The organism is Aureimonas phyllosphaerae, from assembly GCF_900113065.1.
GTDB lineage: Bacteria > Pseudomonadota > Alphaproteobacteria > Rhizobiales > Rhizobiaceae > Aureimonas > Aureimonas phyllosphaerae.
In genome coordinates this window covers 111,882-166,682 of sequence record NZ_FOOA01000003.1, presented here as the reverse complement: position 1 = coordinate 166,682, position 54,801 = coordinate 111,882, and the positions used below count along the sequence as shown (strand labels likewise).

At 67.6% G+C, this 54,801-nt stretch carries 53 protein-coding genes and 1 pseudogene (2 of these 54 running past the window's edge); 26 read left to right on the top strand and 28 right to left on the bottom strand.

All coding sequences use genetic code 11. The features are described from left to right. On the bottom strand, nucleotides 1-800 hold the 5' portion of the coding sequence (locus BM175_RS05935) for a magnesium transporter CorA family protein (RefSeq protein WP_090960648.1). It extends 259 nt beyond the left edge of the window; only the first 800 of its 1,059 coding nucleotides appear in the window; its start codon is at nucleotides 798-800; the stop codon falls past the left edge of the window. 154 nt (nucleotides 801-954) lie between these two features. Beyond that, on the bottom strand, nucleotides 955-1,305 hold the full coding sequence (locus BM175_RS05930) for a hypothetical protein (RefSeq protein WP_090960646.1): 351 nt from the start codon (nucleotides 1,303-1,305) through the stop codon (nucleotides 955-957). A 162-nt stretch (nucleotides 1,306-1,467) separates the two neighbouring features. Here BM175_RS05930 and BM175_RS05925 point away from each other — a divergent pair, with 162 nt between their 5' ends. Both BM175_RS05925 and BM175_RS05920 read left to right on the top strand, forming a co-directional pair. Then, complete coding sequence (locus BM175_RS05925; protein ID WP_090960644.1) at nucleotides 1,468-3,102, top strand: helicase HerA-like domain-containing protein; 1,635 nt, start codon at nucleotides 1,468-1,470, stop codon at nucleotides 3,100-3,102. Nucleotides 3,103-3,169: 67 nt separating this feature from the next. Beyond that, the gene (locus BM175_RS05920; protein WP_090960640.1) at nucleotides 3,170-3,400 is read left to right on the top strand and encodes an NINE protein; all 231 of its coding nucleotides are present in this window, start codon (nucleotides 3,170-3,172) and stop codon (nucleotides 3,398-3,400) included. A 10-nt stretch (nucleotides 3,401-3,410) separates the two neighbouring features. Here the strand turns inward: BM175_RS05920 and BM175_RS05915 are convergent, their stop codons facing one another. Next, nucleotides 3,411-4,976 carry an FAD-dependent oxidoreductase gene (locus tag BM175_RS05915; protein WP_090960637.1) on the bottom strand — a complete coding sequence of 522 codons (1,566 nt, stop codon included), beginning with the start codon at nucleotides 4,974-4,976 and terminating at the stop codon, nucleotides 3,411-3,413. Between the two features lie 154 nt (nucleotides 4,977-5,130). On the opposite strand from BM175_RS05915, the gene BM175_RS05910 reads away from it, so the two are divergent. Together BM175_RS05910 and dhaK are read left to right on the top strand one after the other, a co-directional pair. After that, nucleotides 5,131-5,535: a DUF983 domain-containing protein gene (locus BM175_RS05910; protein ID WP_090960634.1), complete on the top strand. Its 405-nt coding sequence runs from the start codon at nucleotides 5,131-5,133 to the stop codon at nucleotides 5,533-5,535. A gap of 123 nt (nucleotides 5,536-5,658) precedes the next feature. Next, on the top strand, nucleotides 5,659-7,344 hold the full coding sequence (gene dhaK / locus BM175_RS05905; RefSeq protein ID WP_090960631.1) for a dihydroxyacetone kinase subunit DhaK: 1,686 nt from the start codon (nucleotides 5,659-5,661) through the stop codon (nucleotides 7,342-7,344). Nucleotides 7,345-7,488: 144 nt separating this feature from the next. Here the strand turns inward: dhaK and BM175_RS22640 are convergent, their stop codons facing one another. From BM175_RS22640 to BM175_RS05885, 5 genes are all read right to left on the bottom strand, one after another. Then, entirely contained in the window at nucleotides 7,489-7,665 is a 177-nt protein-coding gene (locus BM175_RS22640; RefSeq protein WP_156369299.1) for a hypothetical protein, read from the bottom strand. Nucleotides 7,666-7,773: 108 nt separating this feature from the next. After that, nucleotides 7,774-8,724: an alpha/beta hydrolase gene (locus BM175_RS05900; RefSeq protein WP_090960628.1), complete on the bottom strand. Its 951-nt coding sequence runs from the start codon at nucleotides 8,722-8,724 to the stop codon at nucleotides 7,774-7,776. After that, nucleotides 8,721-9,866, bottom strand: coding sequence for a Gfo/Idh/MocA family protein (locus BM175_RS05895; protein ID WP_090960625.1), 1,146 nt, complete (start codon nucleotides 9,864-9,866; stop codon nucleotides 8,721-8,723). Before BM175_RS05895 ends, BM175_RS05900 begins: the two co-directional genes overlap by 4 nt. A 17-nt stretch (nucleotides 9,867-9,883) precedes the next feature. Then, a complete protein-coding gene (locus BM175_RS05890) occupies nucleotides 9,884-11,164 on the bottom strand; it encodes a D-tagatose-bisphosphate aldolase, class II, non-catalytic subunit (RefSeq protein WP_090960622.1) in 1,281 nt (426 codons plus the stop codon). Then, nucleotides 11,161-12,108, bottom strand: coding sequence for a sugar kinase (locus BM175_RS05885; protein WP_090960619.1), 948 nt, complete (start codon nucleotides 12,106-12,108; stop codon nucleotides 11,161-11,163). Before BM175_RS05885 ends, BM175_RS05890 begins: the two co-directional genes overlap by 4 nt. A gap of 181 nt (nucleotides 12,109-12,289) precedes the next feature. Between BM175_RS05885 and BM175_RS05880 the strand changes: the two genes are divergently transcribed. Further along, complete coding sequence (locus BM175_RS05880) at nucleotides 12,290-13,282, top strand: LacI family DNA-binding transcriptional regulator (RefSeq protein ID WP_090960617.1); 993 nt, start codon at nucleotides 12,290-12,292, stop codon at nucleotides 13,280-13,282. Between the two features lie 3 nt (nucleotides 13,283-13,285). Here the strand turns inward: BM175_RS05880 and BM175_RS05875 are convergent, their stop codons facing one another. The 3 genes from BM175_RS05875 to BM175_RS05865 form a co-directional block, all read right to left on the bottom strand. Further along, nucleotides 13,286-14,095 (bottom strand): DeoR/GlpR family DNA-binding transcription regulator, encoded by an 810-nt coding sequence (locus BM175_RS05875; RefSeq protein ID WP_090960614.1) that lies wholly within the window; start codon nucleotides 14,093-14,095, stop codon nucleotides 13,286-13,288. A gap of 64 nt (nucleotides 14,096-14,159) precedes the next feature. After that, complete coding sequence (locus tag BM175_RS05870; RefSeq protein WP_090960611.1) at nucleotides 14,160-14,933, bottom strand: SDR family NAD(P)-dependent oxidoreductase; 774 nt, start codon at nucleotides 14,931-14,933, stop codon at nucleotides 14,160-14,162. Nucleotides 14,934-14,956: 23 nt separating this feature from the next. Next, nucleotides 14,957-16,210: an ADP-dependent glucokinase/phosphofructokinase gene (locus tag BM175_RS05865; protein ID WP_175526773.1), complete on the bottom strand. Its 1,254-nt coding sequence runs from the start codon at nucleotides 16,208-16,210 to the stop codon at nucleotides 14,957-14,959. A gap of 297 nt (nucleotides 16,211-16,507) precedes the next feature. Here BM175_RS05865 and BM175_RS05860 point away from each other — a divergent pair, with 297 nt between their 5' ends. After that, nucleotides 16,508-17,560: a hypothetical protein gene (locus BM175_RS05860; protein ID WP_090960607.1), complete on the top strand. Its 1,053-nt coding sequence runs from the start codon at nucleotides 16,508-16,510 to the stop codon at nucleotides 17,558-17,560. A 48-nt stretch (nucleotides 17,561-17,608) separates the two neighbouring features. On the opposite strand, the gene BM175_RS05855 is transcribed toward BM175_RS05860, so the two are convergent. The 8 genes from BM175_RS05855 to cyoA all read right to left on the bottom strand — a co-directional run bounded on the left by BM175_RS05855 (nucleotide 17,609) and on the right by cyoA (nucleotide 25,395). Continuing rightward, nucleotides 17,609-18,310 carry an HAD family hydrolase gene (locus tag BM175_RS05855; protein ID WP_090960605.1) on the bottom strand — a complete coding sequence of 234 codons (702 nt, stop codon included), beginning with the start codon at nucleotides 18,308-18,310 and terminating at the stop codon, nucleotides 17,609-17,611. A 68-nt stretch (nucleotides 18,311-18,378) separates the two neighbouring features. Further along, complete coding sequence (locus tag BM175_RS05850; RefSeq protein ID WP_090960603.1) at nucleotides 18,379-18,909, bottom strand: response regulator transcription factor; 531 nt, start codon at nucleotides 18,907-18,909, stop codon at nucleotides 18,379-18,381. Next, nucleotides 18,906-20,264, bottom strand: a complete 1,359-nt coding sequence (locus BM175_RS05845; protein ID WP_342029203.1) for an ATP-binding protein — start codon at nucleotides 20,262-20,264, stop codon at nucleotides 18,906-18,908. Before BM175_RS05845 ends, BM175_RS05850 begins: the two co-directional genes overlap by 4 nt. Further along, nucleotides 20,261-21,046 (bottom strand): SURF1 family protein, encoded by a 786-nt coding sequence (locus BM175_RS05840; protein ID WP_090960600.1) that lies wholly within the window; start codon nucleotides 21,044-21,046, stop codon nucleotides 20,261-20,263. The genes BM175_RS05845 and BM175_RS05840 overlap by 4 nt, the downstream gene beginning before the upstream one ends. Nucleotides 21,047-21,060: 14 nt before the next feature. Further along, entirely contained in the window at nucleotides 21,061-21,447 is a 387-nt protein-coding gene (gene cyoD, locus BM175_RS05835; RefSeq protein ID WP_090960597.1) for a cytochrome o ubiquinol oxidase subunit IV, read from the bottom strand. Beyond that, nucleotides 21,444-22,082, bottom strand: coding sequence for a cytochrome o ubiquinol oxidase subunit III (gene cyoC, locus BM175_RS05830; RefSeq protein ID WP_090960595.1), 639 nt, complete (start codon nucleotides 22,080-22,082; stop codon nucleotides 21,444-21,446). Before cyoC ends, cyoD begins: the two co-directional genes overlap by 4 nt. 3 nt (nucleotides 22,083-22,085) lie before the next feature. Next, nucleotides 22,086-24,092, bottom strand: a complete 2,007-nt coding sequence (gene cyoB / locus BM175_RS05825) for a cytochrome o ubiquinol oxidase subunit I (RefSeq protein WP_090960592.1) — start codon at nucleotides 24,090-24,092, stop codon at nucleotides 22,086-22,088. A gap of 61 nt (nucleotides 24,093-24,153) precedes the next feature. Continuing rightward, nucleotides 24,154-25,395 (bottom strand): ubiquinol oxidase subunit II, encoded by a 1,242-nt coding sequence (gene cyoA / locus BM175_RS05820; RefSeq protein ID WP_090960589.1) that lies wholly within the window; start codon nucleotides 25,393-25,395, stop codon nucleotides 24,154-24,156. 174 nt (nucleotides 25,396-25,569) lie between these two features. Here cyoA and BM175_RS05815 point away from each other — a divergent pair, with 174 nt between their 5' ends. Then, the gene (locus BM175_RS05815; RefSeq protein WP_090960585.1) at nucleotides 25,570-26,901 is read left to right on the top strand and encodes an MFS transporter; all 1,332 of its coding nucleotides are present in this window, start codon (nucleotides 25,570-25,572) and stop codon (nucleotides 26,899-26,901) included. A 33-nt stretch (nucleotides 26,902-26,934) separates the two neighbouring features. Here the strand turns inward: BM175_RS05815 and BM175_RS22635 are convergent, their stop codons facing one another. Together BM175_RS22635 and BM175_RS23040 are read right to left on the bottom strand one after the other, a co-directional pair. After that, nucleotides 26,935-27,087, bottom strand: coding sequence for a hypothetical protein (locus tag BM175_RS22635; protein WP_175526772.1), 153 nt, complete (start codon nucleotides 27,085-27,087; stop codon nucleotides 26,935-26,937). A gap of 152 nt (nucleotides 27,088-27,239) precedes the next feature. Beyond that, a pseudogene (locus BM175_RS23040) lies at nucleotides 27,240-27,461 on the bottom strand (DUF2171 domain-containing protein); the annotation flags it as partial. Between the two features lie 185 nt (nucleotides 27,462-27,646). Between BM175_RS23040 and BM175_RS05805 the strand changes: the two are divergent. Both BM175_RS05805 and kynU read left to right on the top strand, forming a co-directional pair. Then, nucleotides 27,647-28,708, top strand: coding sequence for a phosphoesterase (locus BM175_RS05805; RefSeq protein WP_244545889.1), 1,062 nt, complete (start codon nucleotides 27,647-27,649; stop codon nucleotides 28,706-28,708). An 80-nt stretch (nucleotides 28,709-28,788) separates the two neighbouring features. Further along, nucleotides 28,789-29,991 (top strand): kynureninase, encoded by a 1,203-nt coding sequence (gene kynU / locus BM175_RS05800; protein WP_090960576.1) that lies wholly within the window; start codon nucleotides 28,789-28,791, stop codon nucleotides 29,989-29,991. Between the two features lie 27 nt (nucleotides 29,992-30,018). On the opposite strand, the gene BM175_RS05795 is transcribed toward kynU, so the two are convergent. After that, entirely contained in the window at nucleotides 30,019-30,744 is a 726-nt protein-coding gene (locus tag BM175_RS05795; RefSeq protein ID WP_055889646.1) for a L,D-transpeptidase, read from the bottom strand. Nucleotides 30,745-31,040: 296 nt separating this feature from the next. Between BM175_RS05795 and BM175_RS05790 the strand changes: the two genes are divergently transcribed. From BM175_RS05790 to BM175_RS05780, 3 genes are all read left to right on the top strand, one after another. Beyond that, nucleotides 31,041-31,643: a superoxide dismutase gene (locus tag BM175_RS05790; protein WP_090960570.1), complete on the top strand. Its 603-nt coding sequence runs from the start codon at nucleotides 31,041-31,043 to the stop codon at nucleotides 31,641-31,643. A 167-nt stretch (nucleotides 31,644-31,810) separates the two neighbouring features. Then, nucleotides 31,811-32,266 (top strand): c-type cytochrome, encoded by a 456-nt coding sequence (locus BM175_RS05785; protein WP_090960567.1) that lies wholly within the window; start codon nucleotides 31,811-31,813, stop codon nucleotides 32,264-32,266. A 9-nt stretch (nucleotides 32,267-32,275) separates the two neighbouring features. Next, nucleotides 32,276-33,208, top strand: coding sequence for a cytochrome c (locus tag BM175_RS05780; protein ID WP_090960564.1), 933 nt, complete (start codon nucleotides 32,276-32,278; stop codon nucleotides 33,206-33,208). 25 nt (nucleotides 33,209-33,233) lie between these two features. Here BM175_RS05780 and BM175_RS05775 read toward each other — a convergent pair whose 3' ends face one another. Together BM175_RS05775 and msrB are read right to left on the bottom strand one after the other, a co-directional pair. Then, a complete protein-coding gene (locus BM175_RS05775) occupies nucleotides 33,234-35,351 on the bottom strand; it encodes a S9 family peptidase (RefSeq protein ID WP_090960561.1) in 2,118 nt (705 codons plus the stop codon). 74 nt (nucleotides 35,352-35,425) lie between these two features. Beyond that, nucleotides 35,426-35,827: a peptide-methionine (R)-S-oxide reductase MsrB gene (gene msrB, locus BM175_RS05770; RefSeq protein WP_090961255.1), complete on the bottom strand. Its 402-nt coding sequence runs from the start codon at nucleotides 35,825-35,827 to the stop codon at nucleotides 35,426-35,428. Nucleotides 35,828-36,029: 202 nt separating this feature from the next. On the opposite strand from msrB, the gene BM175_RS05765 reads away from it, so the two are divergent. The 9 genes from BM175_RS05765 to BM175_RS05725 are packed head-to-tail and all read left to right on the top strand — an operon-like array spanning nucleotide 36,030 to nucleotide 43,308. Further along, nucleotides 36,030-38,402, top strand: a complete 2,373-nt coding sequence (locus BM175_RS05765; RefSeq protein ID WP_090960558.1) for a putative monovalent cation/H+ antiporter subunit A — start codon at nucleotides 36,030-36,032, stop codon at nucleotides 38,400-38,402. Beyond that, nucleotides 38,399-38,818, top strand: a complete 420-nt coding sequence (locus BM175_RS05760) for an MnhB domain-containing protein (RefSeq protein WP_090960556.1) — start codon at nucleotides 38,399-38,401, stop codon at nucleotides 38,816-38,818. Before BM175_RS05765 ends, BM175_RS05760 begins: the two co-directional genes overlap by 4 nt. Before the next feature lie 15 nt (nucleotides 38,819-38,833). Next, nucleotides 38,834-39,211, top strand: a complete 378-nt coding sequence (locus tag BM175_RS05755; RefSeq protein ID WP_055889619.1) for a Na+/H+ antiporter subunit C — start codon at nucleotides 38,834-38,836, stop codon at nucleotides 39,209-39,211. A gap of 11 nt (nucleotides 39,212-39,222) precedes the next feature. Then, nucleotides 39,223-40,908, top strand: coding sequence for a proton-conducting transporter transmembrane domain-containing protein (locus BM175_RS05750; RefSeq protein ID WP_090960554.1), 1,686 nt, complete (start codon nucleotides 39,223-39,225; stop codon nucleotides 40,906-40,908). Beyond that, nucleotides 40,905-41,378 carry a Na+/H+ antiporter subunit E gene (locus BM175_RS05745; protein WP_090960551.1) on the top strand — a complete coding sequence of 158 codons (474 nt, stop codon included), beginning with the start codon at nucleotides 40,905-40,907 and terminating at the stop codon, nucleotides 41,376-41,378. The genes BM175_RS05750 and BM175_RS05745 overlap by 4 nt, the downstream gene beginning before the upstream one ends. Then, nucleotides 41,375-41,740, top strand: a complete 366-nt coding sequence (locus tag BM175_RS05740) for a cation:proton antiporter (protein ID WP_090960548.1) — start codon at nucleotides 41,375-41,377, stop codon at nucleotides 41,738-41,740. The genes BM175_RS05745 and BM175_RS05740 overlap by 4 nt, the downstream gene beginning before the upstream one ends. Continuing rightward, nucleotides 41,737-42,117 (top strand): monovalent cation/H(+) antiporter subunit G, encoded by a 381-nt coding sequence (mnhG, locus tag BM175_RS05735; protein ID WP_090960545.1) that lies wholly within the window; start codon nucleotides 41,737-41,739, stop codon nucleotides 42,115-42,117. The genes BM175_RS05740 and mnhG overlap by 4 nt, the downstream gene beginning before the upstream one ends. Next, nucleotides 42,114-42,476 carry a DUF423 domain-containing protein gene (locus BM175_RS05730; protein WP_090960542.1) on the top strand — a complete coding sequence of 121 codons (363 nt, stop codon included), beginning with the start codon at nucleotides 42,114-42,116 and terminating at the stop codon, nucleotides 42,474-42,476. The genes mnhG and BM175_RS05730 overlap by 4 nt, the downstream gene beginning before the upstream one ends. A gap of 49 nt (nucleotides 42,477-42,525) precedes the next feature. Continuing rightward, a complete protein-coding gene (locus BM175_RS05725) occupies nucleotides 42,526-43,308 on the top strand; it encodes an SDR family NAD(P)-dependent oxidoreductase (protein WP_090960539.1) in 783 nt (260 codons plus the stop codon). 13 nt (nucleotides 43,309-43,321) lie between these two features. Here the strand turns inward: BM175_RS05725 and BM175_RS05720 are convergent, their stop codons facing one another. Both BM175_RS05720 and mprF read right to left on the bottom strand, forming a co-directional pair. Further along, entirely contained in the window at nucleotides 43,322-44,752 is a 1,431-nt protein-coding gene (locus BM175_RS05720) for an AcvB/VirJ family lysyl-phosphatidylglycerol hydrolase (protein ID WP_244545888.1), read from the bottom strand. After that, nucleotides 44,749-47,340, bottom strand: a complete 2,592-nt coding sequence (gene mprF / locus BM175_RS05715; protein WP_090961249.1) for a bifunctional lysylphosphatidylglycerol flippase/synthetase MprF — start codon at nucleotides 47,338-47,340, stop codon at nucleotides 44,749-44,751. The genes BM175_RS05720 and mprF overlap by 4 nt, the downstream gene beginning before the upstream one ends. A gap of 303 nt (nucleotides 47,341-47,643) precedes the next feature. Between mprF and BM175_RS05710 the strand changes: the two genes are divergently transcribed. Continuing rightward, nucleotides 47,644-50,088 carry a putative bifunctional diguanylate cyclase/phosphodiesterase gene (locus BM175_RS05710; RefSeq protein ID WP_090960537.1) on the top strand — a complete coding sequence of 815 codons (2,445 nt, stop codon included), beginning with the start codon at nucleotides 47,644-47,646 and terminating at the stop codon, nucleotides 50,086-50,088. Nucleotides 50,089-50,113: 25 nt separating this feature from the next. Here the strand turns inward: BM175_RS05710 and BM175_RS05705 are convergent, their stop codons facing one another. Then, the gene (locus BM175_RS05705) at nucleotides 50,114-51,442 is read right to left on the bottom strand and encodes a FliI/YscN family ATPase (protein ID WP_090960534.1); all 1,329 of its coding nucleotides are present in this window, start codon (nucleotides 51,440-51,442) and stop codon (nucleotides 50,114-50,116) included. Further along, on the bottom strand, nucleotides 51,439-52,164 hold the full coding sequence (gene flgF, locus BM175_RS05700; RefSeq protein WP_090960531.1) for a flagellar basal-body rod protein FlgF: 726 nt from the start codon (nucleotides 52,162-52,164) through the stop codon (nucleotides 51,439-51,441). Before flgF ends, BM175_RS05705 begins: the two co-directional genes overlap by 4 nt. Before the next feature lie 188 nt (nucleotides 52,165-52,352). Here flgF and motA point away from each other — a divergent pair, with 188 nt between their 5' ends. From motA to fliN, 4 genes are all read left to right on the top strand, one after another. Continuing rightward, nucleotides 52,353-53,219: a flagellar motor stator protein MotA gene (motA, locus tag BM175_RS05695; RefSeq protein ID WP_090960528.1), complete on the top strand. Its 867-nt coding sequence runs from the start codon at nucleotides 52,353-52,355 to the stop codon at nucleotides 53,217-53,219. A gap of 9 nt (nucleotides 53,220-53,228) precedes the next feature. Next, complete coding sequence (locus tag BM175_RS05690) at nucleotides 53,229-54,164, top strand: FliM/FliN family flagellar motor switch protein (RefSeq protein WP_090960526.1); 936 nt, start codon at nucleotides 53,229-53,231, stop codon at nucleotides 54,162-54,164. Further along, a complete protein-coding gene (locus BM175_RS05685; protein WP_139224570.1) occupies nucleotides 54,145-54,513 on the top strand; it encodes a hypothetical protein in 369 nt (122 codons plus the stop codon). Before BM175_RS05690 ends, BM175_RS05685 begins: the two co-directional genes overlap by 20 nt. A 174-nt stretch (nucleotides 54,514-54,687) precedes the next feature. Beyond that, on the top strand, nucleotides 54,688-54,801 hold the beginning of the coding sequence (gene fliN, locus BM175_RS05680) for a flagellar motor switch protein FliN (RefSeq protein WP_244545914.1). 204 nt of this gene lie beyond the right edge of the window; only the first 114 of its 318 coding nucleotides appear in the window; it begins with the start codon at nucleotides 54,688-54,690; its stop codon lies off the right edge, out of view.

Here is a 54,801-nt window from a genome sequence, read left to right as displayed (position 1 = left end):
GACACGAAGTCGTTCAGCGAATGGATATCTCGCGCCATCGCCTTCACCCGCATCTTCAGCTCCTTCTGCGGCTTGCGCTTGTCGAGGACAAACTGGAGATAGGGCAGGAGGCGGTCGAGAGTGGCGAGGCTTTCCCGCGTGCGGGAGGCGAGGTCGCCCGCTGCGCCGAGGCGCTGAAGCAATTCCTTGAAGTCCGAGGTCGCGGTCGGCGTGTTGTCGCTCGACGAGCGGAAGATATCGGTGCCGATCCGGTCGAGGTCGGCCGCGATCGATTCCAGAAGGTCGGCCATGCGGTCGATGACCGTCTCCAGGAGACCGACGGCGATCGAGTCCGCGGTCGGTCCGCGCATGCGCGAGGGCTTGGGCGGGGCGGGCGGCGGGCCGTAGAGGAGCGTCGAGGCGAAGGACGCATTGCCGCCGTCGCTGCTTTCTCCGCGGCACAGCTTGTTGGAATAGATCTGGAACGAGCGCGGATCGGTGTAGCGCAGCGTGATGACGCGCTGGCCCACGAGGATGAAGGTGACAGGCCCGAAGTCGGGCCGCCCCTCGTCCAGCCCATAGACCAGCGAGGCGGTCATGAAGTCTCCGCCGTCCTCGGAATACAGGCGGCTCGACACCTCGATCTCGCGCATCTCCTCGCGCGTCGGGACCTCGATCCCGCACAGGCTCTCGATCGCGTCCTCTTCCTCGCGGGTCGGGTTGCGCAGATCGATCCATACGGCTTCGGGTGGAAGTTCGTCCGGGGTGATGCGCGCATGGCGTCGAACCTGCGAACCAAAGACCGTGTACGCGTCGATCATGGGCCGATGTCCTCGCTCGAACAAACGCGCGGTGCCTGCCAGGCCGCGCCGCATCGCTTGGGCGGGAGCCAAAGCCCGGTCCGTGCCGAAAGGCAAGTCCGGGCTTCATGACATTTTCCGAGAAGGCCGGTCCGTCGGCGGCCGGCGGGGCGTCTCAGACGAACGGCGCGAGCGTCGGGACCGACTGGATGGCCTGGTTCACCGTGTCCTCGCCCGCCGTCGACTTGGAATAGGCGACGAGTTCTTCGGCGGCGGAGCGGATCTGGCCCATGTCGAGGCCAAGGCCCATCAGCTTGGCGCCGAGCGCCATAATGCCGCCGGAGTAGTCCGACTCGCCGGAGGCTGCCATCGCGTCGGTGGCGCCCGGGGTTTCGGCGATCATCTTCGCCACCGCAGGATCCGAGCTCTCGGACTGCATGTAGGACAGGATGTGGCCGACCGCCGTCTTGGCGGTGTCGGCATCCGTTTCGGCCGAGGCGGCGATGCGGTCCCAGAGTTCGGTCATGTCGGTTCCATTTTCCGTTCGTCCGCCGCTGGCCGGCGAAGTGGGCGGAAGATGGCAAGTCTGCCGTCCCGGCGCAATCGGCCGTGAGCGACCTCGTGGAATCGACGGGGGGCGGGGCAAAGCGGTATCGTGGCGCCGTTGGGATGGCTTGGGAGCCGAATCATGCTCGAAGACGGCCGCATTCTTCTCGGCGGGATCAGCACGGGCGCCGAGCCGAAGCCCGAATATCTCGAACTGCGCTACGCCAACCGCCACGGCCTCGTGACGGGGGCGACGGGCACCGGCAAGACGGTCACGCTGCAGGTTCTGGCGGAAGGCTTCTCCGAGGCCGGGGTGCCGGTCTTCTGCGCCGACATCAAGGGCGACCTGTCGGGCCTGTCGGAACGCGGCGAGCCGAAGGACGTCTTCGCCAAGCGGGCCGCCGAGATCGGCCTCGATCCCTGGTACAACGACTTCTACCCGGCGATCTTCTGGGACCTTTTCGGGCGCAAGGGGCATCCGGTCCGCACCACCGTGTCGGAGATGGGCCCGTTGCTCCTGTCGCGCCTGATGGACCTGACGGAAGCCCAGGAGGGAGCCCTCAACATCGCCTTCCGCATCGCAGACGAGGACGGGCTGCTGCTCCTCGACCTGAAGGACCTTCAGGCGATGCTGGCGCACATCCTCGACCGTGCGGACGAGATTTCGCGGCTCTACGGCAACGTGTCCAAGAGCACGATCGGTGCGATCCAGCGCCAGCTTCTGGTTCTGGAAACGCAAGGCGGCGACCGTTTCTTCGGCGAGCCGGCGCTTTCGATCGACGACATCATGCGGTGCGACCGCGAGGGGCGCGGCGTCGTCAGCGTGCTGGCGGCGGACGAACTGATGCGCAGCCCGCGCCTTTACGCGACCTTCCTCCTTTGGCTGCTGTCGGAGCTGTTCGAGGAGTTGCCGGAGGCCGGCGATCTCGACAAGCCGAAGCTCGTGTTCTTCTTCGACGAGGCGCATCTCCTCTTCGACGACGCGCCAAAGGCGCTGGTCGATCGCATCGAGCAGGTGGTGCGCCTCATCCGCTCCAAGGGCGTCGGCGTCTTCTTCGTCACACAGAATCCGCTCGACCTGCCGGAGAAGGTTCTGGCCCAGCTCGGCAACCGCATCCAGCATGCGCTGCGCGCCTACAGCCCGCGCGAGCAGAAGGCAGTGCGCACCGCGGCCGAGACGTTCCGGGCGAACCCGGTCTTCGACAGCGCCACGGCGATCACCGAGCTCGGCACCGGCGAGGCGCTGGTCTCGGTGCTGGGGGAGGGCGGCGCGCCAAGCATCGTCGAGCGCGTGAAGATCCGCCCGCCCGCCGGCCGCGTCGGCCCGATCACCGATGCCGAGCGCGCCGAACTCATGCGCATGAGCCCCGTCGTGGGGCGCTACGACACGGCCGTCGACCGCGAGTCCGCATATGAACTCCTGACGGGACGCGCCGAGGCCGAACTGCAGCGGCAGGAGAGCGCGCGCGCCGAGGCGGAAGCCGCCGTCCAGCGCCAGCGCGACACCGGGCGTGCGCGGGCGGAAGCTGCCGCGCGGCGCTCGGCCGAACCGCGCGCGCCTTGGGGTGCGCCAAGCGAAGAACCCTACGAGGACGAGCCCGTGCGCCGGGAGCGACAAGCGCCACGCGCTGCGCCCCGTGCAGCAGCTCCGCGGGCCGGTTACCAGCGCCAGACCGTCGCCGAGACGGTGATGAAGCAGGTGGGACGCACGGTGGCGTCCACCGTCACCACAGCGATCGTGCGCGGCATTCTCGGCTCGTTCAAGCGGGGGCGGTGACGCCCGGCCTCGCAACTCGACCCGCCGATCTCCATTTCAGGAGAAACGCGAACAGGAGTTGCGACGCATGAAATCCGGCCCGGCCGCCTTCGTTCTCTGGCTCTGCTGCCTCATCGGCATCTGCGGCCTGCACCGCTTCTACCTCGGGCGCCCCTGGACCGGCCTTCTCTGGCTGCTCACCTTGGGCTTTCTCGGCATCGGCCAGCTGATCGACCTGTTCCTCCTGCCCTCGATGGTGCGGCAGGAGAACCTGGAGCAGCGCCTGGACCGGATGGAGACCCGCCCGGTCCTGCGTTGACCCTGGCCGTTCAGGCCTTTACGGCCGCTGGGTCCCATCCGGCGGCCTCGAGCCGCGCACGGTGGGGCGCAGGATCGCTGAGCATGAGAGCGTGGAGGGCGGGCGTGCGGTCCCCCTTGCCGAGGCCGAGGGCCGCCAGCACTTTGCCGCCCTTGATGTAGAAGGCGGTGTAGGAGTTTTCGGCGAGCGAGCCTTCGATATGCACCTCGTCGAAGTCCTCGGCATGGCCGAGGTAGCTGAGGCGTCCGTGCTGGGCCGACCAGAAGTAGGGGATGCCATCGAACGGCGAGGCATCGCCGAGCATCGCGCCGGCAGCGTGGCGCCCATGCTGTTCGGCGACCCGCCAGTGTTCGATCCGCGCCGTCTCGCCGGTCGCCGCGAGCGGGAAGGCCGCGATGTCGCCGCCGGCATGTAGTCCTTCGGCGGCTTTCAGTGTCGCGTCGACCTTGATGCCCTTGCCGTCCCGCTCCGCGCCCGACACGAGACCGGTGCGCGGCGCCGCGCCGAGGGCGGCGATCACCAGGTCGGCCTCGACGGTCGAGCCGTCCCTCAGCGTCACCGCCCGCACCTTGCCGCCTTGCGTCTTGAGCGCGGCGAGTTCCGCACCCGTGCGCACATCGATACCCTTGGCGCGGTGCGTCGCCAGAAGCTGCTGAGCGACCTCATCGCCGAACTGCTTGGCGAAGGGCAGTTCGCTGCGTGAGATCACCGTCACCGCTCGCTCGTCGCCAACGAGGCTCGCGGCCGCCTCCATGCCGATGAAGCCGGAGCCGACGATCACGATGCGCTTGGCACCGGCCAGCTTCTCCTTGAGCGCCCTCGCGTCGTCGTGGCTGCGCAGCGACACGATGTTAACGGCGTCAGCGCCTTCCAGCTTCAGCGGCACGGCGTCGCTGCCGGGCGCGGCGAAGCATTGATCGTAGTCCAGCGTCTCGCCACCGGCGAAGTGCAGGCGCTTGGCGCCAGCGTCGATCCGCTCGACCGCCGTCTCCACCAACTCGACGCCGAGAGCCTTCAGCTTGTCGACTGGGTAGAGCGCCAGCGCGTCGTCGCTCTTCTTGCCCTGCAGGTAGGTCTTCGACAGGTCGGTGCGGTCGTAGGGCGGTTCGCGCTCCGGCACGAACATCACGATCCGGCCGTCGAACCCGCGGGCCACCAGTTCCTCGGCGCAGGCCAAGCCCGCCGCGCCGCCGCCGACGATCGCGAAGACGCGATCGCTTCCGGTCTTGCGGTCGCCCGGCTCCACTTCGGGGCGATGCGGCTTGGCGCCGTCCGGCATCTCGACCATTACGCGCCCGTTCTCGACGCTGGCCGAAAAGCGCGACAGGCACCCCTTGCCCGGCGGCTCGAGGTGGTCGCCGGATTCGAGGTCGAAGATCGCATGGTGCCAAGGGCAGATCACGCGATTGCCGACGCGCTTGCCGTTCTTCAGCGGGGCACCCTTGTGCGTGCAGGTGGCGCCCGTCGCTAGAACCCGGTCCCCATCGCGTGCCAGAAGGATCTTCAGCTCGCCGACGCTGACTTCGGTCAACCCATCCTCGGGGAGGTCGGCAAGGGCGAGAACGTCGTGGCGCATGGGGGGCTCCCGTCTGGAATGGTTCCACCTAACAAGATATGGGGCCACGCGTTCCCCGCCTTGGACAGTTTGGCACGCCGCGCGCGCTGTTCGGTCGCGCCGGCGGGCTATATGAACGGCAGGCATCCCCCGATGCGCGAAAGGCATTGTCACCATGAGCGATCACCTGCACGCGCCGCGTCTGGAACCCTGGAAGGTCGGCCTGCGCGGCCGCTGCCCGCGCTGCGGCGAGGGCCATCTGTTCGACGGCTTCCTGACGCTCGCGAAAGGCTGCGAGCGGTGCGGCCTCGATTATTCCTTCGCCGATCCGGCCGATGGTCCGGCCTTCTTCGTCGTCTGCTTCGGCTGCGTGCCGGCCGTGCTCTTCGCCGTTTGGCTGGAGATCGCCTTCGAGCCGTCGGTCTGGGTCCACGTCTTCGTGTCCCTGCCGTTCCTGCTCCTCACCTGCATCCTGCCGCTGCGCCCGCTGAAGGGCTGGCTGGTGGCGAGCCAGTACTATCACAAGGCCGAAGAAGGGCGCCTCGTCGTACCGCCCACACGGACGGGCGGCGACGTCTGAGGCTAACGGGCCTCGGTCGCGGCCGGGTTTTCGTGAGATCCAGCCTTCAACGCAGCCTCCGGCCTTTGTAGGCTGCCGTCCGATGCTCCGGCGCGAGCTGCGCCGTCGAGGGGGAGACGACGCATGAAGAAGCTGATCAACGAGCCGCTGGCAGTGGTCGACGAGATGCTGGAGGGGCTCTGCCTCGCCCATCCCGGTCTTGCTCTCCTCGAAGGCGAGCGCGTGCTCGTCCGCGCCGACCTCGCCGCCTTTCGCGCCCGTGGGCATGTCGCGCTCGTCTCGGGCGGCGGGTCCGGACACGAGCCGGCTCATGCCGGCTATGTCGGCGAGGGGCTTCTCACCGCAGCCGTCTGCGGCGACGTCTTCACCTCGCCCTCGACCGACGCGGTGCTGGCCACGATCCGCGCGGTGGGCGGGGCGGCGGGCGTGCTTTTGATCGTCAAGAACTACACGGGCGACCGCCTCAACTTCGGCCTTGCGGCGGAGATCGCGCGCGGCGAGGGCATTCCGGTGGAGATGGTCGTCGTGGCCGACGACGTGGCGCTTGCCGCGAGCACGCAGACCGCCGGGCGTCGTGGCATCGCCGGCACCGTGCTCGTCCACAAGGTCGCGGGGGCACGGGCCGCCGAAGGCGCGTCGCTGGAAGAGGTCAAGGCCGCGGCAGAGACGGTCATCGCGGGCCTCGGCAGCATGGGCGTCGCACTCACCGCCTGCACCGTGCCGGCCGCCGGCAAGCCGGGCTTCGAACTCGGCGAGCGCGAGCGCGAGGTCGAGCTTGGGCTGGGCATCCATGGCGAAGCCGGCGTGCGGCGCGAGCCACTGCGCCCTTCGCGCGAGCTCACCGCGACCCTGGTAGAGCGCATCGTTGCCGAACTCGCGCTCGGCGGCGGTACGCCGGTCGCTCTCCTCGTCAACAATCTCGGCGCGACACCGGCAATGGAGATGCAGATCGTCGCGCGCGACGCCGTCACTGCTGCGAGGACCCACGGTCTCGTCATCGAACGGCTATGGACCGGGACGTTCCTGACCGCGCTCGAGATGGCGGGCTGTTCCGTCTCGCTGCTGCGGGCCGACCCCGAGACGCTGCGGCTTCTCGATGCGCCGGCGATGGCGCCCGCATGGCCTGGACGCGGAGCCGGGCCACTGGGCGAGGAGGGACCGGTGGTTGTCGCTTCGACCCGCCGTGAGGGACAGGATCTGCGTCCGGGCGACGGCGCGCGGACGGTCGCGATCCTCGTGCGTGCGGCGGAGCGGCTGATCGCCGAAGAAGGGCGACTGACGGCCCTCGACCAGATGGTCGGCGACGGCGACCTCGGTCTCAACCTGGCGCGCGGCGCCGAAGTCGCGAAGGCCGAGGCGCTCGACTGGACGGGTGCGGACGCGGCTTCCATCCTGCGCGCCCTGTCTGGCAGCCTCCGCCGCTCGGTCGGCGGCACGTCCGGTGCGCTCTATGCGGCGGGTCTCCTGCGCGCCGCGCGCGCCCTCGACGGCATCGCCGCGCCGACGTCGAGAGATTGGGCCAAGGCCTTTTGCGAGGGCACCGATGCGGTCGCGACGCTCGGCGACACGAAGCCCGGCGACCGGACGATGATCGATGCGCTGCAGCCCGCAGCGGAAGCGCTCGCCAGCAGCGGCTTGGAGGCTGCGGTGGAGGCGGCCCGCGCCGGCGCGGCGGCGACCGCGGCCATGGCCCCTCGGCGCGGCCGGTCGAGCTATCTCGGCGAACGGGCGGTGGGCGTGTCGGACCCCGGCGCCGAAGCCGTCGTCGTCTGGCTTTCGGCGATCCGGGACGAATTGGCCGCTGACTAAAATCAGCGGGTGAACCGTCATGCTTCCGTTATGAGGCATCGGCTATAGGAGCTCTGCAACACTGCACAGGCAGGGCGGCGCCCGACGTCCCATCCGTCCCGCGCCGCGCCTGCCGACCAGTGTCCGCTACGCCCCCACAGTCCGCTAGTGGAGCTGCGAGGGCTTCAGGCCGATGATGTCGAGCGCCACGGAACAGGCTTCCAGGAACGCGGCGCGATCGAGGTCGGGATGGTTCTCGAAGAAGCGGCGCGCGATGGCGCTGCCGTCGTCTTCCTCCTCGACAAGCCGCAGGATCGTGATGATGGGATCGACCTCTTCCATCGCCGCCGTTTCTTGTAGGGTTTCGGGCCAACGAGCCCGGTGGCCCATCCTCCATGGCGAAATACGCAAGGGGCGCGATTCGGGAAGGGTTTTGCGGCAATCCGCGCGTCACTCCGTCACATTCGTTCGAAATCGGGACCAGGCGTCCGCCGCTTCCAAGACCGTTCGGCGCGCGGCGTCGATGTAGCGGCCGGCCGAGACGAAGCCGTGGATCTGATCGGCAAGGTGGCGCACGACGAGCGGCACGCCCGCCCCGCGGAGCCGCTCGGCATAGGCCGCCCCTTCGTCGTGGAGGATGTCCTGCCCCGCGAGCGCGACGAAGGCCGGGGGCGCGCCGTCGAGGCGATCGACCCGCAAGGGCGAGACGCGCCAATCGGCGATGTCGTCGTCGCTGCGCACATACTGGTCGCGGAACCAGCGCATCGTCCGGCGCGTCAGGCCAAAGCCTTCGGCGAACCGACCGTAGCTGTCCGCCGTCTGGCCGGCGTCCGTGTTGGGATAGAGAAGGAGTTGCGCCTCCAGCGGCGGCACGGTGCCGTCCCGCGACTGGATCGCCAGCACCGCCGCGAGGTTGCCGCCGGCGCTGTCCCCGGCGACGGCAATATGCTCGGCATCGATGCCGAGCCCTGCGGCCTCCGCGACCATGTGGGACAGGACGGCACCGGCATCCTCGATCGCGGCGGGAAAGCGGTGTTCGGGCGCCAGCCGGTAGTCCGGGCAGACCACGACGCAGCGGGCGGCATTGGCGAACCAGCGGCAGATGTCGTCGTGGGAATCGAGGTCGCCGATCACCCAGCCGCCGCCGTGTAGATAGAGAAGCGCGGGTGCTCCCTCGGCCGGCGCGCCGATACCGTGGTGAATGCGGACAGGGATCGGGCCGCCCGGGCCCTCGATCGCGGTGTCGCGGGTCTCCGCAACGGGTTCGAGATCGCCTCGCAGCGCGAGGTAGGACAGGTGGTAGGCGCGCCGTGCGGCCTCGGGTGTCCCGTCCTCGAATGGGGGAGACGTGGATCGGGCTCCGAGCGCCAGAACCTCGGCGGCCTGCGGATCGAGCGTCATGACGGATCGCCCGAGAGGAGGGCTTCGGCCTCGGCGTCGCCGAGCGCCGCGGGCCGTTCGGGCCGGCTTTCGATGTCGACAGGCTGGCCAATGTCCGCTGCGGTGAGGATCGCCTCCATGACCTCGAGGACATGGAGGGCGAGGCGACCGGAGGCGCGTGCCGGGCGTCCCTCCGTGATGGAGCGCACGAGATCGGCGACGCCGAGCATGCGGTAGTTGGCGATGCGCGGCGCATCGAACGGCCAGTTAATCGCGCCGAACGTCTCGGGCTCGCTCGGGTGCTTCTGCCACGGCTCGCCGCGCGGCGAAAGCGACACGTCCCCGCCGAACGTGTCGGGGTCGGGCAGCCGGACCGAACCGTCTGTGCCGTGGAGTTCGATCGGGTGGTTGGAGTGGCGGAAGACGTCCCACGAGGCGCCGAAGGTGACCGCTGCACCGCCCCGGAATTCCAGAAGCGACAGGAGGCTCGTCGGGGTTCCGACGGGAAAACGCGTGCCCTGAAAGGGGCCTTCGGCGGTGATCTCGCGCGTCTCCTGACCCGTGCGCGCGACGGCGGAGACGCGCGCCACAGGCCCGAGGAGATTAACCAGCATCGTCAGGTAGTAGGGTCCCATGTCGAGCACCGGGCCGCCGCCCGGCTGGTAGTAGAACTGCGGATTGGGGTGCCAGTGCTCCATGCCGCGCCCCATCATGAAGGCGGTGCCGATCACCGGCTTGCCGATGGCGCCAGCGTCGAGCAGCGCGCGCGCCCGCCGGCCGGCCGCGCCGAGGAACGTGTCGGGCGCCGAGCCGAGCGAGAGGCCACGCCGCTCCGCCTCTTCGACCAGAGCGCGCCCCTCGCGAAGCGTCACGCCGAGCGGTTTTTCGGTGAAGACGTGCTTGCCGGCGCCGAGCGCGGCTTCCGTCACCTCGCGATGGGCGGCTGGAATGGTGAGGTTCAGAACAAGCTGGACGTCGGGCTCGGCGAGCAGCGCCTCGACGCTCATCGCCCGCACGCCGTACTCGGCCGCGCGGCGCTCCGCCATCTCGGGCACGCGGTCGGCGCAGGCGACCAGCGCCACGTCACCGAAGAGCCGCGCGTTGCGCAGGTATGTGGCTGCGATATTGCCGCAGCCGATGATGCCGATCCCCATGCGGGCCATGATGCTGCTCTTCGAAATCAGTGCGTGGCGCGGTCGTAGCGGTCGAGCACCGCCTCGATGCCGGCGAGGAGAAGGGCCCGAGGTTCAGGCGTGACCCGTCCCGCCGCAACGCTCTCGGCCAAGCGTCCGAGATGCTGGCCGACGAGGGGAAGGGGGATCGCGCGACCTTCGAGCCGCGCCATCAGGCGATCGACGGCCTCTTGCGCGGCGGCGTCAGGCCAATAGTAGCGGATGCGGTCGCTGAGCGAGAAATGGCGCTGGACCGCCACCTCCGCGTCCGAGCCGTGGCAGTATTTCCGCCAGTTGTCGGGCTTCTCCAGCATCAGGGCCTCCATCGCATCGCGCAGCGATGGCTCGCCCGGCGCGGGCGCCAGGATGTCGGCGATGTGCGAAAGGCCGTAGAGCGTCTCGCGCAGCGCGAAGGTGAGCCAGGGGCCGACTTTCAGGATCGCGAAGCCGTCACCCACCAGTCGGCGCAGCGCGTCGTCCGGCTGGTAGTCGGTCGAGTGTGCTTCGAACACGAGACGCGGCTCCTCTACGAGAAAGCCCTTGAGGTCCGCGGCTGCGTGCGGCCGATAGACCACGATGTCCTCGTGACCGAACTCGACCCCCGGCTGCACGACCACCGCGATGACGCGGGCGAACGCGTCATCGAGCTCGAGCGCCGCAAACGCCTTCGCGTGCACATCGACCGTATGGCGGACGGCCTCCCGGCCAGTGACGACGAGGTGGTCCAAAGCTTCGGTCGCCCCGCCGGGAACGGGAACCTCGGTGCCGATCACGTAGACCGGCGGGACGAGGCCGCCTCTGGCGACGGCGCCCTCCGCCCGTTCGGCCAGCCGCGCGGCGCGTCGGGCGACGGTCTCGTCGTCGAGGGCAGCCGGCTCGCCGGCGCATCCCATCGAGGCGTCGAGATGGAGCTTGGCGAAGCCCGCGGCGGCAAACCCTTCGATCATCGTCTCGGCCTTGGACATCGCTTCGTGCGGAGCGAGATGCTTCCAGGGATTGGGGCCGAGATGGTCGCCGCCGAGCACCAGCCGCTCCAGCGGAAAGCCGACCATTGCGGCGATCCGTTCCACGAAGCGGCGGAAGTCGGCCGGCGTCATGCCGGTGTAGCCGCCGTCCTGGTTCACCTGATTGCAGGTCGCCTCGATCAGGACGTCGCGGTCACGGGCGAGACCATGTCGCAGCGCCGCTTCGATCACCAGCGGATGGGCGGAACAGACCGAGGTGACGCCGGCGTGCTCGCCCGTCTGGAACCGTCGCGGCAGCGCGCGCAGCCGGTCGATGGCGCTCATGCCGCAACTCCCGTCTGCGAGGCGATGAAGTCGTCGATCTCGGAGCGGAAGCGCGTGCCTTCCATCGGCCCCTTGCGTGTGACGGCGAGGGCCCCGCAGGCACTGGCAAGGCGAAGAGCCTCCTCTGGGCCCTCGCCACGCAGCCACGCGCAGACGAAGCCGGCACCGAAACAATCGCCGGCGCCTGTCGGATCGACCTCCTCGACGCGGAAGGCCGGCACCGCGGTGCGCCCTCGTGCGTCATAGAGGACAGCGCCGTCGCCGCCTTTCTTGAGGACAACGGCGGACCGGCCGGCGGCCAAGAGTTCCGCGACCGCGCCGTTCTCATCATGCGCCGCCGTGAAGAGGAAGAGTTCGGCGCCGCTCGGCAGGAAGACGTCGCAGCGCGCGGCGACCCATTCGAGCGCCTCGCGCATGGCGCCAACCAGAAGTTCGGGCCGGATGTTGGGGTCGAAGGAGACCGTACCGCCCCGCGCCTTGATGCGCTGGACGGCCGCCTTGGTCACGGTGATCGCGCCGTCCGAGAACAGCGAGGAGCCCATGACGTGGATGTGGTCGGCACGGTCGACCAGCGCCTCGGCCGCCCCGGTCATCGCCATCAGGCCGCAGGCGCTGTCCTTGATGTTGAACACGAAGGCGCGGCTGCCGTCCGCCGCGTAGCGCACGAAGGCGCTGCCGGTGGCGGCGCCGGGATGCACCGCGACGGCCGAGACGTCGACGCCGCTCGCCGTCAGGCGTTCGAGATTGAGCGTGCCAAAGTCGTCGGCGCCGACCGAGGAGATCATGCCGCAGGGCTGGCCGAGCCGGCCGACTTGGTCGATGAAGATCGCAGGCGCACCGGACGGGAAGGGGCCGACCAGCGGGCCGGGCTCTAAGAATGTCTGCCCGATCCGCGTCGCCATGATCTCCACGACGATTTCCCCGGCGGTCACCACCGTCTTCATGCCACGCCCTCCCCAAGGCGGGCGCGGTGTCGGTTCTCCCGTCGCGCCCATCGCCAAGCTGCGCCCGGCGGGGAGGGCGGTCAATCGAAAACTTTACGCGCGCAAAGTTTCGTGGTCACGATGCGCCGGTATTGCTCCGACACGGAGACCCGCCATCCCGCTTCCGCCCCGTCATCGCACGATGGAGGACTTTGCCAAGGCCTGTGGGCTGTCGCGCCCGACGCTGGCGAAGTTCTTCGACGATCCCGCAAGCGTGCGTCCCGCGACGCGTAAACGCATCGAGGCGGCGCTGGCACAGTCCGACTACCGGCCGAACCCCTTCGCGCGCAATCTCAATCGGCGGCGGGCTCGCACCATCGGCATCGTGGTGCCGACCGTCGCCGACCCGTTCTACGCCGCGCTCGTCGCGCTTCTGGAAGAGCACTGCCGGTCGGCGGGCTTCTGGCCGCTCGTCCTGTCGTCGCGCGGCGAGGCGGAAGGCGAGGCGCTGGCGCTTCGAACGCTGCTCGACCAGCGGGTCTCGGGCGCGCTGATCGCGTCCTGCGGGGCGGACGCTCTGGCGGAACCGGCGCGGACGCTCGGCGAGCGCATGCCTCTCGTCTTTCTCGACAGCGCGTCGGGCGCGGCGGGCGGCTTCGTCGGCAACGACAACGGGCAGAGCGTCGCCGCGCTGGTGGATTATCTGGCGGAGGGCGGCGAGGCACCGGCCTATCTCGACATGCCGGACGTGAACGCTAGCGCTCGCGAGCGCCGGGCCCGCTACCTCTCGCGCATGGCTGAACGCGGGCTTGCGCCGCACCGGATCACGCCACCCGGCAACGGCTGGGACTTCGAGCGTCTCGGCTTCGAGGCGATGGAGGCGATCCTCCAAACGGGGCCGCCCCGCTTCCGCAGCCTCCTGTGCGCCAACGACCGGCTGGCGCTGGGCGCGCTCGCGGCCGCCTTCGCGCGCGGCGTGACGATCGGCCAAGCGCCGGGCGCGTTGCGGATCGCGGGACACGACGACCATCCGCTCAGCCGGTACGCCTGCCCGGCGCTGACCACGATGGCGCAGGACGTGGAGGCCCACGCGGCGCTCGCGACCCGGATGCTGCTCGATGCTCTTCGCGACGGCCCCGAGGCGGCGACGCGCATTCTTCTGCCGGCGCGGCTGACGGTGCGCGCGTCGGCCTGACGGTCAGTCGCCTGACAGGGGAACGACGGTGAGCTCCGTGCCGCTGGCGCGCAGGCTGGACGCGATATCGGCGTCGACGCCCTGGTCGGTAATGACTTCGGAGATCTGCGACAGCTGGGCGAAGGTGCAGAAGGCGGGCGCCTGGAACTTGGTGCTGTCGACGAGGAGAATCGTGCGCCGCGCCGAGCGGATCATCGCCCGCTTGATCGAGGCGATCTCCATCGAGGCGTCGGTCAGGATCTGTCCGGTCACGGCATAGGCGCCGGTGAAGCAGACGTCGGCATGGATCGTCTCGAAGAACGGCTCGCCGGGCTGGCCGGTCAGGAGGTCTCCGCCAGGCCGCAAGGTGCCGCCGGTGACGATCACCCGCCATTCCGGCACGCTGGAGCCGATCCGCGCGATCTCGATATTGTTGGTGACGACGGTAAGGGGCAGACGACGGAGGGCGGTCGCCCGCACCACCTCGATCACGGTCGAGCTGGAATCGAAGATCACGCTCTCACCGCCTTTGAGGCGTGTCGCCGCCTCCTGGCCGATCGCCGCCTTTTGGCGGTGCTGGTAGTGGGCGTTGAGCGCCGGCTCGCGCTCGAACGTGGCGCGCAAGGGGGGCACGAGCAGCGCACCGCCGTGCGTGCGCTCGAGATAGCCGCCCTCGGTCAGCTGTTCGAGGTCGCGGCGGATCGTGGACTGCGAGCCGCCGATCGCCTCGGTGAGCTCGCCGATCGAGGCCGTCCCGTTGACCTTCAGGTAGTCAAGGATCATCGCGCGCCGCTTGGCGGGAATGATCTCGACGCGTTTGGTGGGGGCGTCCATGGGTGATCCTATGAGGGTCTTCGCGATGCGCCCCCGCCGTGCTGCAATGCGAGGTGAGGTTTGGTTACCAAATGGTGTAGCCGCAATCCACCGTTACGATCGATCCCGTCATCGCGCTCGACGCGTCCGTGGCGAGGAACAGGATCGCGGAGGCGATCTCGTCGGCGCGCGCCGGGCGGTTCATCGGGGTCGACGCCATCCAGGTCGGCATCAAGGCGTCGTCGGTGAAGCCGCCGCGCGACATGGCCGTGTCAACATAGGTCGGCGCGACCGAATTGACGCGCACGCCGCGCGGAGCCCACTCGCCCGCGAGCGAGCGCGTCATGTGGTGCACGCCGGCTTTCGCAGCGTTGTAGTGCACCTGCCGCTGCGGCTTGTTGGAGATGAGGCCCGACATCGAGCCGACCGTGACGATCGAACCCCGCCCGCGCTCCAGCATGGCGCGTCCGAACTCGCGGCACGACCAGTAGCAGCCGTTGAGGTCCACATCGACGACCTTGTGCCAGACCTCGTCGGTCATGCTTTCGCCCGGCGTGTCCGGCCAGGCGATGCCGGCGTTGGCGATCAGGATGTCGATGCCCCCGTGGCGCTCGTTGGCGTCCGCGGCGGCGCGGGCGACGGCTTTGGAGTCCGTAACGTCGAGCGTGACGGCATCGATCTCCCAACCCTTCTCCGCGAGTTCTGCGCGCCCGGCCTCCAGAACGGCCGGGTCGCGGTCGGAGATCACGACGCGCGCGCCATGCTCCAGAAGGGCTTCGGCGGTGCACAGGCCGATGCCGCGCCCGCCGCCGGTGATGAAGGCGGCGCGGCCGGAAAGGTCGGATTTCTCGCGATACATGGCACTGTCCTGATGTCGCGCGGTCAGGCGCGTTGGCGGATTCGCTGGCGGCCGGCACTGCCCGCCGAGCCGAGAACGAGGAGGCAACCGGCGGTGAACGTGTCGCCGAGCCCAAGCGTGGTGAGGGGTGCAGGGTGATAGGGGCTTGGGACGGCGACCGAGGTCCAGCCGCCGCCGAGCGCCCCGTCTCGGACGGGCGGGCGATGGAACGTCGCACCGTCCGCCACGCCCTCCGGCACGGCGGGCTGCCCGGCCATCGACCGCGTGCTGGCGACGAGGCAACCGGCCATCAGCGCCTCGCGCTCGACGTCCGCATCGCGCCGCGTGACGGTCAGCGCCCAGTGGTCGGCATGGACGCAGACGCGATCGAGCCCCAGGCGCTCGCCGAGCGTCCGCATCGTCGAGGCCATGTCGGCGTCGGCGACGCCGGGCGCGAGATCGCGCAATTCCGAATGACTCATGCCAAGCGAGGTCACGGCACCCCGAGCGCCGTCGAGCACGCGATCTCTTAAGGCCGCATCCTCGAAGGTGCTCATCTCGAGGTGCACGGTGGAGAGGCCCGCGTCGCGCCAGCGCCGCGTCAGCGAGAATACCCGAGCGAGCTCGTCGTCGAGATCGGCCGGCGGCACGCAGTTGAAGCCCGCGACGAGGCCGGTCCCGGCCTCCGGCGCGAGGTGCGGCGTCAGCCCGTCGAAGGCCGCGTCCTTCTCGAGGCCGGGATCGCCGAAGCGCACGATGATGCGCGACGAGCGGTTCGGCATGCAGTCGCCGACGGCGCGTCCCGCCGTGTACTCGAAGATGTAGATGTCCGGCCGCCGCGCCCCGCGCGGCTGGACCGACCGCGCCCGCACCGTGCGCTCGCCCTCGGCCAGCAGCAGGTTCCCGGGCAGGCGCGCCAGCATGTGGGCGCTGCGGTCCGACAGGTTGACGATCGCTGGAGCGCCGAGCGTCGTCAGCACCCATCCGGCCTGCGGGCCGACACCGCCGAGCGCGTAGCGGGCCGGTACGTGTTCGGCGAGCCACGCGGGGCCGGCAGGCCACTCGACGCGCACCTCGCCGCCGACGCCGCGCGCGACGCGATCCTTCAGCATCGACGCGAAGGCGGCAGCATCCGGATGGTCCGCCGTCCAGAGAGCGGCCGCGTTCGACAGATCGATCCTGGCATCGACGCACGCGCTCATGCCGCAGAGCGTCAGCCGGGCGCTGCGCGCCATGCCGGGCAGGCGGCGGACCAGACTCTCGTAGGCGGCACGCCAGTCGGCTTCGCTGTCGTGCATGGAAACTCTCCGCAGGATCACGTCAATCCGCGTCAGGAACATGCGGAAGCGAGGCTGGGGTCAACCATAAAACGTCATTGTCGTGCAGCATCCTCATGCTGCGGCTGCGAGGGCGGAGAGGGGCGTCGATGGCCGGAGGACGCTCCTCTGATGCGTCGAGAGCGCAAATGTCGGCTCGCTGAAGCGCGCTGCAGATTTGGAAGAAAAAGATTTCCGATGAAACAATTTGGAGTTATACCTTGCGGCGTCGCACGTCCGGTCCGCGAACCGAGCGCGCACCCCGTCAACGATCCGAGGATGACCGCCGTGCTCCGGTTGGACCAGAAGCTTCAGAACATTCGCGCCGGGCGCTACAGCCGGTCGGATTTCATCATCGCCGACGCCAAGGACAGCGACATGGGATCGGGTGTCGGCGGCACCGGCTTCCTGCGCAATCCGGACGGAACGCAGGGACGCCGCCGCACGCGCCAGGAATTTCTCGACGCCATCGAGGCGATCATCCGCCAGGACGTCGTCGACATCATGCTGGTGTCGGTCTCCAACCTCGACGAACTGCACGAGCGGGGCGCCTTCGACGGCAGCGCCGTGAAGCCGGCGATCCGCGCGAACGAGACGACCGACTGCTGGGGCGGCATGCGCCACCAGCGCTACACGCGGGCCCCGTCGCTGCCGTTCCGCACGGCCGAGCTGTCGCGCGTGCGCTACGGGTCGACCTTCCCGCAGCCGGGCGCGCCGGTGAAGGGCACCGATCTCGGTCTGTATTCCGTGACCTTCAACAACGATCTCGCCGCCGACATCGAGTCGCTGGAGGCGTTCGCCGAGTTCCGCCGCGAGGCGGCGGCCAACGAGTTCAAGTACTTCTACGAGGTGTTCAACCCGAACGTGCCGCTCGACCTCGATCGCGACGCGCTCGGCGAATACATGAACGACTGCATCCTGCGGTCTCTGGCGGGCGTCTCGAAGGCCGACCGGCCGGAATTCCTGAAGATCGTCTACAACGGTCCGAAGGCGCTCGAGGAGCTTGCGAGCTTCGATTCGACGCTGGTCGTCGGCGTGCTCGGCGGCGGTGCCGGCACCGCGCGCGACACGTTCGAACTGGTCGCGCAGGCCGAGAAGTACGGCGCCCGCGTCGCCCTCTTCGGCCGCAAGATCAACCTGGCCGAGGATCCGCTGGCGATGGTCTCGATGATGCGTCAGGTCGCCGACGGCGCGCTGACGCCGGACGAGGCCGTGCGCGCCTATCACGGCGAACTCCAGAAGGGCGGCCTTCAGGCGGCCCGCTCGCTGGAGGACGACCGCACCGTCACCGAGGCGAACCTCCAGCCGGCCGCGACGCTTCGCGCCGCCTGACGTTCGCCTTCGCGCGCCGCCGATCTCCCCGGCGGCGCGCGTCCCGTTTCAGGCCGTAGTGCGGTTCCAGTTCTGCCGGTCATGGAGGGCGACGACCGACGCGTCGGTGAAATCCTCGACCGCGAAGTCCGCCCCGGCGGCGGTGAGTTCCTCGACCGAACGGCTGGTCGCGATCCCGACGCAGACGAGGCCGCCTCCCTTCGCCGCGGCTAGCCCCGGCAGCGAATCCTCGAACGCGATCGCCTGATGCGGCGTCAGTCCGAACGCCTCCAGCGCGAGCCGGTAGGGCAGGGGGTCGGGCTTGCCGCGCTCCAGTTCGTCACCGTAGATGCGGATCTCGAACCGGTCGGCGATCCCCAGCGTCTCCAGCATGAAGGCGACGTTCTTGCGGGGCGCGTTGGTGACGAGCGCGATGCGCAAACCGTCGGCGCGCGCCCGGTCGATGAAGGCGACGACGCCCGCCAGCGGCTTCAACTCGCCCGCCATGTCGCGAAACCGCGCTTCCTTGCGGTCGATGAAGTCGCGATGCTCTTCGGCCGTGCGGTCGGGGAAGAGATAGCGGCCGACCGCATCGTTCGGCTGGCCGGATACGCGGCGGACGAAGGTCTCCTCGTCGATCGCCAGTCCCTCGTCCTCCAGAAGCGCGCGCATGGCGACGAGATGCAGGGGATCGGTGTGCGCCAGCGTGCCATCGAGGTCGAAGAGAAGCGCCTCGATTGGTGTCGAGGTCGAGGCGGTCGTCTCGGTCATCGTCGTCTATCCCGGTTGCGTCGCGCCGCGTTCGGCACCCGGCTCCATAGCGCGGACGGGCGGCGCCGTCACTTGATCGGGCGCTTCTCGAGCTTTCGCGCCAGCGTGCGGCGATGCATGCCGAGGCGCCGCGCGGCCTCGGAGATGTTGAAGTCGGTTTCGACCAGCACCTCGTGGATGCGCTCCCATTCCAGCGTCTTGATCGAAGTCGGACGGTTGGTCAGCGGCACGTTCGCATCACCGGCGCCGCGCCCGAAGGCGGCCTCGATGTCGTCGGTGTTGGCGGGCTTGGCAAGGTAGTGGCAGGCGCCGAGCTTGATCGCCTCGACCGCCGTCGCGATGCTGGCAAAGCCCGTCAGGACGACGATCAGGATGTCGGGGTCATGCTCGTGCAGCATCTCGACGCAGGCGAGACCGGAGCTTCCGGCAAGTTTCAGGTCGACGACCGCAAAGCCGGGCGTGCGCTCCGTCAGGAACGCGCGGAGCGCCTCGGCATCTGGCGCCACAACGACCTCGTATTCGCGGCGCTCGAACGATCGCTTCAGCGTCTTGGCGAAGGCCTCGTCGTCGTCGACCACCACCAGCAGGCGTTCGCTCATGTCGCGTTCTCCTCGATCGACAGGGCGTCGAGCGGCAGGGTCAGCTCGACCAGCGCCCCGCCGTTCGCCAGGTTTTCGGCATGGACGTTGCCGCCGAGCTTGCGAAGGACGTTGAAGACGAGAAACAGGCCGAGCCCGCCTCCGAGGCGCCCCTTGGTGGACTGGTAGGGCTTGCCGAGCGAGGCGAGGATCGCCGGGTCGAAGCCGGGGCCGCGATCCTCGACCCGGAGGCGTAGCTGGTCGCCGACGCGGGCGGCATGGAACAGGATGCGGTCCGGCGAGACCTCGTAGGCGTTGTCGAGCACGTTGAAGACGACCTGACGAAGCGTCGATTCCGAGACGATCGGCATGTTGCGATCGAAGCTGTTCTCGTAGCGGAGGTTTGCGTTGGGCCGCGTCGCACGCCAGTCGGCCGCCAGCCCGTCGAGGAACTGGTGCATCGTCGTCATGCCCGCTTCGAGACCGCGCGCCTCGCCGGCCGACATCAAGATGTGGGTGACGATCGACTTGCAGCGTCGGACCTCGGCCTGCATCGCCTCGATCTCGTCCGCGAGTTCCGGGTTGGCGGTGAGCGAGGGCATTCGGCGCCAGTCGCCGAGGATGATCGAGAGGGTCGAGAGCGGCGTGCCGAGTTCGTGCGCCGCTCCGGAGGCCAGAAGGCCCATGCGCACGATGTGGTCCTCTTCCGCCGCGTGCTGGCGCAGGTCCGCAAGGCGCGCATCGCGCTCGCGGATGTTGTTGCCGATCCGCGTGACGAAGACGACCAGCAGCGCTGCGTTCAGCGCGAAGCAGATGAGCATGCCGATGATGTGCAGGCTCATCAGCCCAAGCCCCTCCTGCTCGACGAATTCGAGCGGGCGGTAGTTCGTCGTGAGACCGGCGAAGCACAGCACCGTGACCAGAACGAGCGCGATCGACGACCAGGGCTTCAGGAGCACCGCCCCGAGCGTCACCTGGAGAAGGTAGAGCGAGGTGAAGGGGTTGGCGGCGCCGCCGCTGAGATAGAGCTGGGTCGTCAGCCCCGCGACATCGAAGAGCAGCGCGGCGAAGAGTTCGAGGTTCGTCACGCCGCGCTTCAGGCGAAGGCGCAGGAGACTACCGAGGTTGAGGAGGACGAGCCCGAGGATGACGCCGAGCATCGGCGCGATGGGCACGGTGACGCCGAGAAACAGCGTGACGAAGGCGATGCTGGCGATCTGCCCGGCCGCCGCGATCCAGCGCAGCTGGATGAGCAGCAGGAGATTCTTGCGCCCGGCTGAGTCTTCGAGCGGGACGCCGTGAAGAAGACGCGCGCGCATTTCGGCAAGGCGCGTGGCGGGCGGAACCGGCGCGGCGCTGTCGAGGGGCGCGCTCATCGGCTGGCCTCCGCGACGCGCCACGCCGTGCGGCGGCGGCGCTCGTCGCGCGCGATCCAGATGCCGGCGCCGGCCAGCATGGTGGCGAGCGCGAACCAGGTCAGCGCGTAGACGAGGTGGTGGTTGCGGAAGGCGACGACGGTCAGACCGCCGACGGGAATGCCGCCCGGCGTCTCGCCGGCCGACTGGTCGATAAAGAACGGTGCGACAGGCCCGAGCCCGCGCCTTTCGGCGATCGCCGCGACGTCGCGCGAGAACCAGCGATCCGCGGCGGGATCGTTCGACCGCAGGAAGCCGCCCCCCGGCTCGTCGAGGCGGAGGAGTCCGGTGATGGACACGGGTCCCGGCTGTTGCCCGGCGGCGCGGGTCGCCGGATCACGGCGGTCCGCCGGCACGAAGCCGCGATTGACGAGGATCGTCGTACCGTCCGTCATGACGAACGGCGTCATCACCCAGAAGCCCGATCCGAGCTCAGTGAGGGCTTGGACGAACGTCTCGCGGTCGTTGCGGAAGGAGCCTTCGAGCCGCACGCGACGATATTCTTCGCTCGGCCCGTCGAAGGCGGCCCATTGCGCGGGGGAGGGGGGCGCAGCCGGCGGCGCGTTGACGCGGGCCTCGACGCGCTGGATGAGATCGAGCTTCCAGGACAGTCGCTGGACCTGCCAGATCCCGAGAACCAAGAGGACCGCGAAGACAAAGAGCCCGGACAGGCCGAGAATGAAAAGGGAAAGGCGGCTCCGAGGCCGCCCCGCCGGGTTCGTGGGGTCCGGCCCCGGCGCCATGCGCCGGGTCTCGGTCACGGCATCTGGCTCATATCGTGCTGCATGGCCGGCATCATGTTCGTGTTGAGGTGGTACATGACCCACAGCGAACCGGCGATCGTGATGATCAGGATCACCACGGTGAAGATCAGGGCCAGCATGTTCCAGCCGCCTTCGGACTTCGTGTTCATGTGCAGGAAGTAGACCATGTGGACCACGATCTGCACCGCCGCGAAGGCCATGACAACGAAGGCTGTGACGCGGGTCGAATCGAAGACGTCGCCCATCACCAGCCAGAACGGGATCGCCGTCAGGACGACCGACAGGATGAAGCCGGTGAGATAGCCCTTGAAGCTGCCGTGGCCGGCTTCGTGGTGGTCGTGCAGGACCTCAACCTGAGCCCCGTGATGCTTCTCGCTCATGCCAGCGACCCCATGAGGTAGACGAAGGAGAAGACGCCGATCCAGACGACGTCGAGGAAGTGCCAGAACATCGACAGGCACATCAGTCGACGGCGGTTTTCCGGAATCAGGCCCTTCCAGACGACCTGCGCCATCAGTACGGCCAGCCACAGCGCGCCGAAGGCGACGTGGAGCGCGTGGGTGCCGACGAGCGCGAAGAACGAGGACAAGAACGCCGAGCGCTGCGGACCGGCGCCGATCTCGATCAGGTGGTGGAACTCGTAGGCCGTGGCCCCGAGGAAGCCGAGGCCGAAGACGCCGGTCACCGCGAGCCAGGCGAGCGTCATCCCCTTGGACCCCTTCTCCATCGCCAGCATCGCCATGCCGTAGGTGATCGACGACACGAGGAGGAGGGCGGTCGAGATGGCGACGAGTTCGAGCTCGAAGAGGTCGGCCCCCGAGGGGCCGGCCGCGTAGGAGCGCCCGTAGACGCCATAGCAGGCGAAGAGCACGGCGAAGATGAGACAGTCGCTCATCAGGTAGAGCCAGAAGCCGAGAAGGGTGCCGCCCTCGGCGTGGCCCTCCTCTTCCGCGACGTAGAACTTCAGCTCGTTGCTCTCGATGCCGGCAGCGGACACCGCGTTTGCATGGGCCATCGATCAGACTCCCGATGTCGCCAGGAGCTGCGTGCGCTCCTGCTCGGCCCGGGCCACGTCATCGGCCGGGATGTAGAAATCGCGCTTGTAGTTGAAGCTGTGCACGATCGTCGTTCCGATGATGGCGACGAAGGACAGGGCGGCCAGCCACCAGATGTACCAGACGAGGGCGAAGCCGCAGGCCACCGACAGGCCGGCCAGGATCACGCCCGCACCCGTGTTCGCGGGCATGTGGACGGGACGGAAGCCGGTGAGCGGACGGACGTAGCCGCGGCGCTTCATGTCCCACCAGGCATCGCCGTCGTGGATCATCGGCGTGAAGGCGAAGTTGTAGGCCGGCGGAGGCGAGGAGGTCGCCCATTCCAGCGTGCGTCCGCCCCACGGATCGCCCGTCACGTCGCGCAGCTTGTCGCGGTTCTTGATGCTCACATAGATCTGGATGAGGAACGAGGCGATGCCGAGCGCCACCAGGAAGGCGCCGAAGGCCGCGATGACGAACCAGATCTGCAGCGACGGATCCTCGAAGTGGTTCATGCGGCGTGTCACGCCCATCAGGCCGAGCACGTAGAGCGGCGCGAAGGCGAACCAGAAGCCGGTGAGCCAGAACCAGAAGCTCATCTTGCCCCAGAACTCGTCGAGCTTGAAGCCGAAGGCCTTCGGGAACCAGTAGTTCACGCCGGCGAACAGGCCGAACAGCACACCGCCGATGATGACGTTGTGGAAGTGCGCCACCAGGAACAGCGAGTTGTGCAGCACGAAGTCCGCGGGGGGAACGGCAAGGAGCACGCCGGTCATGCCGCCGATCACGAAGGTGACCATGAAGCCGAGGCTCCAGAGCATGGGCACGTCGAACCGGATGCGCCCGCGATACATCGTGAACAGCCAGTTGAAGATCTTCGCGCCCGTCGGGATCGAGATGATCATCGTCGTGATGCCGAAGAACGAGTTCACGCTGGCGCCCGAGCCCATCGTGAAGAAGTGGTGAAGCCAGACGAGGTAGGAGAGGATCGTGATGACGACCGTCGCGTAGACCATCGAGGCGTAGCCGAAGAGACGCTTCGAGGAATAGGTCGAGACGACCTCGGAGAAGATGCCGAACGCCGGCAGGATCAGGATGTAGACCTCCGGGTGGCCCCAGATCCAGATGAGGTTGACGTACATCATCGGGTTGCCGCCGAGATCGTTCGAGAAGAAGTTCGTCCCGACGTAGCGATCCAGCGAGAGAAGCGTCATCACCGCCGTGAGCACCGGGAAGGCGGCGACGATGAGGACGTTGGTGCAGAGCGAGGTCCAGGTGAAGACCGGCATCTTCATCATGGTCATGCCGGGCGCGCGCATCTTCACGATCGTCACGATCAGGTTGATGCCCGACAGGAGCGTTCCGACGCCTGCGATCTGCAGGGCCCAGATGTAGTAATCGACGCCGACGCCCGGACTATACGCCGGTCCCGACAAGGGCGGCATCGCCAGCCAGCCGGTGCGCGCGAACTCGCCGACGAAGAGCGAGAACATCACCATCACCGCGCCGCCGACCGTCATCCAGAACGAGAAGTTGTTGAGGAACGGAAAGGCGACGTCGCGCGCGCCGATCTGCAGGGGCACGACGTAGTTCATCAGGCCGGTGATGAACGGCATCGCCACGAAGAAGATCATGATCACGCCGTGGGCGGTGAAGATCTGGTCGTAGTGGTGCGGGGGGAGGTATCCCTCGTTCGCGCCGAAGGCGATGGCCTGCTGCGTGCGCATCAGAATGGCGTCGGAGAAGCCGCGCAGCAGCATCACGATCGCCAGGATGCAGTACATGATGCCGATCTTCTTGTGATCGACGGTGGTGAACCACTCCTTCCAGAGATAGCCCCACAGTTTGTAGTAGGTCAGCGCGGCGACCAGCGCCGTGCCGCCGATGGCGACCACGCTGAACGTCACGATCAGGATGGGATCGTGGAGGGGAATGGCATCGAGCGTCAGGCGCCCGAAGACCAGTTGCTGTAGATCCATATTGGAGAACATCGGTCGGATCCGCTGGTTCGCGCTGTTTCGAGTCGGGGCTGGGAGGAACCCCGGCCGTCGGTCAGTTCGTCTGGTTCAGTTGGTTCGGTGCGATCTCGCCGCCGGATGAGGCGCCGTGACCTTCGTGTCCGCTCATGCTGTTCATGCCGCCGTGGCCTTCGTGACCGGAGCTGTCCGATTGGCCGCCGGAGGAGCCCATGGGGGCAACGCCGTCCGGGGTCTCCTGGGAGCGGGACTCGCGCCCGGAGGCGGGGAAGGTCGCGCCCTGTGCTTCGCTTCCGCCGGACGCCCCGGCATAGCCTTCGGGACCGTGTCCGGCGCCGTCGTGGTTGCGGTGGCCGTCATAGATCAGACGATCGCGGTTCTCCGCGCTCTCGATGCCGGCACCGCCTTGCATGTCGATGTGCATCATCTCGTCCATGCACATCTTCCCGGGCGCCGTGCACATGTTGAGCACCGCCTGGTAGAGGCCGTCCTCGACGCTCGAATAGTAGTGCACCGGTTCCGCTTCGCTGGGCTTCTCGACCTCGAGATACCGCGCGCGGTCGAGCGGCTGGCCCTCGGTGCGGACCTTCTGGACCCAGGCGTCGAAGTCGCCCTGCGCCAGGCCGTGGAACTTGAAGTGCATGTTCGAGAAGCCGGCGCCGGAATAGTTGGCCGACATGCCCTCATAGACGCCGGGCTTGTTGATCACGGCGTGCAGCTTGGTCTCCATGCCCGGCATCGCGTAGATCATGCCGGCGAGCGCGGGCACGTAGAAGGTGTTCATGATCGCGCTGGAGGTGATCTTGAAGTTGATCGGCCGATCGACTGGCGCTGCCAGTTCGTTGATCGTCGCGATCCCGTATTCGGGGTAGAAGAACATCCACTTCCAGTCGAGCGCGACGACCTCAACCGTGATCGGCGGGGTTTCGGCGGTCACCGGGCGGACGGCGTCGATGCGGTCGAGCGGTCGGTAGGGATCGAGGAGGTGCGTCGAGATCCAGGTGACCGCGCCGAGCGCGATGATGATCATCAGCGGCGCCGTCCAGATCAGCACCTCGAGGCGCGTCGAATGATGCCAGTCGCCGTCGTATTTCGCGTCCGGGTTGCTGGCCCGATAGCGCCACGCGAACAACAGCGTCGCGATGATCACCGGCACGATGATCAGAAGCATCAGGCCGGTCGAGATGAGGATCAGATTGGCCTGCTGGTTGGCGATGAAGCCCGAAGGATTCATCACCACAAGGTTGCATCCGCCCAGGGTGAGCAGAAGCGGCAACACGGCCAAGGCGCGCAAGGATCTCTGGAGCAAAACGACCATCTCAGTCCCGATGTCTTGTGCCGCGATGTATGTTTTGCGGTGCGGAATGGGGATTGGACGTTTTGTCCAACCGCGCTTCGTTTGACGAATATGCAGCGGGCGACCTATTCGGCATCGGAGCACGCCATAAATTTAGCGGGCGGGCATCACGCCCCAATTCTCAGGAGCTGCGGCATGTCGACGCCGAACCAGTCAGTGGCCTCGTCCACGGAAATGGAACGCGACGCCCGTCTCGTCTCGACCGACGGCCACATATCGCCCGGCGAACTGGCGATCGGCGTCGTGATCGGGCGCGCGTCGGAGTCGTTCGACTTCTTCGTCTACGGCATCGCGTCGGTGATCGTCTTCCCGGCCCTGATGTTTCCGTTCGCCGACAAGCTGACCGGCACGCTCTACGCCTTCGCCGTCTTCGGTCTCGCCTTCATCGCCCGCCCGTTCGGCTCGATCCTCTTCATGGAAGTCGATCGCCGGCACGGACGCGGCGTCAAGCTGACGATCGCGCTCTTCCTTCTCGGCGGCTCGACCGCGGCGATCGCATTCCTGCCGGGATACCAGTCCGCTGGCATATGGGCCGTCGTGGCGCTTGTCGTGTTCCGCCTGGGGCAGGGGTTCGCACTCGGTGGAGCCTGGGACGGTCTGGCCTCGCTGCTTGCGATGCACGCACCGGAAAAGCACCGCGCCTGGTATGCGATGCTGCCGCAGCTGGGCACGCCGATCGGCTTCATCATCGCCAGCTCGCTGTTCGCCTTCTTCTACCTCAACCTTGCAGCGGAGGACTTCCTCGGCTGGGGTTGGCGTTACCCGTTCTTCGTGGCCTTCACGATCAACGTCGTTGCGCTGTTCGCCCGCCTGCGCCTGATCGCGACGGAAGAATATGCCGAGCTCTACGAGAGCCGGGACCTGACACCGGTCAGCGTCAAGGAACTCGTCGCCAACCAGGGGAGCGCCGTCCTCGTCGGCGCATTCGTTCCGCTGGCGAGCTTCGCCCTGTTCCATCTCGTCACGATCTTCCCGATCTCCTACGTCGACATCTTCTCGAACCGCTCTCCGGGCGAATTCCTGCTGATGCAGCTCGGCGGTGCGGCTATCTGCCTCGTCTGCATTCTACTCTCGGGGTCGATTGCCGATCGGATCGGACGTCGGACGCATCTGGGTGCCTGCGCGATTGCGATCGCGATCTTCAGCGTGGCCACGCCCTTCCTTTTGGGCGGCAGCAGCGCCAGCCAAACCGCCTTCATCATGATCGGCTTTGCACTTCTCGGACTCTCGCACGGCCAGTCGGCCGGTGCCGTGGCGTCCAACTTCGCTGGCCGCGATCGTTACACGGGCTCGGCGCTGACAACCGATCTGGCCTGGCTGATCGGTGCCGGTTTCGCGCCGCTGGTCGCTCTCGGCGCGACCAGCCGGTTCGGTCTCGCGGCGGTCGGCGTCTACCTTCTGTCCGGCGCGGTCTGCACGCTGATCGCCCTTCGCGTGAACCGGCAGATGCGGCTGCGCGCCGTCTGAGTCTGGCGTCAGCACGTCGGTCGGCTGGTCTCGTCAGCTGGTGACGAAGGCGAAGAACAGGCCGATCACCAGGATGTACCCGGCGAGAAAGACCATTAGTCTGGTCATACCAGCCGCCTCGCTGCCGCCAAAGACGGCTCGCCAGAATCGAAGAAGAATGCCGGAACCTTCGGGCATCGAGTCCATGAACATCTCCCTGAAGCATTGACGCCGACGCCCCTCGGGGCGCCGGCGTTTTTGTTAGCGCGTTGAGCGGGTCAGGGACCGGCGGTCGGCGAGCCCGGTTGCGAGCCGTGGGCGTTGCCCTCGCTCGGCCCTGACCCGACGGTTTCCACGCCCCATTCGTCCCGTGCCTCTGCCGTCGTCCGGTTGAGGACCACGGTATCCCCATCGATCCTGTCGACGCTGTCGAGATGCAGGAAGTGATGCTCGCCACCGGCGGCCGGGTCCGTCTTCGTCAGCTTGATCCGGTCTCCGTCGAGATGGTCGACGGTTCCGACATGGCCGCCGTCCGAACCCTTCACGTCCTGGTGCTCTCGAATGCTGCCGCGATCCACCATCGATCTATCCTTGTTCTCCGCCGGGCATCGGCGCCTCGGCTCCGGTGGTTTGGCAATGGGAGTGCGGGAGGCGCGGTTCCGGCCCAGGACGGGGGAGTTCTTGGCCGACCAAGAGACGGCCGGCCGCGGAGCGCGGAGCGGATGCGCGCGTTGTGATCCGGATGCGCGGGCCGGAAGGGATGGATGTGACTGAGGAACACGCAAAATTCGACAAGCCGGAAGCGTTCTCGAAGGCGCTGCGCCACTTCGGCCCTAACCCGCTCCTCGTCTGCCACAACGACGCCGACGGGCTGTCGGCCGGCGCGATCCTGAAGACGGCCATGACCCGTGCCGGTCACCCACCGACGGTGCGCATCATTGGAAAGGGCGAAAATGCTTACTCCGATGCGTTTCGCGCCGAGATCGCCGGGCAGCGCATCGGAGGACTGGTCATCGCCGACCTCGGCGTCGCCGAGCGCCTGCCGCGCGAGGACGTGCCGACGATCTTGATCGATCATCACGTGCCGACCGGGCACCCCCGGAACGCGGTCGCGATCAGCGGCATCGGAGACGATCCGGTGCCCACCTCCAGCCTCCTCGCCTATCGCTGCGCCAAGGCGCTGGGCGAAGCCGACGGTCTTCTGTGGCTCGCAGCCATCGGCCTGATCGGCGACCTTGCCGACGAAGCGGGGTTTCCCGAAATGGCCGCGGCGCGCCAACACTATGGCATCACGGCACTTCGCAAGGCGACGTCGCTGATCAATGCTCCGCGGCGCACGGCCAGCGGCGACGCGTCAGCCGCATTCGCGCTTCTTGAGAAGGCGGACGGTCCGAAAGCCGTGCTGTCGGGCGCCCACGATGAGACGGTTGCGCTTCTGGCGGCCAAGTCCGAAGTCGCGGCCGCATTCGATGAGGCACGGAAGGTGGCGCCGAAAGTGCTTGGCGATGTCGCGATCGTGCGGTTTTCCTCGCCCTGCCAGATCCATCCGCTTGTCGCGCAGGCCTGGAGAGGGCGCCTCAAGGATCGGATCGTCATGGCCGCCAACACAGGATATCGCGAGGGTTGGGTCCACTTTGCCGCACGCACGGCGACGGATCGGGACATTCTGGCCTTCCTTGCCGAGGTTCGACCGACCGGTGCCGACGAGCAGTACGGCAATGGCCACCGCGCCGCGTCCGGCGGTGCCCTGCGGGCGCGGGACTGGAACGAGTTCGTCGAGCGTCTTGGCTTCGGGGCGGAATTGCAGGTGCCTGTCGGCGCCCCTTGAAGGACGAAGGTCATCCGTCGCAAGAAGAGCCGACCTCGACCTTGCGCCGCGTGTCGGCCCGAGCCCTGCGACTGGAGCCCATGTCCGCGATCGATCCCTTCCATGCCACCCGCGCGCTGTTCGACCTTCCCGACGGCCTCGTCTACCTCGACGGCAATTCGCTCGGCGCGCTGCCGAAAGCCGTCGGCCCACGCGTTGCGGAGGTGATCGCCAGTGAGTGGGGCGGGCAGCTCATCGGGGCCTGGAACAGCGCCGGCTGGGTCGATCTGCCCCGCCGCGTCGGCGACCGCGTCGGCCGGCTGATCGGCGCGCCGGCGGGTACGGTCGTCATGGGCGACACCCTGTCGATCAAGGTCTACCAGGCGCTCGCATCGGCGTTGGAACTTCGGCCTGATCGACATGTCATCCTGTCGGATACCGGCAACTTCCCGACCGACCTCTACATGGCGCAGGGGCTGATCGCCTCGCTCGGCCGCGGCCACGAGCTCCGCGTCGTCGAGCCGGAAGCCGTCGAAGGCGCGATCGACCGGAGCGTCGCCGCCGTGATGCTGACGCAGGTCGATTATCGCACCGGCCGTCTGCACGATATGGCGGCGTTGACGCGCCGCGCTCATGACGTCGGCGCGCTCGCAATCTGGGACCTCGCACATTCCGCCGGCGCCCTGCCGATCGACCTCCTCGGGGCGGATGCCGACTTCGCGGTCGGCTGCACCTACAAGTACCTGAACGGGGGACCCGGCGCGCCGGCCTTCATCTATGTCGCGCCTCGGCTCGCCGACGATGCGCGGCCGGCCTTGTCCGGCTGGTTCGGCCACGACTCGCCCTTCGCCTTCGAGCCCTCCTATCGCCCGGCCGCGGGCGTCGAGCGCATGCGCGTGGGAACGCCGCCGGTCGTGGCGCTTGCCGCCCTGGACGCCGCCCTCGACGTTTGGGAGGGGATCGACATGCAGGCCCTGCGTGCCCGTTCGATCGAACTCGGGAACCTCTTCATCGCAGAGGTCCACCGCTCGCTTTCGGATCTGGAACTGGCGTCGCCCGAGGATGCGTCACGGCGAGGTTCGCAGGTCTCGTTCCGCCATGCCGAAGGCTATGCGGTGATGCAGGCGCTGATCGCGGAGGGCGTGATCGGAGACTATCGCGCCCCCGACATCATTCGCTTCGGCTTCACGCCACTCTACCTCGGCGAAGACGACGTGCGGCGCGGTGCGGCCATTCTCGTCGATATCCTGTCGAGCGGCCGCTGGGACCGCCCGGAATTCCGCCGCCGAAACAAGGTGACCTGACCGGCGGCGAAGGTGAGTGGCGACGGATCAGACCGTCGCGCCGCCCGCCTGGTTGACGATCACGTTCGCGCCTGCGCTGGCGCGGTCGTAGAGATCGATGATGTCGTGGTTCATGAAGCGCACGCAGCCTGACGACACGGCCTTGCCGATGGTCCACCATTCCGGCGTGCCGTGCAGGCGGTAGAGCGTGTCCTGGCCGTTCTGGAACAGGTAGAGCGCGCGGGCGCCGAGCGGGTTCTTGAGGCCCGGCTCCATCCCTTCGCGATAGATCTCGAGCTCCGGCTGGCGGGCGATCATCTCGGCCGGCGGTGTCCAGCGCGGCCACTCGCGCTTGAACTGAACCTTGGCCCGGCCCTCCCAGGCGAAACCGTCACGGCCGATGCCGACGCCATAGCGCATCGCGGTGCCGCCCGGCTGGATAAGGTAGGCGTAGCGGGTCGGCGTGTCGATGATGATGGTGCCCGGCTCTTCCGGGCCGGCATACGCGACCTCGCGGCGGAGGTAACGCAGGTCCATGCGGCGAAAGTCGATGCCGGGAATGGTGTAGCCACCGTCCTGGATCGGGCCGTACGCGGTCAGGTATTCCGGGCTGACGCCGGAGGGACCCGTACCACCATTGAACGGGGTCAGGTTGGCGATGCGCGCGCGATTGTCGGTGGTGCATCCGGACAGGGCGAGGGCGGCGGCCCCGAGGCCGAGTCCCTGGAGCAGGGAACGGCGCGAGAGGGCGCGCGGGGAACGATCTTCGGTCATGATCCAGCCAGAACTTGGCGACCGCATCTGCCTTCTGTGCCGAAGGCTTGCGATCCGGTCGCGTCAACACATGCGCTGAAAACGCGCGGGTTCGATCTTCGTTCCCAAGGCTTAAGGTCTCCTGACCCTGCCCGGCGTACCGGGTTCGAGGAGGAACGATATTCCCCGCTGCGCCGGTCTTTCGCAACGCGCGAGGCTGACAAACAAGCGGGGAGGCTCTAGCTAAGGGCCCGGTTTCAGCGCCTGCCGGCGAGATCGAATCGCCCGCCGGGGGCTCGCGAAGAAGGAGACGACCGATGGCCTTCACCCTGCCCGAACTCCCCTACGCCTACGATGCCCTCCAGCCCTACATGTCCAAGGAGACGCTGGAGTACCATCACGACAAGCACCACCAGGCCTATGTCGACATGGGCAACAAGCTCGCAGCCGACGCCGGCCTCGGCGATGCGTCGCTGGAAGAGGTGGTGAAGCAGTCCTTCGGCAAGAACCAGCCGCTCTTCAACAATGCCGGCCAGCACTACAACCATATCCACTTCTGGAACTGGATGAAGCCGAACGGGGGCGGCAAGAGCCTGCCGGGCAAGCTGCAGACGGCTTTCGATTCCGATCTCGGCGGCTACGACAAGTTCCGCAACGACTTCATCGAGGCCGGCAAGACGCAGTTCGGCTCGGGCTGGGCCTGGGTCGCCGTGAAGGACGGCAAGCTGCAGATCGTCAAGACGCCGAACGGCGAGAACCCGCTGGTGCACGGCGCAACCCCGATCCTCGGCGTCGACGTGTGGGAGCACTCCTACTACATCGACTACCGCAACGCGCGTCCGAAGTACCTAGAGGCCTTCGTCGACAACCTCATCAACTGGGACTACGTCCTGGAGCGCTACGAGGCCGCCGGCGCCTGACCGCCGTCTCGTCCTGACGAACTCTCGAAAGGCCCTGCCGCATCTCATGCGGCAGGGCCTTTCTCGTTTTAGCCGCACGCCCTGTTACTGAAGATGGATGGACAGAACCGCCATTCCCCTGTTGTCTCTCTGGAGACGTTCCAAATCTGGCTCCTGGAGAATCGGACATGTCGACTTGGAAGATGGGTTTTGCGGGCTTGGCGGTCTCCGCAGCGCTTCTGGCGCCGCTCGTGCCGGCAACGGCGCAGAACACGGACGTCATCGCCGAACGCCAGCAGCTGATGAAGAACAACGCCAAGGCGGCGCGTTCCGCCAATGCGCTGATCAAGGGCGAGGAGCCCTACGACGCCGCCAAGGCGAACGCGATCTTCACGATGCTGAACGCCGACGCCAGAAAGTTCGGCACGCTGTTCCCCGAAGATTCCAAGACCGGCGGAAAGACCGAGGCCTCGCCGGCGATCTGGGAGAAGCCGGCCGAGTTCGAAGCAGCGAACGCCAAGTTCGTCGCCGATACGCAGGCCGCGCTCGATGCCAAGCCGGCCGACGTGGAAGCTTTCAAGGCCGCGTTCGCCAGCGTTGCCGCCAACTGTCAGAGCTGCCACCAGCAGTTCCGCGCCAAGTAGGCCGATCCGGTGGGCGCGCGCCGGATCCTCGTCGCCCTCGGCGCCGTGGTGGTCGTCGCCGGCGGCGCCTATGCCTTGACGGCGCCCCGTCGCCTGCCGCCAGACGCGATCGCCGCGGAGGGGAGCGGTGATCCGTCCCGCGGCGAGCGCCTGTTCCACGCCGGTGGATGCGCGTCCTGCCATGCGCCGTCCGAAACTGCGGGCGATGCGCCGGTGGTGTTGGCCGGCGGGCCGCCGCTCGAGACGAAGTTCGGAACGTTCCATGCGCCGAACATCACGCCAGATCCGCAGGCCGGGATCGGCGCCTGGTCGTTGGCCGACTTCGCCAACGCGATGCAGCGCGGCGTCGATCCGAACGGCCAGCCGCTCTATCCCGCCTTTCCCTACACATCCTACGCGCGCATGACCGCCGGCGACATCGCCGACCTCCATGCCTACCTGATGACGCTGCCAGCCTCGTCGAGCGTCGCGCAGCCCAACGATCTCGCGTTCCCCTACAGCGTCCGGCGAGGCGTCGGGCTGTGGCAACGCGCGTTCCTCGACCCCGCACCCGTCATCCCGTTGCCGGCGGATGCTTCGGATACGGTGAAGCGCGGGCAGTACCTCGTGGAAGGGCCGGGCCATTGCGGCGAGTGCCACACGCCGCGAACCTTCGGCGGGCTCGGGGGACTCGATCATTCGCGCTGGCTGGCGGGCGGACCGGCGCCCGAGGGCGACGGCAACATTCCCGACATCACGCCGAGCGGCGAGACTGCCGACTGGTCGGAAGCCGATCTCGCAACCTATTTCGAGACCGGCTTCACGCCGGACTTCGACAGCGTCGGCGGATCAATGGTCGCGGTGCAGAACAATCTGGCTAAGCTGCCGGCTGAGGATCGCGCCGCCATTGCGGCTTATCTCAAGGCCATTCCCGCCGTCGCTCCGGCGGGCGAGGGGAACTGACGCCCCCTCGCAGAATGCGGTCTCCTCAGGCGGCGGGACGTTTCTCCGGCAGGCCCATCAGCTTCAGGGCGAAGGCGTAGATCATCGCAACCTCTTCGAGCTTGGCGAAGCGACCCGACGCGCCGCCGTGGCCGGCGCCCATGTTGGTGTGGAGCACGACGGGATTATCGTCGGTCTTCACCGCGCGAAGCCGCGCGACCCACTTGGCCGGCTCCCAATAGGTCACCCGCGGGTCGGTGAGGCCGGCCAGCGCCAGGATCGGCGGGTAGGCCTGGGGTTTCACGTTGTCGTAGGGGCTGTAGTCCGCGATCGTCGCATAGTCGGCGGGCGAGACGATCGGATTGCCCCATTCCGGCCATTCCGGCGGCGTCAGCGGCAGCGTGTCGTCCAGCATCGTGTTGAGGACGTCGACGAACGGCACCACCGCGACGATACCGCCGAACTTCTCCGGCGCCATGTTGGCCACCGCGCCCATCAGCATGCCGCCGGCCGAGCCGCCATTGGCGACGATCCGGTCGTGGCGGGTGTAGTTCTCGGCGACGAGATGGTCGGCTGCGGCGATGAAGTCGGTGAATGTGTTGCGCTTGTGCTCGCGCCGCCCCGCCTCGTACCAGCGGAAGCCCTTGTCCTTCCCGCCGCGGATGTGGGCGATCGCATAAACGAAGCCACGGTCGACGAGCGACAGGCAGTTGGTGTTGAACGACGCTGGGATGGTCATCCCATAGGAGCCATAGCCGTAGAGAAGGCACGGCGCCGAGCCGTCGAGCGGCGTGTCGCGGCGATAGACGAGCGAGATCGGCACCGTCTCGCCATCAGCCGCCGGAGCATGGATGCGGCGCGTCACGTAGGCCGCCGGGTCGTGGCCGGACGGCACTTCCTGCGTCTTCAGGAGCCGGCGCTCGCGTGTCTCCAGATCGTACTCGAAGGTCTGGTTCGGCGTCGTCATCGACGAATAGGAGAAGCGGATCGTGTCCGTGTCGAACTCGTAGGTGCCGCCGAGGCCGAGCGAATAGGCCTCTTCCTCGAAGGCGACGACATGCTCGGCACCGTCGGCAAGGCGCTTCACGACGATGCGCGGCAAGCCGTCCCGGCGCTCCAGCCAGACGAGGTGACGCTTCAGGATCAGGTGGTTGAGGATCAGGCGCCCGTCCTCGTGGGCAACGAGGTCGCGCCAGTTCTCCTTGCCGGGAAGGTCGGCGGGCGCGGTGACGATCTCGAAGTCGCGCGCGCCGTCGGCGTTGGTCAGGATGTAGAGGGTGCCGTCGCCCTCGTCGATGTCGTACTCGACGCCGGTCTGCCGTCGCACCACGAGGCGCGGCTCGGCAGCCGGGTTCATCGCGGGGATCAGCCAGGCTTCCGAGGTTTCGTGATCGTGGATGTCGATGATGACGAAGCCGCTCCCCTGCGTGCCGCCGACGCCCATGAAGAAGCCGGTGTCGGTCTCTTCGTAGATCAGCGGATCATCGGCCGGGTCAGTGCCCAGCGCATGGTAGAAGACGCGGCTCGGACGATGGTTCGCGTCGAGGCGGGTGTAGAAGAAGCCGTGCGAGCGGGCGTCCCATGCGACGCCGCCGCTCGTATCGGCGATGAGTTCGGCCGTGTCCTTGCCGGTTTCGAGATCGCGCACGGAGAGATCGTAGAATTCCGACCCCTTGTCGTCGCGCGACCAGGCAAGCCAGCGGTGGTCGGGCGAGTGGTCGACGCCACCGAGCGAGAAGTAGTCCGAACCTTCGGCCTCGACCTCGCCGTCGAGCATGACGCGCTCGTCGCCGCCCTCGCGCGGACGCCGGATGAAGCGGGGGTACTCTGCTCCGTGCCGATAGGACACACCGTAGGCATAGGGACCGTCGGGCACCGGAACGGACGAGTCGTCCTCCTTGATGCGCGCGCGCATCTCGGCGATCAGCTCCGCCTTCAGCGCGTCGAGGTCGCCGAGCACCGCTTTCGAATAGACGTTCTCCGCATCGATATGCGAGCGGATCGCCGGGTCGAGCAGGCTCGTGTCCTTGAACATCTCCTGCCAGTTCGGGGCGCGCAGCCACGCGTAGTCGTCGGTGCGCGTCTGGCCATGGCGCTCGTCCGAGACGGGACGGCGCACGGCAGGCGGGGGAGGGGGAAGGTCGTCGCGAAAGGCGGAGGGCATGGCGTGTCCGTTCAGGGCCGCAAGGGCAGGATACGGGACGCCGGAGGCGCCCCGCCTTCGGGGAACCTCGTCGCTCAATCGCGCTGGAAGTTCAACGCATATCCGTTCATGCAGTAGCGCAGGCCCGTCGGGCGCGGGCCGTCGTCGAAGACGTGGCCGAGATGCGCGTCGCAGTCGTGGCAGCGGACCTCCGTCCGCACCATGCCGTGCGAGCGGTCCGTCACCTCGTCCACCGAGGCCGGGTCGACCGGCTGGTAGAAGCTCGGCCAACCGGTGCCGGAATCGAACTTCGTCTCGGAGCGGAACAGCGGCCGGTCGCAGCATACGCAGGTATAGAGGCCGTCCGCCTTCTGATCCCAGTTCGGTCCGGTGAATGGGCGTTCCGTCCCGTGGCCGCGCGCGACCTGATACTGCTCCGGCGTCAGCTGCTCGCGCCATTCCGCGTCGCTTTTGTGCACCTTCTGATGCTCGGCCATCGTCGCCTCCTTCACGGCATTCCTCGAATGCTGCCTAGCTAGGATTGCGGGGCGTCGGCCACAAGCGCAACGAAGCCCGGAACCCGCACGGAAGCCGCGTTCACGGGCAGTTCAACCTTGAAAAACGGGGGCTCGGCTCTAGCCTTTGCTGCAGAGCGGCATCAGGACTGCCGCGCAGCGCGCGAGGCATCACGGGGACTGGATGGACCACCTTTCGGACGGATTGTTATTCCTCGCTCTGGCGCTTCCGTTCCTTGGAGCCCTCGTCGCTCCTCTCAGCATCATCCTTCTCGACCGGCTCGGTTCGGTCTTCCTCGCGCTGTTCCCGATCGGCGGTCTCGCCATCCTCTTCCAGCAGAGCGCGCAGGTTCAGGCGCGTGTGCCGATCCTGTTCGGCTTCGACTGGGTTCCCTCGTTCGGCGTGCGCTTCGCCTTTAGGCTCGACGGCCTGTCGTTCGGCTTCGCGTTCCTGATTCTCTTCATCGGCGCATTGGTCGTCATCTATTCCGGCGGCTACATGCCGCGCGGCTCCAGGCGCGGCCGCTTCCATGCGTTCATCCTTCTGTTCATGGGCTCGATGCTGGGCCTCGTCCTGGCCGACGATCTGATCACGCTCTTCATCTTCTGGGAGCTGACCTCGATCACGAGCTTCCTCCTCATCGGATTCGACCACGAGCGCGAGGCGGCGCGGCGCGGCGCCGTGCAGGCGCTGGTCGTCACCGGCGGCGGCGGGCTGGCGCTCCTGGCCGGCCTCCTGATGATCCGGGAGGGGACGGGGCTCTCGTCGCTGAGCCTTCTTCTCGACGCGCCTGACGCATTCCGCACCAGCGGCATCTTCGTTCCGGCCCTCCTCCTCGTCCTCCTCGGGGCCTTCACGAAGTCGGCGCAGATGCCCTTCCACGTTTGGCTGCCCAATGCGATGGAGGCGCCGACGCCGGTGTCGGCCTACCTTCATTCCGCGACGATGGTGAAGGCCGGCATCTATCTCCTGATGCGCATGTTCCCGATGGTCGGCGACAGCGCCATCTGGGCGACCGTCCTGCCGCTGTTCGGCGGGGTCACGCTGGTGGTCGGCGCAGTGCTGGCGCTACGCCAGAGCGACATCAAGCTGATGCTCGCCTACACCACGGTCGCCTCGCTCGGCCTTCTCGTCATGCTGCTCGGCATCGGGTCGGAGCTCGCGGTCGAGGCAGCGGTGCTCTACCTCTTCGCCCACTCGCTGGCCAAGGCGTGCCTCTTCATGGTGGCGGGCTCGATCGACCACGGGGCGGGAACGCGCGACATCCGCGCGCTCGGCGGCCTCCGCCTGAAGATGCCCGTCACCTTCGCCGCGGCGATCCTCGGGGCGGCGGCGATGGGCGGTCTGCCGCCTCTCTTCGGCTTTCTCGCCAAGGAGGAGGTCTATGCCGCGACCGCGACGGCCGACCTTCGCGGCATCCTGACGACGATCGCGGCCGTCGCCGGCAATGCCCTGATGTTCGCGGTGGCGCTTCTGGTCGCCCTGAAGCCGTTCCTCGGCCCGCTGCCGAGCGGCATGCGGCGCGCGCACGAAACGAGCCCAATGATCTGGTTCGGGCCGCTTCTCCTCGGCGTCATCGGCCTCGTCGCGGCGATCTTTTCGCAGACCACGCACAAGTTCATCTCCAACCCGATGTCGCCGCCCGCCCTCGACGGGGCGTTGGCGGTGGACATCGCGCTCGGCTTCCACTGGGGGCCGGCGCTGATCCTCTCGATCCTGACGGTCGCGCTCGGCATCGTGCTGTTCCTGCGCGCCCAGCGGATGCGCTCCGGCATCGCCGCGCTTCTCGCACGGATTGGTTGGGGGCCGGACAAGGGCTTCGATCAGGCGTTGCGCGGCCTCGTCGCCATCGCCTGGCACATCACCAACCGGCTTCAGCCCGGCCGCCTCGACATCTACATGCGCGTGACCTTCGGCGTGATCGTCGCGACCGTCTGGATCACGCTGGTCTGGACGCGGTCGCTGCCGGCCGTGCCCGAGTTCCCGCGCCTCTTCTTCTACGAATGGGCGATCATCGGCATCGTGATCCTTGGCATTCTCGTCGTCGCGTTCTCGGCGAGCCGTCTGACGGCGATCGTCTCGCTCGGCATTCAGGGCCTCGCGGTCGCGCTCCTCTTCATGCTCCTCGGGGCGCCGGATCTCTCGTTCACGCAGTTCATGGTCGAGATTCTCTCGGTCTCGATCCTAGCGCTCGTGATGACGAGGCTGCGGCTGATGCCGGCCGACCGGCGCCCGTGGAGCAAGATCGTGCCGGAGGCGGGGCTGGCGGCCGCCGGCGGCATCGGTCTTGGCCTTCTGCTGCTGGCCGTGACCCAGCGCCCGTTCGACACCCAGCTCGCCGAGTTCTACGAGACCTACAGCTACACGATCGCGCACGGGCGCAACGTCGTGAACGTGATCCTTGTCGACTTCCGCGGCGTCGATACCTGGGGGGAGATCGCGGTCGTACTGACGACGGGCGCCGCGATCCTCGCGCTCGTGCGCATCCGGGCGACGAAGCCGGACGGGCGCCATTCTCGCAAACGGCGGCGCCGGTCCGGGGAGTTGCATCCATGAGAACCGTCATCTTTCGCGTGATCGCGCCCTACATCACGGCCCTCATGCTTCTGTTCTCGCTGTTCGTGCTCCTGCGCGGACACAACGAGCCGGGCGGCGGCTTCATCGGCGGACTGATCGCCTCGTCCGCCATCGCGGTCTACGGTATGGCCTGCGGCGTCGAAGCGGTGCGCCGGGCGCTCCATTTCCACCCGATCGCCTATGCCGGGTTCGGCCTCATCGTCGCGGTGATCGCGGGCCTGATGCCGCTCTTCGGCGGTGCGCAGTTCATGACGGGGCTCTGGGCCTTCGTGTCCGTGGCGGGCGCGGAACTCGCCCTGTCGACGACGCTGATCTTCGATCTCGGCGTCTTTCTCGTCATCGTCGGCGCGATCTCCTCGATCGCGCTGTCGCTCGAAGAACGCTATTCCGGATGAGGGAGGCCGTCTGACATGGAAATCGCTCTGGCCGGCCTCGTCGCGGTGATGTTCTCCGTCACCATCTACCTCCTCCTGTCGCGCTACATCATCCGCATGCTGCTCGGCGTCGTCCTGCTCGGGAACTCCGTCAACCTGTCACTCTTCGTCGCCGGCCGGATCAGCCCGATCGCGCCGCCGCTCATTCCAGCCGGTCTCAAGGTCCCGCCGCAGGACATCGCCAACCCGGTGCCTCAGGCGCTGGTGCTGACCGCGATCGTGATCTCCTTCTCCTTCTTCGTGTTCCTCCTCGTCCTCGCCTATCGCGCCTACCAGGACCTCGAGACCGACGATACGATGGAGATGCGCGTGGCCGAACCCGAGGACGAGGGGCTTCCGCCCCTCGGTTATTGAGGGAGGGGACGATGGACGAAACCGCCACCCTCATTTCGCAGGCTATGGTGCTCGACCGGTTCACGCCGGATCAGGCGCTTCTGGTGCTGCCCGTCGTGATCTGCTTCGTCTTCGGCGCCATCCTCCTGATGATGCGCCGGCGCATGGATCTTCATCCGGTGATCGCGGTGATCGGTCTTGCGCTCCTCTTGGCCACCGACCTCGCCCTCCTGTGGCGCATCGCCGAGGGCGGGCCGATGTCGATGGCGATGGGCGGCTGGCTGCCGCCGTTCGGCATCTCCTTCACGGCCGATCTTCTCAGCGCCCTGTTCCTCTCCGTTGCCGGCTTTGCGGGGCTAGCCTGCGGCATCTACGCGATCGCCTCGATCGACGAGGAAGGGCGCCGCTACGGTTTCTATCCGTTCCTCTTCATGGTCATGGGCGGCGTGTCCGGTGCGTTCCTGACCGGCGACATCTTCAACCTCTATGTCTGGTTCGAGGTGATGCTGATCGGGTCCTTCGGGCTCCTGATCCTCGGCTCCGAGCGCGAGCAGCTCGACGGCGCGACCAAATACTGCTTCCTCAACCTCATCGGCGCGACGCTCTTCCTCCTGACGATCGGCTATCTCTATGGCCTCTTCGGCACGCTCAACATGGCCGATATCGCGGTCAAGTCGGCGCAGATGGAAGGCAACGGCATCCTTCTCACCATCGCCTCGCTGTTCGTCGTCGCCTTCGCGATGAAGGCCGCGGCGTTTCCGCTGAACTTCTGGCTGCCTGCCTCATACCATACGCCTCGCTTCGTGGTGTCGGCCCTGTTCGCCGGCCTTCTGACGAAGGTCGGCATCTACGCGCTGATCCGCGTCGTCCTCATGCTGTTCCCACCGGAGCGAGGTGGGCTCGGCTTCGTCATCGCGTGGATGGCGGCGCTGACCATGCTGTTCGGCGCGCTCGGCGCGCTCGCGCAGTCGGACCTGAGGCGCATGCTGAACTATGCGGTGATCACCGGCATCGGCACCATCCTTGCGGGGATCGCGATCCCGCCCGTCCTCGAAAGCGCGTCGAGCGCCATCACCACCGGTGCGGCCAGCGTTCTGCGGAGCGGCATGGAAGGGGGAGGGGTCGCAAGTGGCGTCTCCGCGGATGGGCCCCTGGCGACGGGACTGGCAGGAGCGATCTTCTATGCCGTGCATTCCATCGTGGTGATGACCGCGCTTTACCTTGCCGCCGGCGTCGCGGCCTTCCGAAACGGCTCGTCGTCTCTGCACGAGATGGGCGGGTTGTGGCGTCGGCATCCGTTGTTCTCGGCGCTGATGCTGGTGCTGCTGCTGGCCGTCTCCGGCCTGCCGCCCTTCTCGGGTTTTTGGCCGAAGATGCTGCTGGTAAGGGCCTCGATCTCGGCCGACCTGCCGTGGCTCGCCTTCGCGGTCCTTCTGTCCGGCTTCCTCCTGACGATCGCCTGCGCCCGCGTATTCGCCCTGGCCTTCTGGCGGCCGCTGCCGGCGCTGGCCGACCCGGAGCCGCACGCCGCCGAGGACGCGTTCCGGGCGCCGCCGCCCGGACGGCCGCTGGCGACGATCCCGCTCGTCGCGCTCTGCGTCTTCGTGATCGCGATCGGCATCTGGCCGCAGCCGCTCGCCGGCTTGTCGATGCAGGCGGCCCATCAGGTCCTGCACCCTTCGCAATATCTTTCGGCGGTTCTCGGAGCCGTGCCATGAGCCCCTTCGTCGCCAACCTCCTCCTCGCGCTCGTCTGGCTCGTGATCACCGGCGGGTTCAGCCTCGCGAACCTCATCTTCGGATTCCTGCTCGGCGGCGCATCGCTGTATCTGATCCGCGAGCAGGTGGGGGCGGGCAGCTATTTCCAGAACGGCCGCAAGGTCGCCTCGCTGATCCTCTTCCTGATCTACGATCTCGCCGTGTCGGCATGGCGCGTGGCGGTCGTCGTCATGCGGCCGAAGCTCGAGCTGAAGCCCGGCGTCTTCCTCTATCGTCACAAGGTGCGCAGCGAGTTCCAGATCGCGCTCCTCTCCAATCTCGTGGGCCTCACGCCCGGGACCCTGATCTTCGACATCTCGGACGACGAGCGCACGCTCTTTGTCCATGCGTTCGACTGTTCCGATCCCGACGCACGTCGCCGGGAGATCTCGGAGGGCTTCGAGCGCCGCATCCTGGAGCTGTCGGAATGAGCTTCCTGCAGTTCTCCGAGATCGTTCTCGACTGGGCGCTGTCGATCGCGCTCGTGCTTCTATGCCTGTCGCTGACGCTGACGATCGTGCGCATCTGGAAGGGGCCGACGCTGCCGGACCGGGTTCTCGGGCTCGATGTCCTGACGAGTTCCTCGATCGGGCTGATCGCGGTGATCGGCATCGACACGGGGTTCACTCTCTATGTCGACATCGCCATCGCGCTCGGTCTCGTCGGCTTTCTGGCCACGATCTCGTTCGCGCGCTTCATCATGGCGCGCGGCGACACCGAGCGTTCGCCTGTCGCGATCGCGATGAGCGACGAACCGGACGAGGTCGCCCTGTCCGAGGAGCCACAATCATGACCGCGATGGGTAATCTACTGGCCGCCCTGTTCGTCATCCTCGGCGCCTTGTTCGCGCTCGTCGCATCAGTCGGCATCCTGCGCCTTCCGGATTTCTACACCCGCGTCCATGCCGCCTCGAAGGCCGGCACGGTGGGATCGGCGCTGGCCCTTGTCGCTCTCGCCATCGTTTCGGTCCAGACCGCGGAGGTGCTACGGGCCATCGCGGCCATCGTGTTCTTCTTCCTGACCGCTCCGATCGCCGCCCATCTTCTCGGTAAGGCGGCCTATTCGGCGGGGTATCGCATGTGGTCCGGCTCGGTCCTCGACGAGATGCAGGCGCGCAGACCCGCGACGGAAGAGGGCGACGGCAGCGCGACGAAAAGGCCGATCCTGTGAGTTCGCGCACTCTGATCGCAGCGGCGGGACTGTTCGGCGCTGCCGGCACGGCCGGTGCGGCCTTCGCGGCCCATGGCGGTGCGCAGGCCAACCTTGTCGCCATCGCGGCCGCCATCGCCTTCGTGCATGCGCCGGCGCTCCTGGCCTTGGGTCTCGCGCCGCTCGGGGCTCTCCGGGCTCCCCTGCTGCCCGGTCTCCTGATGATCCTCGGCACGCTCCTGTTTTCGGGCGATGTGGCCCTGCGCGCCGTGACAGGCGACCGCCTCTTCGCCAACGCCGCGCCGATCGGCGGTACGATCCTCATCCTCGCCTGGCTGACGCTCGCGATCCTCGCCGTCCTGCCGCGTCGTTCGGCTTGACGCCGCGTCGGCGCGATGGCTCCCATGCTGGCCAGCAGGGGAGACGAGCATGACGGGATTCGACGAGAAGTTGTTCGCGGGCCGCACGGTGATGGTCACGGGAGCGGGGCGGGGCATCGGCGCGGCGGTCGCGACGGCGTTCCTGCGGTGCGGCGCGAAGGTGATCGCCCATGCCGGGCGCGACCTCTCGCATGTCGAGGGCGACCTCCTTGCGCGACTGCCGGCCGGCTCTCGGGCGAACCTGACACTTCTGACCGGCGACCTCGCTGCACCGGACGGCGGCGCGGAACTTGCCCGCGAGATCCTGTCCCATGCGGACGCGATCGACGTCCTCGTCAACAATGCCGGCACGATGGGCGGACGCATTCCGACGGGTCAGGAAACACGCGAGGACTACGACCACGTCCTCGATCTCAACATCCGCTCCGTCGTGGCGCTCACCGGCACCCTCCTGCCGGCGCTGCGCCGGGCCAACCACGCCTCGATTGTCAACACGGTGTCGATCTCGGGCCGACAGGGCGGAAGCGCCGGATCGGCACTTTACTCAGGCGCGAAGGCCTTCGTCTCGGCTTGGACGAAGACGCTCGCCAAGGAACTGGCGCCGGACGGTATCCGGGTGAACGCGGTCTCGCCGGGCACGATCATGACGGACTTCCATCGCCGGTATTCGACCAAGGAAAAGCTCGACGCGACTGCCGCGACGATCCCGATGAAGCGGCTCGGCACAGCCGAGGACTGCGCGCCGGCCTACCTCTTCCTCGCGGCCCACACCCTGTCCGGTTACGTCACCGGCCAGATTCTCGAGGTGAACGGCGGTCAGCTGATGCCCTGACCGCCGGGCGCGGTCAGTTCGCGGACGGCGGAGCCGGGGGCCCAGCCGGAGCGGGCGGCGTCGCGAGCGCCGCCTGCGGGCCGCCGCGCAGGGCCGCCAGCAGCCGGGCGGCGAGCGCGTCGTAGTTGCCGTCGAAATGGTGGCCGCCCTCGATCGGCAGCTTGGTGAATGCGGCGAGCTTCGGCTCGATGCAGGCGGTGTCGTCCTCCTCCGAGCCGTAGACGCACAGGACCCGCTCGGCCGGAAGCCGCGAGGCGGCTTCGACCACGTCGCTGTCGCCGGTCGACATGCCGAGCCAACCGCCGACCGAGATCTGGAAGCCTGTTTGCGTGGAGGGAGCTAGAAGGCCGATCAGCGACACGCGCTGCGCCCATTCCGGCGACAGATCGGCGATCGCGAAGGGGAGGGTATCGGCGCCGAACGAGTAGCCGAGAAGGCCGATCGGCACACCTGCCGCCGGCTTCACGTTGGTCAGCATGGCGTCGATGTCGTCCGCCATCTGCTTGGCGGTCTTTTCCGACCAGAAGTATCGCAGCGAATCGACACCGACGACCTCGACCCCTTCGGCGGTGAGCCAGTCGCCGATTGTCTTGTCGAGATCGCGCCAGCCGCCATCGCCCGAGAAGAAGACCACGACAGCCTTCGGCTGGCCTTTCGGCTTTCCGACGACGATTGGAAGCTCGGTCCGGTCGGCATCCGCGATCGCGAGCGCGCCCTGAACCACGGCTGCGTCCCGCGCCTCGGGCGTCGCGATGGCGCTCTGGCCGGCGCGCATCGGGGCCTTCATCGCGGTGGCGATCTCGGTGCCCTCGGACGCGACGAAGGTGAATGGGGCGGGCAGGTCGGCGCCGCGATCATAGGTGAAGGTGCCGGGCCCCGCTGGCGTCGCGGTGGCACCCTCGCAGACCGGAATCCGCGTGTGGGCGGCCGGCGGAGCATCGAGTGCCACGCCGCCGGCCAGGGTCGCGGCGGGGGCGTCGGCGACGGCGGCATAGGCGAGCGTTCCGCCTTCGCCACGACCGACGACCACCGGGTGGAAGTAGGTGTCGAGTTCGAGCGCCCGCAGCGCTTCCTTGGCGATGCCCTCGAGGTCGGAGCCGAGGTAGAGGCACTCGCCGTCGGGCCCGGCGTCGGTCTCCAGTGCCGCGCGCCAGCGGTCGAGATCGACCGGGATGACGATCAGCCCGGCGGCCACAAGCTCTGCTGCCAGATCACGGTCGACGCGGGTGATGCCGCCGCGATCGGACACGAGAACGACGAGCCCGCGGGCGTCGTCACCCGGCGAGAGGACGTCGACGTTCTGGAGGTTATCGGCGGAAATCCGGGCGGCTACGAGGCTTCCCGCTGCCTGATCCAGGGCGCGCGAGGCGAGAAGCGCGGAACTGGCTCCGCCCAGAAGCATGAGGGCGAGCGATGCGGACAGTACGGAAAGGGTGCGCTTCATGGATCCTGCTTCGGGCGTCCGGAGATGAGGGCGGTCACGTCGACGAGGCATTTGGCCGTGTCGAAGCCGCCCGGGCAGATCAGGTAGTGCGGTGTCCAGACCGGATTGAACTTCTGCTTGAAGCCCTTCAGCCCGTCGAAATGGTAGAAGTTTCCGCCTCGGCGATAGAGGAACGAGCCGAAGCGGTTCCAGCGCGAGGCGCCGCGGCGATCGACGAGGCCGGACAACGGCGCCGCGCCGAGGTTGAACCAGCGATAACCCTCCTCCTTGCCGTGGAGAAGGAGCTTGGCGAAGAGGGCATCCATCAGGACGCGCGAGACGTCCGGCAGGAAGCGCATCAGGTCGATCGACAGCTCTTCCTTGTTCGCGCCGCGCCAGAGATTGGCGAAGGCGACGATGGCGCCGTCCTTGCGCATCACCGCCATGTCGAAGTGCGAGAGGTAGGCCTCGTCGAAGTAGCCGAGCGAGAAACCCTTCTCCGAACCCGCCTTATTCTCCAGCCATGCGTCGGAGACGGCGCGCAGTTCGGCCATCTCGGCCTTCACCTGCTCGGCGCCGATGATCTCGAAGGACAAGCCTTCGCGCTCGGCCCGCCGCATGGCAGTGCGAAGGTTCTGCATCTTCTGGCCCTCCAGCTTGAAGGCCGGGAGATCGACCCGCGCGACCTCGCCGAGCTTCAGGGCGCTGAGACCCATGTCGAGGAAGAGCGGCAGGCTTTCCGGTCCGACCTGATAGAAGACCGGCCGCTCGGCCTGCCGGTCGGCGAGGTCGCGGAAACTCCAGGCAAGTTCGGACACGACGTCGGGCGGCCCCACCGGTTCGCCGAGCGCGATCAGGCTGCCGCCGGAACGCGCGTACATGACGAAGCCGCGGCGATCGGGCGAGAACAGGAAGCGCTTGTCGCCAAGAAGCGCGAGCCACGCGTCGGTCGACGGTGAGGCCGCCACGATCGGCGCGACCTCGGGCGGGATCGCGCTGGCCCGATGCAGTTTCTCGGTGCGCCGATGGATCGCGACATCGAGCCCGACCGCCGCGACGATCGCCACCGCCACGACGCTGGCGCGCAGAAAGCGCGGCGCGTCGGCATTCAGCGCGAAGTCCCACCACATCGTGTTGGCGTACTCGACGTGACGGTAGGCGAAGAAGCCGAGCCAGATCGAGGCCATGACGGTCGCAAGCACGGCCGCGAGCCAGCTCCAGGTGAGGGCGAAGGGATTGAGGACCGAACGGCGGTAGAAGGCGCGGCGGAAGCCGAGGAGGAGCGTCGCCTGGATCACCAGGAGAACCGCTTCCTCCCAGTCGAGGCCGCGGAACATGGCGAACACGGCGCCGGCAAGGAGAAGGCCGAGCGATACGACCCAAGCGCGCCAAAGCCGCTTGGCTAGGCCGCGCGCGACAATCAGCAGAGCCACGCCGACGAAGCTCGCGGCCAGCTGCGACATCTCGATGAAGGGCAGGGGAACGATGTCCCCAAGGACGCCGATCCGCGACGCGACGCTCGGCAGCGAGCCCGAAGCCAGGAGAACGAGGCCGCCCCCGAACGTGAGCGCGGCGACGGCTGGGGGCACGATGGGTTCGACCGCCCGGAAGAGTTCCTTCGCCGGTCCCGCGACGACGCCGCGCCGGCGAACCACCTCGATCACGGCAAGCACCACCACGGTCACCACCAGAGGCAGGATCGTGTAGATCAGGCGGTAGAGGACAAGGGCCGCGACGACGTCGGCTCGATCCGACAGTCCGAGCGTGACGAGAAGCGTCGCTTCGAACGCGCCGAGACCGCCGGGCGCCGAGGACGCGACACCGACGACGGTCGCCACGGCGAAGACGAGCGAGAAGAGCAGGAAACTGCCGACCGTGCCCGGCGGCATCAGAACGTAGAGGACGGCGGCTGCGGCGCCGACGTCGACGATGCCTGCGACCAGCTGCACCAGCGCGCCGCGGTGGGACGGCAACGCCATGTGGAAGCGCCCGATCCGAACCTCGCGCGCGCCGCGCGAGAGCCAGAGCACGAAGAGCCCGACAAGGGCGACGATAACGATGCCGAGCACCAGATCGACGCGGTGGTCGAGATCCTTCAGCAGGGGGATACCGCTCGGATCCACCATGAGCGCGACGCCGAGCATGATGGCGAGCGCGAACCAAAGCGCGAACCAGGACGTGCCGACGATGCGACCGATGTCGGCAAGTTCGATGCCGCCGGACTTGTAGGCATGGTATCGCAGCGCGCCGCCGGTCAGAAGCGGAAAGCCGAGCGCATTGGAAATGGCGTAGCCGGCCGCGCCGACGACTGCTGCCACGGGGCGCGAGACCCGACCCGGCGCGATCGTCTCGACGGCCACGACGTCGTAGAGGGAGACGGCGGCGAAGCTGACCATCGTGAAGAAGATCGCGAGCACCAGGGCCGAGGTCGGCACGCCGGCCACTGCGGCGTGGATCTCGCCGAGCGACAGGCTGGACATCATCGTGTGAAGCGTGGCGAAGGCCACCACCGAGATCGCAAGGCCGATCCCGACCGGCACCCAAGTCTTCCAGCCGCGGCCGGACCTGGGGCCGGTAGCCGTTTCCGTAACGTCCGCTTCCACGCTCATCGGCACCCGCATATCCTGCCCATGATCTCAAGTCTCGCCCGGCTCGCGGCGAAGCGGGCTTCGCGCAATTTGCGGCGCACCACAAGACCGCGTCCCCTACCTTGCGGAAATTTTAAAATCTCGCTGGGCCTCTCGTCTCTACGAATACGGCCATCACGGGAAGTCTCGAAAGAGGCTCAAAATGTCCGATCATTCGTACAAGTAACGGAACCATAACGTTGGCGATTGCATGGTTGCATTCGGTAGCCTGCCATAGGGTGTGGTTCGTTGCCGAGTTTCCGAGTGGATGAGACGCGGTCGTTCATGTCCATCAATGCCAAGCTTCTCGCGAGTGGTCTGGTGCTGGCTCTCCTCGGCGCCGGTTTCGCGCTGACGATCGACCGCAGCGGCGAGGCTCTGATCGACGCATCCGACCGCGTCGTGAACGACGGCACCTTTCCTCTGGCTCGAATCGAGGCGGCCGCCATCCGCGCCGACGAACTGTCCGAGCGTTTCGAGCGCGAGCATCGCGGCGACATCAACCGCATCGTGACGCGCGAGGAAGCGACGCAGATCGCCGAGGGTCTTTCCAAGGTGATGAGCGAACTGCGCACGGTGTCGGTCAATTCCGGCCCGATCGCCGCGCGGCTGGACGAACTCGACTACGGCATCAATCGATTGCGCATGGCCGACGGGGAGATCACCCGTCGCCTCGTCCGGCGCGAGCTGACGCAGATCGTCGCCAGCCTCAACGGCGTCGCCCAGAACCTGCGCAAGGGCGTCGACGAGCTGCGCCAGAACACCGTGGATCGATCCGGCGACCTGAAGCGCCTCATCATCGCGGGGTCGATCGCCAGTCTCGTCGCCGGGTTGCTCATCCTTCTCTACCTTTCGCGAAGCATCGCCGGGTCGATCCGGCAGGCGACGTCGAACCTCCTGCGCGTCAGCGGCGAGGAGCAACTCGCTCCCGCCGGCGGCGACGCCATCGCCGAGCTCGAAGCAGCCATCGAGTTCGTGGAGGTCGCCCTCGAAGGGCGGATGCAGGAAATCTCGGCCGGCGGCCGCGAGACCGCACGTCGATACGAGGGCGAACTGCAGCGGCAGCAGAAGCGTTTCGAGGCCGCGCTGAACAACGTTCCGCAGGCCTTCTGCGTGCTCGACGACACCGGCAGGCTGCTCAGCGTCAACGCTGCGTTCTCGCACCTCTTCCCGTCGATGAAGGTCGGCATGTCGACCGCCCGCGCGGATGGCGATCCGCTCCTCGCACGGCTTCTCGCCCCGCCGCATCACGAGTTCGAGACGCGGGAGGCCGCCGACGGCCGCTCGTTCGAATTGCGTCGTCACGCGAGCCCGCAGGTTGGCGGCACCATCGTCATCTTCGAGGACGTGACGCGCATCCAGGCGGTCAGCCGCGAGATGGAGCGCTTGTCCGGCCAGGACGCGCTGACCGGCCTTGCGAACCGCGCGCGTTTCTATGCCAGCCTCGAGACGATGCTACGCGACGAGGCGATCGAGGGCGAGATCGCCGTCCTCTCGATCGACGTCGAGGACTTCAACACGGTGAACGCCACGCTCGGCCAGGCGGCGGGCGACGATCTCTTGCGTCAGCTCGGCGAGCGCTTCCGCTCGCTGGTGCCGGACGATGCGCTGGTCGCCCGACTGGACGGTGACGAGTTCGGCATCCTGATCACGCTCGACGGCGAGCCCGGAAGCAAGCAGCGGCTGGCGCGGGCCGTCATGGAATCCGTGGACGGACGGCCGATCCGCGTCGCCGGCAGGCCCCTGGCTGTTGCCGTGGCCGTCGGCATGGTCGTGGTCGGGCGCGACGATCGCGTGGCGGGACTCGATGCCGCGCGCGCGATGCAGAATTGCGAGCTGGCCCTGCAGCAGGCCAAGGCGCAGCCGGGACGCAAGTTCAAGGCCTACCGGCCCGAGCTTCGCGAGGAACTGCAGGCGAAGCAGCTGATGATCGCCGATCTGCGGGCGGCGCTGGAGCGCAACGAGTTCGAGCTGCACTTCCAGCCGTTCGTCGATTTGCGTCGCCAAGCCGCATCGGGTTTCGAAGCCCTGGTGCGCTGGCGCCATCCGACGCGCGGGCTCGTCGGTCCCGCGACCTTCATCCCCCTGATGGAGGAAATGGGCCTGATCGTACCCCTCGGTCGCTTCGTGCTGATCGAGGCCTGCCGTCATGCGGCGGGGTGGCCGGGCAACCTCACGCTCTCGGTCAATCTCTCGCCCGTGCAGGTGAAAAGCCAGGATCTCGTGACGGTCGTGCAGGGGGCGCTGCGCTCGAGCGGTCTCGCAGCGGAACGGCTGCAACTCGAGGTCACCGAATCCCTGTTCCTCGACGATGCCGAGGGCGTGCTCGGCACCCTGCAGCGCCTGCGCGAGCTCGGGCTGGTGATCTCGATGGACGATTTCGGGACGGGTTATTCCTCGCTCGGCTATCTCAGCCGCTTCCCGTTCGACAAGATCAAGATCGACCAGTCCTTCGTTCGCGACATGAACCGCGACGAGAACATCGCGATCGTGCGCGCCGTCATGGGCCTCGGCGCCGCAATGAGGATGAGCGTGATCGCGGAGGGCGTCGAGACCGTCGATCAGCTCATGCGGCTGGAGCAGGAGGGCTGCTCCGAGGTGCAGGGCTACCTCTTCTCCAAGCCGCGCCCAGCCTCGGATTTGCCGAAGATGCTGATGGAGATCCGCGAAGGCTTCCGAACGGGACGGTTCCGTCGTCCGGCGGAGACGGAAGCCGCGCGAGCCAGCTGAGCGGCGGGCACGACTTCGCCGGTCGTCAGCCGCCCGACATGCCGGCCTTGAGGCGCTGGGACAGGTCCTCGAACGGGGTCGTGGAGGGCGCGTCGCCCGGATGCTGCATCATGCATCCGAAGACGTGCGGCACGAGGTCGACGGCTTGGTCGAGCGTCGGATCGGCGCCGCGCTGGTAGCCGCCCAGCAGGCGGAGGTCGCGGGTGTCCTCGAAGCGCGCGATCATCGCCTTCAACCGCGACACGAGCTCACGCTCCTCAGGCTTCCACGCGAGATCGGCCATGCGGGAGATCGACTTGAGCAGGTCGATGGCGGGGAAGCGGCCTTCTTCTGCGATCGTCCGGTCGAGAACGATATGTCCGTCGAGCGTCCCCCGGATGGCGTCTGCGACGGGCTCGTTATGGTCGTCACCGTCGACGAGAACGGCGAAGAGGCCGGTGATCGTGCCGCTGCCTTCCGCGCCGGGACCTGCTCGTTCCAGAAGGCGCGGCAGTTCCGAGAAGACGCTCGGCGGATAGCCGCGCGCGACCGGCGGCTCGCCCGCGGCGAGGGCAACGTCCCGCGCCGCATGGGCGAGGCGCGTCACCGAGTCCACGATCAGGAGCACGTGCTCGCCGCGATCGCGGAAGTACTCGGCCACCGTCATCGCGGTCTTCGGTGCGAGGCGACGCATCATGGCGCTCTCGTCGCCGGTCGCCACCACTGTGACGACGCGCGACAGCTCGCCCTGCATGGTCTCTTCCAGGAACTCGCGCACCTCGCGACCGCGCTCGCCAACAAGCGCCACCACCACCGTATCGAAGCCCGGCGCGCGGGCGAGCATGCCCATCAGCGTCGACTTGCCGACGCCCGAACCCGCGAAGATGCCCATGCGCTGGCCACGGATCAGCGGCGTGAAGATGTCGATGGCCCGGACCTGCGTCGGCACCGGCTGACGGATGCGCGCGCGCCGCATCGCTGCGTCGGGGAGCGAATCCGTGACGAACTCGGTGTCGCCGTTCTCGAGCGGTCCGAGGTCATCGCAGGGGCGTCCGAACGCGTCGACCGTTCGGCCTTTCCAGGCCGGAGAGGGGGCGACGGTGACGGGTCCGGTGCGATAGGCCAGCGTGCGCACGCCGCTCTGGAAGCGCACCGCGAACGGCTTGACCGTGGCGGCTGCCTCTTCGACCCGCACGACCTCGCCGAGTTCGGGACCCTGCGGGCCCTCGCAGACCACGCAGTCGCCGAGCCGCACGTAGGGGCTGAGGCCGGCGACGCGGAAGGCCTGCGGCGTGACGTCGACGACATGCCCGCTGATGCGCACGAGCGGTTCATCGAGGCCGGACAGATCCCTCTTCCGGCTGGCTTCCGTCACTTGGGCGCTCCGAGCTGCGTGACGGCTTCATTCAGCGAGTTCTCGGAGGTCTGGATCATGTTGGCGGCCTGCTCGAAGATGCGCTGCACTTCGATCAGCCGGGTCATTTCAAGGATCGGATTGACGTTGGAGCCTTCGACGAAGCCCTGCGCGATGCGGTCCTCGTTGAAGTCGACGATCGGCTGGGCCTTGGCGTCGGGGACGACGCCGGACGTGCCGGCGCGCGAGAGGTTGGCGCCGGCCGGCATCTTGAAGAGGCCGACGGCGCCGATCTGGCCGCCGCCCTGCGTGATCATGCCGTCGTGGGCGATGTGGATCGGACCGCCGTTCGGGTCGATCTGCAGCGGTGCGCCGCCGACGTCGAGGAAGGGCTCGCCGTTGACCGTGCGCAGCTCGCCGGCATCCGACATCTGCATCCGGCCATCGCGCGTGTAGACGGTGCCCTTCGGCGTCTGGATCGCGAAGAAGGCCTCGCCGGCGACCGCCATGTCGAGCGGGTTGCCGGTTTCGGTGAGCGCGCCGGCGCGGGTCGACAGATACTGCTGACCCTGCGAGGCGAAGGCCACGGTCCGGGAAGACGCCCGCGACATCAGGCTTTCGAACTTCACCTCCTCGGCGCGGAAGCCGGCCGTGCCGACGTTCGCCAGATTGTTGGCGAGCGTGTCGAGGCGCTTTTCCATGGCGAGCTGCGCGGAAAGGGCGACGGGAAGCGAGGTCTGCATGATGCGATCCGGGACTGGGCAGCTGAACGAGCGCCGGCACCGTCGGGCGGACGGGCCGAAATCTCCGTCATGATGCCCGGTGCGAATGGATCGAAGCTGACCCGGCCGCGCTGCAAACGCACAGTCTCGCGCAAGTCCGCCTCGTTAATCCTTCTTACGAATTCCTTTATCGTTCAAGGGTTAGCCCGATGGGTATCATTCTCGGCCTTATCGTGACGATCGGCTGCGTTCTGGGCGGCTACGTCGCGTCTGGCGGACATCTCTATGTTCTCTGGCAGCCCTACGAGCTTCTGATCATTCTGGGCGCGGCCCTCGGCACGTTCCTGATCGCCAACAACATGAAGGTCGTGAAGGATACCGGCAAGGCGATCGGCGAAGCCTTCAAGAACGCTGTTCCCAAGCAGCGCGACTATCTCGACCTCCTGAGCCTCCTCCACTCGCTGATGCGCGAGATGAAGTCGAAGTCGCGCTCGGAGTTCGAATCGCACGTCGACAACCCTGCGGACTCCGCGATCTTCAGCGCCTTCCCCAGCATCCTGAAGAACAAGCCGATGACCGATTTCATCTGCGACTACTGCCGCCTGATCATCGTCGGCAACGCCCGCCCGCATGAGATCGAGGCACTGATGGAGGAGGAGATCCAGACGGTCGCCCGCGACCAGCTGAAGCCCAAGCACGCGATCCAGGACATCGCCGACGGCCTTCCGGCGCTCGGCATCGTCGCCGCGGTTCTGGGTATCGTCCACGCGATGGGCGCGCTCGACCAGTCGCCGGAAGTGCTCGGTCATCTCGTCGGCGCCGCGCTCGTCGGCACCTTCGCAGGCATCTTCTTCTCCTACGGCGTGTTCGCCCCACTCGCCACAAAGGTGAAGGGCGTGCGCGAGAAGAAGATGCGCATGTACGTCATCATCAAGCAGACGCTCATCGCCTACATGAACGGCGCCCTCCCGCAGGTCGCCTTGGAATACGGCCGCAAGGCGATCTCCGCCTACGACCGCCCGACCATCGATCAGGTGGAAGCCGAGACGATCGGCGGCGCCCCTTCGGCCGCATAAGGAGGGACCATGGACACGGTCACCGAACGCAACATCGGCGAGCGCCTGCGCTCGGCCGCCCGGATCGAGCCGGAGCGCTTCCCGCGCCTCAAGCAGATCGGAACCAAGTGGGCCGAGGCCGTGTCCGCCAAGCTGGCGGCGGGCCATGCCTCGCCGCTCACCGTCGAGTTCATCGCTTCCTCGCCCTTCGTGCTGTCGCCCTCGGCCCTGTCGGACACCGACACGCAACTGGTGCTGACGGTCCGCTCGTCGAAATGGCGCGAGATGGCGCTGGTCGCAGCCGACGGCCGCCTGGCCGACACCGTGACGGAAGCGGGCTTCGGCGGCGACGGGCGCGACGCCCCGGTGCCGGGGCGCCCGCTGACCAGCGTCGGCCGCTTCTTCGCCGATGCGGCGCTGCGCAGCTTCGTCGAGACGGGCAACGCGGTCTTCGCCGACGTCGTCGCGCTCGGCATGTCGGCCGACCGGCTGCTCGTCGAGGGGATCGGCGAGAAGCTCGACGAGTGGATCGCGCCCGAAGCGCGTACCTTCGTCGAGTTCCGCTTCCGCCTGTCGATCGGCCGCTGCGAAGCCGCCCTCAGGGTGGCGATCCCGGAGTCCGTCCTGTCGCCGCACCGGCGCAAGTTCGCGGCCGTTCCCGACGAGGGGCCGTCGATCGTCGACGAGACCTGGGCGCGCGATCTCGAGGCCGGTTTCCAGAAGACCGACATGCACGTTCGCGCCATCCTGTGCGAGCAGCAGACCTCGCTCGGCGAGATCTCGACCTTCCATGTCGGCCAGACGATCGCGCTGGACGCCACGATGCAAAGCCTCGTGCTTCTGGAATGCGAGGGGCAGCGCCTCTTCCGCGGCGCCATGGGCCGATCTCGCGACACCTACGTCATCAAGGTCTCCGAACCCGTGGATCCGACCGAGGAGTTCATCGATGACATCCTGGCTCATTGACGCCGTTCTCGTTGCGGCTCTCCTAGTCACGAGCTGGCGCACGGGCTTGATGTACAAGGAGCTGAAGCGGCTGCGCTCGGAGGAGACCGGCTTCCGTCAGGCTCTCGAGGACGCCGATGCCTCGATCAACCGCGCGGCCAACGCCGTGGTCCTCCTGAAGAGCGAGGGCGTGCGCACGCTGCGCGCCCTCGAGGAGCGCGCGGCCGAGGCGCAGGAGCTGGTCGAGCGTCTCGACATCCTCCTCGACTCCTACGAGCAGAAGCGTGGCGCCCCGGTCACCGCCGCCGCGATCCCCCACGACAACGACGCGATCTCCCGCTTCGCGTCAGTTACGAGCGCTAATCGTTAATTTGCGGATCGCTCGGCGATCCAGACCTTCCCGAGGACGACCCCGATGCAGAACGAGACGATGGAACTCGAGACCGAGACCCAGTTCGGCGGCCAGTTCGGCGCCATGGACAACGGGTTCGAGATGGACGAGGTGGTCGAGGATGCCGAAGACGGCCACCACATGGGCCACGGCATGAGCTTCGCCGACGTCGAGGAAGAGCCGGTCGCGGACGTGACGCCCAACCTTGATGTCATCATGAACATCCCGGTCACGATGCAGGTCGTTCTGGGCTCCACCGTGATGCCG

What these genes read in the sequence shown, in the direction of transcription:
- msrB (WP_090961255.1), bottom strand. Translation starts at nt 35,827, where the DNA reads ATGGCCGAGCATCAGAAGGTGCACAAAAGCGACGCGGAATGGCGCGAG.
- BM175_RS05775 (WP_090960561.1), bottom strand. Translation starts at nt 35,351, where the DNA reads ATGCCCTCCGCCTTTCGCGACGACCTTCCCCCTCCCCCGCCTGCCGTG.
- cyoA (WP_090960589.1), bottom strand. Translation starts at nt 25,395, where the DNA reads ATGGTCGTTTTGCTCCAGAGATCCTTGCGCGCCTTGGCCGTGTTGCCG.
- BM175_RS05890 (WP_090960622.1), bottom strand. Translation starts at nt 11,164, where the DNA reads ATGAGCGCCATCGACCGGCTGCGCGCGCTGCCGCGACGGTTCCAGACG.
- kynU (WP_090960576.1), top strand. Translation starts at nt 28,789, where the DNA reads ATGTCCGCGATCGATCCCTTCCATGCCACCCGCGCGCTGTTCGACCTT.
- BM175_RS05875 (WP_090960614.1), bottom strand. Translation starts at nt 14,095, where the DNA reads ATGGACGCCCCCACCAAACGCGTCGAGATCATTCCCGCCAAGCGGCGC.
- BM175_RS05740 (WP_090960548.1), top strand. Translation starts at nt 41,375, where the DNA reads ATGAGCTTCCTGCAGTTCTCCGAGATCGTTCTCGACTGGGCGCTGTCG.
- BM175_RS05720 (WP_244545888.1), bottom strand. Translation starts at nt 44,752, where the DNA reads ATGAAGCGCACCCTTTCCGTACTGTCCGCATCGCTCGCCCTCATGCTT.
- BM175_RS05710 (WP_090960537.1), top strand. Translation starts at nt 47,644, where the DNA reads ATGTCCATCAATGCCAAGCTTCTCGCGAGTGGTCTGGTGCTGGCTCTC.
- motA (WP_090960528.1), top strand. Translation starts at nt 52,353, where the DNA reads ATGGGTATCATTCTCGGCCTTATCGTGACGATCGGCTGCGTTCTGGGC.
- cyoC (WP_090960595.1), bottom strand. Translation starts at nt 22,082, where the DNA reads ATGGCCCATGCAAACGCGGTGTCCGCTGCCGGCATCGAGAGCAACGAG.
- BM175_RS05850 (WP_090960603.1), bottom strand. Translation starts at nt 18,909, where the DNA reads ATGAGCGAACGCCTGCTGGTGGTGGTCGACGACGACGAGGCCTTCGCC.
- BM175_RS05790 (WP_090960570.1), top strand. Translation starts at nt 31,041, where the DNA reads ATGGCCTTCACCCTGCCCGAACTCCCCTACGCCTACGATGCCCTCCAG.
- cyoB (WP_090960592.1), bottom strand. Translation starts at nt 24,092, where the DNA reads ATGTTCTCCAATATGGATCTACAGCAACTGGTCTTCGGGCGCCTGACG.
- BM175_RS05815 (WP_090960585.1), top strand. Translation starts at nt 25,570, where the DNA reads ATGTCGACGCCGAACCAGTCAGTGGCCTCGTCCACGGAAATGGAACGC.
- BM175_RS05690 (WP_090960526.1), top strand. Translation starts at nt 53,229, where the DNA reads ATGGACACGGTCACCGAACGCAACATCGGCGAGCGCCTGCGCTCGGCC.
- BM175_RS05915 (WP_090960637.1), bottom strand. Translation starts at nt 4,976, where the DNA reads ATGCGCCACGACGTTCTCGCCCTTGCCGACCTCCCCGAGGATGGGTTG.
- BM175_RS05920 (WP_090960640.1), top strand. Translation starts at nt 3,170, where the DNA reads ATGAAATCCGGCCCGGCCGCCTTCGTTCTCTGGCTCTGCTGCCTCATC.
- BM175_RS05895 (WP_090960625.1), bottom strand. Translation starts at nt 9,866, where the DNA reads ATGGCCCGCATGGGGATCGGCATCATCGGCTGCGGCAATATCGCAGCC.
- BM175_RS05760 (WP_090960556.1), top strand. Translation starts at nt 38,399, where the DNA reads ATGAGAACCGTCATCTTTCGCGTGATCGCGCCCTACATCACGGCCCTC.
- dhaK (WP_090960631.1), top strand. Translation starts at nt 5,659, where the DNA reads ATGAAGAAGCTGATCAACGAGCCGCTGGCAGTGGTCGACGAGATGCTG.
- BM175_RS05845 (WP_342029203.1), bottom strand. Translation starts at nt 20,264, where the DNA reads ATGAGCGCGCCCCTCGACAGCGCCGCGCCGGTTCCGCCCGCCACGCGC.
- BM175_RS05930 (WP_090960646.1), bottom strand. Translation starts at nt 1,305, where the DNA reads ATGACCGAACTCTGGGACCGCATCGCCGCCTCGGCCGAAACGGATGCC.
- BM175_RS22635 (WP_175526772.1), bottom strand. Translation starts at nt 27,087, where the DNA reads ATGGACTCGATGCCCGAAGGTTCCGGCATTCTTCTTCGATTCTGGCGA.
- BM175_RS05855 (WP_090960605.1), bottom strand. Translation starts at nt 18,310, where the DNA reads ATGACCGAGACGACCGCCTCGACCTCGACACCAATCGAGGCGCTTCTC.
- BM175_RS05795 (WP_055889646.1), bottom strand. Translation starts at nt 30,744, where the DNA reads ATGACCGAAGATCGTTCCCCGCGCGCCCTCTCGCGCCGTTCCCTGCTC.
- mnhG (WP_090960545.1), top strand. Translation starts at nt 41,737, where the DNA reads ATGACCGCGATGGGTAATCTACTGGCCGCCCTGTTCGTCATCCTCGGC.
- BM175_RS05885 (WP_090960619.1), bottom strand. Translation starts at nt 12,108, where the DNA reads ATGAAGACGGTGGTGACCGCCGGGGAAATCGTCGTGGAGATCATGGCG.
- BM175_RS05860 (WP_090960607.1), top strand. Translation starts at nt 16,508, where the DNA reads ATGACCGCCGTGCTCCGGTTGGACCAGAAGCTTCAGAACATTCGCGCC.
- BM175_RS05880 (WP_090960617.1), top strand. Translation starts at nt 12,290, where the DNA reads ATGGAGGACTTTGCCAAGGCCTGTGGGCTGTCGCGCCCGACGCTGGCG.
- BM175_RS05870 (WP_090960611.1), bottom strand. Translation starts at nt 14,933, where the DNA reads ATGTATCGCGAGAAATCCGACCTTTCCGGCCGCGCCGCCTTCATCACC.
- BM175_RS05745 (WP_090960551.1), top strand. Translation starts at nt 40,905, where the DNA reads ATGAGCCCCTTCGTCGCCAACCTCCTCCTCGCGCTCGTCTGGCTCGTG.
- BM175_RS05785 (WP_090960567.1), top strand. Translation starts at nt 31,811, where the DNA reads ATGTCGACTTGGAAGATGGGTTTTGCGGGCTTGGCGGTCTCCGCAGCG.
- BM175_RS05725 (WP_090960539.1), top strand. Translation starts at nt 42,526, where the DNA reads ATGACGGGATTCGACGAGAAGTTGTTCGCGGGCCGCACGGTGATGGTC.
- BM175_RS05925 (WP_090960644.1), top strand. Translation starts at nt 1,468, where the DNA reads ATGCTCGAAGACGGCCGCATTCTTCTCGGCGGGATCAGCACGGGCGCC.
- BM175_RS05865 (WP_175526773.1), bottom strand. Translation starts at nt 16,210, where the DNA reads ATGCACGACAGCGAAGCCGACTGGCGTGCCGCCTACGAGAGTCTGGTC.
- flgF (WP_090960531.1), bottom strand. Translation starts at nt 52,164, where the DNA reads ATGCAGACCTCGCTTCCCGTCGCCCTTTCCGCGCAGCTCGCCATGGAA.
- BM175_RS05750 (WP_090960554.1), top strand. Translation starts at nt 39,223, where the DNA reads ATGGACGAAACCGCCACCCTCATTTCGCAGGCTATGGTGCTCGACCGG.
- BM175_RS05755 (WP_055889619.1), top strand. Translation starts at nt 38,834, where the DNA reads ATGGAAATCGCTCTGGCCGGCCTCGTCGCGGTGATGTTCTCCGTCACC.
- BM175_RS05765 (WP_090960558.1), top strand. Translation starts at nt 36,030, where the DNA reads ATGGACCACCTTTCGGACGGATTGTTATTCCTCGCTCTGGCGCTTCCG.
- BM175_RS05840 (WP_090960600.1), bottom strand. Translation starts at nt 21,046, where the DNA reads ATGGCGCCGGGGCCGGACCCCACGAACCCGGCGGGGCGGCCTCGGAGC.
- BM175_RS05910 (WP_090960634.1), top strand. Translation starts at nt 5,131, where the DNA reads ATGAGCGATCACCTGCACGCGCCGCGTCTGGAACCCTGGAAGGTCGGC.
- cyoD (WP_090960597.1), bottom strand. Translation starts at nt 21,447, where the DNA reads ATGAGCGAGAAGCATCACGGGGCTCAGGTTGAGGTCCTGCACGACCAC.
- mprF (WP_090961249.1), bottom strand. Translation starts at nt 47,340, where the DNA reads ATGAGCGTGGAAGCGGACGTTACGGAAACGGCTACCGGCCCCAGGTCC.
- BM175_RS05685 (WP_139224570.1), top strand. Translation starts at nt 54,145, where the DNA reads ATGACATCCTGGCTCATTGACGCCGTTCTCGTTGCGGCTCTCCTAGTC.
- BM175_RS05900 (WP_090960628.1), bottom strand. Translation starts at nt 8,724, where the DNA reads ATGACGCTCGATCCGCAGGCCGCCGAGGTTCTGGCGCTCGGAGCCCGA.
- BM175_RS22640 (WP_156369299.1), bottom strand. Translation starts at nt 7,665, where the DNA reads ATGGAAGAGGTCGATCCCATCATCACGATCCTGCGGCTTGTCGAGGAG.